The organism is Ancylomarina longa (assembly GCF_003996985.1).
Lineage (GTDB): Bacteria > Bacteroidota > Bacteroidia > Bacteroidales > Marinifilaceae > Ancylomarina_A > Ancylomarina_A longa.
The window spans coordinates 173,015-230,685 of sequence record NZ_RJJX01000002.1 but is presented as its reverse complement, the minus strand read 5'-3'; the positions used below and the strand labels follow the sequence as shown (position 1 = coordinate 230,685).

45 protein-coding genes (2 of these 45 running past the window's edge) are annotated in these 57,671 nt (G+C 36.5%); 32 read left to right on the top strand and 13 right to left on the bottom strand.

Annotated elements, in window-relative coordinates; translation table 11 throughout:
• On the top strand, window positions 1–134 hold the 3' portion of the coding sequence (gene trxB, locus DLK05_RS03065; protein ID WP_209319681.1) for a thioredoxin-disulfide reductase. Its footprint begins 859 nt before the window's first position; 134 of the gene's 993 nt are visible here — the last part of the coding sequence; its start codon lies beyond the left edge, outside the window; it ends in the stop codon at window positions 132–134.
• A 112-nt stretch (window positions 135–246) separates the two neighbouring features.
• Here the strand turns inward: trxB and DLK05_RS03060 are convergent, their stop codons facing one another.
• The gene (locus DLK05_RS03060; RefSeq protein WP_127342510.1) at window positions 247–1,497 is read right to left on the bottom strand and encodes an aminotransferase class I/II-fold pyridoxal phosphate-dependent enzyme; all 1,251 of its coding nucleotides are present in this window, start codon (window positions 1,495–1,497) and stop codon (window positions 247–249) included.
• A gap of 166 nt (window positions 1,498–1,663) precedes the next feature.
• Between DLK05_RS03060 and DLK05_RS03055 the strand changes: the two genes are divergently transcribed.
• The 10 genes from DLK05_RS03055 to cysN all read left to right on the top strand — a co-directional run bounded on the left by DLK05_RS03055 (window position 1,664) and on the right by cysN (window position 10,462).
• On the top strand, window positions 1,664–2,467 hold the full coding sequence (locus tag DLK05_RS03055; RefSeq protein WP_127342509.1) for an outer membrane protein assembly factor BamD: 804 nt from the start codon (window positions 1,664–1,666) through the stop codon (window positions 2,465–2,467).
• 23 nt (window positions 2,468–2,490) lie between these two features.
• Window positions 2,491–2,826, top strand: coding sequence for a DNA-directed RNA polymerase subunit omega (locus DLK05_RS03050; RefSeq protein WP_127342508.1), 336 nt, complete (start codon window positions 2,491–2,493; stop codon window positions 2,824–2,826).
• Between the two features lie 65 nt (window positions 2,827–2,891).
• Entirely contained in the window at window positions 2,892–3,449 is a 558-nt protein-coding gene (locus tag DLK05_RS17425) for a flavoprotein (RefSeq protein WP_209319680.1), read from the top strand.
• An 11-nt stretch (window positions 3,450–3,460) separates the two neighbouring features.
• Window positions 3,461–4,099: a phosphopantothenoylcysteine decarboxylase domain-containing protein gene (locus tag DLK05_RS17420; protein WP_209319685.1), complete on the top strand. Its 639-nt coding sequence runs from the start codon at window positions 3,461–3,463 to the stop codon at window positions 4,097–4,099.
• A 53-nt stretch (window positions 4,100–4,152) separates the two neighbouring features.
• Complete coding sequence (gene porD, locus DLK05_RS03040; protein ID WP_127342507.1) at window positions 4,153–5,052, top strand: type IX secretion system protein PorD; 900 nt, start codon at window positions 4,153–4,155, stop codon at window positions 5,050–5,052.
• Between the two features lie 66 nt (window positions 5,053–5,118).
• Window positions 5,119–6,774: a DNA repair protein RecN gene (recN, locus tag DLK05_RS03035; protein ID WP_127342506.1), complete on the top strand. Its 1,656-nt coding sequence runs from the start codon at window positions 5,119–5,121 to the stop codon at window positions 6,772–6,774.
• 117 nt (window positions 6,775–6,891) lie between these two features.
• Window positions 6,892–7,731, top strand: a complete 840-nt coding sequence (locus tag DLK05_RS03030) for an enoyl-ACP reductase FabI (RefSeq protein ID WP_127342505.1) — start codon at window positions 6,892–6,894, stop codon at window positions 7,729–7,731.
• Between the two features lie 139 nt (window positions 7,732–7,870).
• Window positions 7,871–8,137 carry an adenylyl-sulfate kinase gene (locus DLK05_RS03025; RefSeq protein ID WP_127342504.1) on the top strand — a complete coding sequence of 89 codons (267 nt, stop codon included), beginning with the start codon at window positions 7,871–7,873 and terminating at the stop codon, window positions 8,135–8,137.
• A 90-nt stretch (window positions 8,138–8,227) separates the two neighbouring features.
• The gene (cysD, locus tag DLK05_RS03020) at window positions 8,228–9,133 is read left to right on the top strand and encodes a sulfate adenylyltransferase subunit CysD (RefSeq protein ID WP_127342503.1); all 906 of its coding nucleotides are present in this window, start codon (window positions 8,228–8,230) and stop codon (window positions 9,131–9,133) included.
• A 57-nt stretch (window positions 9,134–9,190) separates the two neighbouring features.
• Entirely contained in the window at window positions 9,191–10,462 is a 1,272-nt protein-coding gene (cysN, locus tag DLK05_RS03015) for a sulfate adenylyltransferase subunit CysN (protein ID WP_127342502.1), read from the top strand.
• A gap of 101 nt (window positions 10,463–10,563) precedes the next feature.
• Here the strand turns inward: cysN and DLK05_RS03010 are convergent, their stop codons facing one another.
• Window positions 10,564–12,021, bottom strand: coding sequence for an OmpP1/FadL family transporter (locus tag DLK05_RS03010; RefSeq protein WP_127342501.1), 1,458 nt, complete (start codon window positions 12,019–12,021; stop codon window positions 10,564–10,566).
• Window positions 12,022–12,153: 132 nt separating this feature from the next.
• Complete coding sequence (locus DLK05_RS03005) at window positions 12,154–13,644, bottom strand: hypothetical protein (protein WP_209319679.1); 1,491 nt, start codon at window positions 13,642–13,644, stop codon at window positions 12,154–12,156.
• A gap of 167 nt (window positions 13,645–13,811) precedes the next feature.
• On the opposite strand from DLK05_RS03005, the gene proS reads away from it, so the two are divergent.
• From proS to pepT, 3 genes are all read left to right on the top strand, one after another.
• On the top strand, window positions 13,812–15,287 hold the full coding sequence (proS, locus tag DLK05_RS03000; protein ID WP_127342499.1) for a proline--tRNA ligase: 1,476 nt from the start codon (window positions 13,812–13,814) through the stop codon (window positions 15,285–15,287).
• A gap of 94 nt (window positions 15,288–15,381) precedes the next feature.
• Window positions 15,382–16,065, top strand: a complete 684-nt coding sequence (locus tag DLK05_RS02995) for a hypothetical protein (RefSeq protein ID WP_127342498.1) — start codon at window positions 15,382–15,384, stop codon at window positions 16,063–16,065.
• A 159-nt stretch (window positions 16,066–16,224) separates the two neighbouring features.
• A complete protein-coding gene (gene pepT, locus DLK05_RS02990) occupies window positions 16,225–17,451 on the top strand; it encodes a peptidase T (protein ID WP_127342497.1) in 1,227 nt (408 codons plus the stop codon).
• Between the two features lie 675 nt (window positions 17,452–18,126).
• Here pepT and DLK05_RS02985 read toward each other — a convergent pair.
• Entirely contained in the window at window positions 18,127–18,522 is a 396-nt protein-coding gene (locus tag DLK05_RS02985) for a hypothetical protein (RefSeq protein ID WP_127342496.1), read from the bottom strand.
• A 172-nt stretch (window positions 18,523–18,694) separates the two neighbouring features.
• Entirely contained in the window at window positions 18,695–19,462 is a 768-nt protein-coding gene (locus DLK05_RS02980; protein WP_127342495.1) for a hypothetical protein, read from the bottom strand.
• Between the two features lie 556 nt (window positions 19,463–20,018).
• Between DLK05_RS02980 and DLK05_RS02975 the strand changes: the two genes are divergently transcribed.
• The 5 genes from DLK05_RS02975 (at window position 20,019) to DLK05_RS02955 (ending at window position 24,003) form a co-directional block, all read left to right on the top strand.
• Complete coding sequence (locus DLK05_RS02975) at window positions 20,019–20,756, top strand: fibrobacter succinogenes major paralogous domain-containing protein (protein WP_127342494.1); 738 nt, start codon at window positions 20,019–20,021, stop codon at window positions 20,754–20,756.
• Window positions 20,757–20,816: 60 nt separating this feature from the next.
• A complete protein-coding gene (locus DLK05_RS02970; protein WP_127342493.1) occupies window positions 20,817–21,554 on the top strand; it encodes a fibrobacter succinogenes major paralogous domain-containing protein in 738 nt (245 codons plus the stop codon).
• 124 nt (window positions 21,555–21,678) lie between these two features.
• Window positions 21,679–21,867, top strand: coding sequence for a hypothetical protein (locus tag DLK05_RS02965; RefSeq protein ID WP_127342492.1), 189 nt, complete (start codon window positions 21,679–21,681; stop codon window positions 21,865–21,867).
• A gap of 161 nt (window positions 21,868–22,028) precedes the next feature.
• A complete protein-coding gene (locus tag DLK05_RS02960; RefSeq protein ID WP_209319678.1) occupies window positions 22,029–22,442 on the top strand; it encodes an energy transducer TonB in 414 nt (137 codons plus the stop codon).
• A gap of 277 nt (window positions 22,443–22,719) precedes the next feature.
• Window positions 22,720–24,003 (top strand): S41 family peptidase, encoded by a 1,284-nt coding sequence (locus tag DLK05_RS02955; RefSeq protein ID WP_127342490.1) that lies wholly within the window; start codon window positions 22,720–22,722, stop codon window positions 24,001–24,003.
• A 250-nt stretch (window positions 24,004–24,253) separates the two neighbouring features.
• Here DLK05_RS02955 and DLK05_RS02950 read toward each other — a convergent pair whose 3' ends face one another.
• The 8 genes from DLK05_RS02950 to DLK05_RS02915 form a co-directional block, all read right to left on the bottom strand.
• On the bottom strand, window positions 24,254–24,628 hold the full coding sequence (locus DLK05_RS02950; protein WP_127342489.1) for a T9SS type A sorting domain-containing protein: 375 nt from the start codon (window positions 24,626–24,628) through the stop codon (window positions 24,254–24,256).
• Between the two features lie 8 nt (window positions 24,629–24,636).
• Window positions 24,637–25,275, bottom strand: coding sequence for a CDP-alcohol phosphatidyltransferase family protein (locus DLK05_RS02945; protein ID WP_127342488.1), 639 nt, complete (start codon window positions 25,273–25,275; stop codon window positions 24,637–24,639).
• Window positions 25,268–26,383 (bottom strand): pyridoxal phosphate-dependent aminotransferase, encoded by a 1,116-nt coding sequence (locus tag DLK05_RS02940; RefSeq protein ID WP_127342487.1) that lies wholly within the window; start codon window positions 26,381–26,383, stop codon window positions 25,268–25,270. The genes DLK05_RS02945 and DLK05_RS02940 overlap by 8 nt, the downstream gene beginning before the upstream one ends.
• 32 nt (window positions 26,384–26,415) lie before the next feature.
• Window positions 26,416–27,213 (bottom strand): phosphocholine cytidylyltransferase family protein, encoded by a 798-nt coding sequence (locus DLK05_RS02935; RefSeq protein WP_127342486.1) that lies wholly within the window; start codon window positions 27,211–27,213, stop codon window positions 26,416–26,418.
• Window positions 27,214–27,825: 612 nt separating this feature from the next.
• Window positions 27,826–30,894 (bottom strand): alpha-amylase family glycosyl hydrolase, encoded by a 3,069-nt coding sequence (locus DLK05_RS02930; RefSeq protein WP_209319677.1) that lies wholly within the window; start codon window positions 30,892–30,894, stop codon window positions 27,826–27,828.
• Window positions 30,895–31,015: 121 nt separating this feature from the next.
• Window positions 31,016–32,821 carry a SusF/SusE family carbohydrate-binding protein gene (locus tag DLK05_RS02925; protein ID WP_209319676.1) on the bottom strand — a complete coding sequence of 602 codons (1,806 nt, stop codon included), beginning with the start codon at window positions 32,819–32,821 and terminating at the stop codon, window positions 31,016–31,018.
• A gap of 15 nt (window positions 32,822–32,836) precedes the next feature.
• Window positions 32,837–34,459: a RagB/SusD family nutrient uptake outer membrane protein gene (locus DLK05_RS02920; protein WP_127342483.1), complete on the bottom strand. Its 1,623-nt coding sequence runs from the start codon at window positions 34,457–34,459 to the stop codon at window positions 32,837–32,839.
• A 21-nt stretch (window positions 34,460–34,480) separates the two neighbouring features.
• Window positions 34,481–37,486: a SusC/RagA family TonB-linked outer membrane protein gene (locus tag DLK05_RS02915; protein WP_127342482.1), complete on the bottom strand. Its 3,006-nt coding sequence runs from the start codon at window positions 37,484–37,486 to the stop codon at window positions 34,481–34,483.
• Window positions 37,487–37,904: 418 nt separating this feature from the next.
• Here DLK05_RS02915 and DLK05_RS02910 point away from each other — a divergent pair, with 418 nt between their 5' ends.
• The 13 genes from DLK05_RS02910 to DLK05_RS02855 all read left to right on the top strand — a co-directional run.
• A complete protein-coding gene (locus DLK05_RS02910; RefSeq protein ID WP_127342481.1) occupies window positions 37,905–38,924 on the top strand; it encodes a LacI family DNA-binding transcriptional regulator in 1,020 nt (339 codons plus the stop codon).
• A gap of 545 nt (window positions 38,925–39,469) precedes the next feature.
• Window positions 39,470–40,828: an MFS transporter gene (locus tag DLK05_RS02905; RefSeq protein ID WP_127342480.1), complete on the top strand. Its 1,359-nt coding sequence runs from the start codon at window positions 39,470–39,472 to the stop codon at window positions 40,826–40,828.
• A gap of 12 nt (window positions 40,829–40,840) precedes the next feature.
• Window positions 40,841–41,488 (top strand): beta-phosphoglucomutase, encoded by a 648-nt coding sequence (gene pgmB / locus DLK05_RS02900; RefSeq protein ID WP_127342479.1) that lies wholly within the window; start codon window positions 40,841–40,843, stop codon window positions 41,486–41,488.
• 35 nt (window positions 41,489–41,523) lie between these two features.
• Entirely contained in the window at window positions 41,524–43,836 is a 2,313-nt protein-coding gene (locus DLK05_RS02895) for a glycoside hydrolase family 65 protein (RefSeq protein WP_127342478.1), read from the top strand.
• 77 nt (window positions 43,837–43,913) lie between these two features.
• Entirely contained in the window at window positions 43,914–45,776 is a 1,863-nt protein-coding gene (locus DLK05_RS02890; RefSeq protein WP_127342547.1) for a glycoside hydrolase family 13 protein, read from the top strand.
• A gap of 57 nt (window positions 45,777–45,833) precedes the next feature.
• Entirely contained in the window at window positions 45,834–48,245 is a 2,412-nt protein-coding gene (locus DLK05_RS02885) for a glycoside hydrolase family 31 protein (RefSeq protein ID WP_127342477.1), read from the top strand.
• Window positions 48,245–49,897: an alpha-amylase family glycosyl hydrolase gene (locus tag DLK05_RS02880; RefSeq protein WP_127342476.1), complete on the top strand. Its 1,653-nt coding sequence runs from the start codon at window positions 48,245–48,247 to the stop codon at window positions 49,895–49,897. The genes DLK05_RS02885 and DLK05_RS02880 overlap by 1 nt, the downstream gene beginning before the upstream one ends.
• A 58-nt stretch (window positions 49,898–49,955) precedes the next feature.
• Window positions 49,956–51,332, top strand: a complete 1,377-nt coding sequence (locus tag DLK05_RS02875) for an alpha-amylase family glycosyl hydrolase (RefSeq protein ID WP_127342475.1) — start codon at window positions 49,956–49,958, stop codon at window positions 51,330–51,332.
• A 250-nt stretch (window positions 51,333–51,582) separates the two neighbouring features.
• Window positions 51,583–51,774, top strand: a complete 192-nt coding sequence (locus tag DLK05_RS02870; RefSeq protein WP_127342474.1) for a cold-shock protein — start codon at window positions 51,583–51,585, stop codon at window positions 51,772–51,774.
• Window positions 51,775–51,966: 192 nt separating this feature from the next.
• Entirely contained in the window at window positions 51,967–52,236 is a 270-nt protein-coding gene (locus tag DLK05_RS17415) for a hypothetical protein (protein ID WP_209319675.1), read from the top strand.
• Entirely contained in the window at window positions 52,193–52,606 is a 414-nt protein-coding gene (locus tag DLK05_RS02860) for a Fur family transcriptional regulator (RefSeq protein ID WP_127342473.1), read from the top strand. The genes DLK05_RS17415 and DLK05_RS02860 overlap by 44 nt, the downstream gene beginning before the upstream one ends.
• A gap of 74 nt (window positions 52,607–52,680) precedes the next feature.
• Window positions 52,681–52,992: a DUF6660 family protein gene (locus DLK05_RS17975; RefSeq protein WP_369073560.1), complete on the top strand. Its 312-nt coding sequence runs from the start codon at window positions 52,681–52,683 to the stop codon at window positions 52,990–52,992.
• Between the two features lie 377 nt (window positions 52,993–53,369).
• Window positions 53,370–57,671, top strand: partial view of a CusA/CzcA family heavy metal efflux RND transporter gene (locus DLK05_RS02855; protein ID WP_127342472.1) — the 5' portion only. 39 nt of this gene lie beyond the right edge of the window; 4,302 of the gene's 4,341 nt are visible here — the first part of the coding sequence; it begins with the start codon at window positions 53,370–53,372; the stop codon falls past the right edge of the window.

Sequence of the window (57,671 nt, the reverse complement as noted above, 5' to 3'; positions counted from 1 at the left end):
CTAAAACTAATGTCCATGGTGTGTTCGCTTGTGGTGATTTAAAAGATCCTCATTACCGACAGGCAATAACATCTGCAGGTTCCGGTTGTAGGGCAGCTATGGATGCAGAAAGATTCCTTTCTGAAAGGGAGTAATAAAGTTAATTCATAAATAATACAATACCTGACATTTAATTATTGTCAGGTATTTTTTTTTTGCATAAAAAAACGGCATCCTGTAGGGATGCCGTTGCTTTTATCTTGAATATTACTGATTGAAAATATCCGCAAATTTCTCATTGCTATATTTACCATCTTTTAATTTCTGAGCAACATCTTTAAATGCATTTACAGTGTATTCTACATCTTCAAGAGTATGAATTGCTGTTGGAATTAAACGAAGTAATAACTGACCTTTTGGAATAACAGGATAAACAACGATAGAGCAGAAAATATTATAATTTTCTCTTAGATCCATTGTCACCTGAGTTCCTTCTGCAACACTACCTGATAAATAAACAGGAGTTACAGGGGATTGTGTTACTCCAATATTTAATCCAGCTTCTTTTAATCCGTTTTGAAGGGCAGCGGTTATTGACCAAAGTTTTTCTCTTAACTCAGGTTTTGTTTTAAGAAGCTCCAGTCTTTTGATAGATCCTTCTACGATAGGCATTGGAAGAGATTTTGCGAAAATCTGAGATCTCATGGTGTATCTTAAATAAGTACAAACTTCTTCGCTACAAGCAACAAAAGCACCAATTCCTGCCATTGCTTTAGCAAAAGTACTAAAGTGAAGATCAACTTTATCTTGAACTCCAAAGTGTTCGATAGTTCCAGCACCATTTTTACCCATTACACCAAAACCATGTGCATCGTCTACAAGTAAACGGAAATTGAAATCATCTTTTAGTGCACAGATTTCATCCAATTTGCCAAGATCACCGGCCATTCCAAAAACACCTTCGGTGATCACAAGAATTCCACCTCCTGTTTTTTCAGTCCATTTGGTTGCACGCTCTAATTCTTGACGAAGGTTTTCCATATCGTTATGAGGGAATACGAAACGTTTTCCAACATGAAGTCTTAAACCATCCATGATACAGGCATGAGCTTCAGAATCATATACAATAACGTCATGTCTTCCAACCATTGAATCAATAATTGAAAGCATTCCCTGATATCCAAAGTTTAGCAAGAAAGCGTCAGGTTTTCCAACAAATTCAGCTAATTGAGATTCTAGTTCTTCATGAAGGCTAGTCTGCCCTGACATCATTCGAGCTCCCATAGGATAAGCTAATCCCCATTTTGCGGCAGCTTCAGCATCAGTTTTTCTCACTTCAGGATGGTTGGCTAAGCCAATATAGTTGTTTAAACTCCAAGTTAAAACATCCTTCCCACGAAATTTCATTCTTGAGCTAATTTCTCCTTCTAGTTTAGGAAATGCAAAATACCCGTGAGCTTGTTTAGCGTATTGCCCTAGATTTCCTTTTTTTGAGTTAACTTTGTCAAATATATCCACGATTTATGCTATTTTGAATTGTTTTATTGCAATTGTGCAAAAGTAATCTTTTTTGAAATTAAAGCAATAAATATTAAAGAATTGTATAATATGCAAGGAAAGTATCCAATAATTCATTGGAATATTTTATCTTTGCAAAATGCAAAAAAATAGAGTAGCGGTATCTATGAAAAAATTAATTTTCATTTTTGTGCTTTTTTCCTTTACCTTAAGTGGATGTAGCGACTATCAAAAGCTATTAAAAAGTACAGATAATTCATTAAAGTATAAAAAAGCTGTTGAGTATTACAATAGTGAAGAATATGTGAAGGCTTCAACTCTTTTTGAAGAATTACTTCCTATATATAGAGGTACAAGCAAAGCGGAAACAATTAGTTACTATATATCCTATTGTTCTTATGGACAAGGAGATTATATTTCGGCAGGTTATTATTTTAGAAATTTTTTGAAAACATTCCCGGATAGTCCTTATTCAGAGGAAAGTTTATATATGAGCGCTTATTGTTATTATTTGGAATCACCAAATGCAAGACTGGATCAAACTCCAACTGCTAGTGCAATTGATGCATTTCAGTTATACATTAACAGATATCCGAATTCAACAAGAATTCCGAAATGTAACGATTATATAGATGAGCTACAGGATAAGTTAGTGTTCAAATCGTATTTAAGTGCTAAAGGCTATTTCGATAGGGAGCATTATCCTTCGGCAATTATTGCTTTACAAAATAGTTTGAAAGATTATCCCGGATCATCTTATCGGGAAGATTTGATGTTTATGCTTTTGGATTCAAAATACGAATTAGCATATAAGAGTGTGGTATCGAAAAAGAGAGAAAGATACAATAATGCAAAAGAGGAATATTATTCTTTTGTGGATGAATACCCTAAAAGCAAGCATTTAAAGCAAGCTGAAAAAATGATGGAGGATATTGAATCCTACCTTGGTAAGTTTAATACAAATAATTAATATAGATCTAATTCTTGGATAGTATGGATTACAAAAAAACAAATGCAGCAAGTTCTACCATTACCCGTAATATGACAGAATTGAGTATGGAAGTGGGGAATGTATATGAATCTGTAATGATTATGGCTAAAAGATCCAATCAAATTGCTGTTGAGCTTAAAAGTGAACTGAACCAGAAATTGCAAGAGTTTGCATCTTATACAGATAACTTGGAAGAGGTTTTTGAAAACAGGGAGCAGATTGAGATCTCTAAATACTATGAGAGATTACCAAAGCCTACACTAATTGCAGTAGAAGAATTTCTTAGTGGAAATATTTATTATCGCAATCCTGCAAAAGAACAGAAGGTAGAAGAGTAAATATCGAATAATTTTCAAGTTCCCCCTATGCTTATATAGTGGGAATTTTTTATTTATCATTACTTATGTTGAAAGACAAACATATCATTCTTGGCGTTACTGCAAGTATAGCTGCTTACAAATCTGCAACTTTAGTGCGACACCTAGTGAAACAAGGAGCTGTTGTTAAGGTGATAATGACACCTTATGCAAAGGAGTTTATATCACCGGTAACTTTGGCTACCTTATCAAAAAATACGGTCTTATCGGATTTTTTTAAGCATGATGACGGAACCTGGAATAGTCATGTCGAATTGGGCTTGTGGGCTGATGTTATGCTGATAGCACCAACTACAGCAAATACAATGGCAAAAATGGCTCATGGTATTTGTGACAATCTTTTGTTGACCACCTATTTGTCTGCAAAATGTCCAGTAATTCACACTCCTGCGATGGATCTTGATATGTTTAAGCATCCAGCTACTCTCCGAAATATGGAAATATTAAAATCTTATGGAGATAAATTTATTGAACCTTCAAGCGGAGAATTGGCGAGTGGACTTTTCGGTAAAGGCCGAATGGAAGAACCAGAAATTATAACTAAAAAGCTTATTGATTTCTTCGCAAGTAAAAAAAAAAGTTAAGTAATAAAAGGATTCTCTTAACGACCGGACCTACTTATGAAAAAATTGATCCTGTTCGATTTATAGGTAACTTTTCTTCCGGGAAAATGGGTTTTGCAATAGCAGAAGAATTAGCAAACCAAGGTGCCGATATTGTGTTGATTACAGGTCCTACAAATCAACATACTCAAAACCCTCGTATAAAAAGAATAGATGTAATCACAGCAGAGGAGATGTACACCACTGCAGTTCAATATTACCCAGATTGCGATGGCGGTATCATGACCGCAGCCGTGGCAGATTTCACTCCTCTTCATCCAGAAGATATTAAGGTGAAACGAGGAAAAGAAAATTACCAAATAGAACTTACCCCAACAAAGGATATTGCAGCAGCATTAGGTCGGATGAAATCTAAAAATCAATTTTTAGTTGGATTTGCACTAGAAACTAATGATGAGGAATCTAATGCTAAATTAAAGCTGGAGAAAAAAAACCTTGATTTTATTGTGCTTAATTCTTTAAATGATAAAGGAGCAGGTTTTCAATACGACACGAATAAAATCAGTATTCTGAATGGGAAAGGAGTAAAAAAGAAGTTTGAATTGAAGCTTAAAAAGGAAGTTGCGGTAGATATTGTTAAGGAAGTCTTGGAATATTACAAGGACAAATGAATCGAGTTCCGTTTTAATTTTTAACTTTATCAGGAAACTATCGAAATATAAATATGCGTAAATTCTTCATTTTTATTTTTATTTGTCTGCTTTCAATCCCATTATTTTCTCAGGAATTGAACTGCAATATTCAAATAGTAAGCCAGCAGATTCAAGGAACCAATAAACAGGTTTTTCGCACAATGCAGACTGCTGTTTATGAATTTATGAATTCCAGACGTTGGACCGACCATGTTTATAGTTACGATGAACGGATCGAATGCAACATCTTGATTAATCTTACAGAACAGTTATCATCTGATGAATTTAGAGGTAGTATTCAAGTGCAGGCAAGAAGACCAATATTTAATTCCTCGTATAATTCTGTATTACTTAATTTTAAGGATGATGATGTTCAGTTTAAATATGTGGAATATCAACCTTTAGATTTTAGCGAGACTACATCCCCTACAAATCTTACAGGATTATTAGCATACTATGCATACGTAATTTTGGGTATGGATTACGACACTTTTTCAATGGAAGGTGGAAGTCCTTATTATTCAAAAGCGGAAGCCATAGTGAATAAAATGCAAAATTCTAGAGTGAAAGGATGGAAGGCATTTGAAAGTCGTAAAAACAGATATTGGTTAATTGAGAATTTGTTGGATAATGCATATAGCCCGGTACGAGAATGTTTGTATCGCTATCATCGATTAGGATTAGATAGAATGTCGGATAGGCTGACGGAAGCTCGGGCAGAAATTGCAGAGAGTTTGAGGTTACTTCAAAAAGCATATCGTGCTAAGCCTGGTGCTTTTATATTGCAGATATTTTTCGACGCTAAATCAGACGAATTGGTTAATATTTTTTCAGATTCATTTAATGATGAAAAGAAAAGAGTTTTCAATATCTTGAGCGAAGTTGATCCTGCAAATATTTCAAAATACAATAAAATTATTGGTCAAAAATAAATCTGAATTCCAAACTTTTATTTGGTTTGATTAATTTTACCGCATCGAAATTTATTTTAGAATCCTATGCTCAGATCTATTTCCATTCAAAATTACGCTTTAATAAATAAATTGGAAATTGAATTTTCCAATGGTTTTTCGGTAATAACAGGAGAAACCGGCTCTGGGAAGTCTATTCTTTTGGGAGCTTTATCTCTTGTGCTTGGCCAGAGAGCCGAAGGAAATGTTTTAAAAGATGATTCTAAAAAATGCATTATTGAATGTGCTTTTGCTATTTCGAAATATAAACTCCACACCTTTTTCGAGGAAAATGGATTGGACTATGAGTCGGAAACAGTAATAAGAAGAGAAGTCCTCCCAAGTGGTAAGAGTAGAGCTTTTGTAAATGATTCACCAGTAAGCTTGAAAATTCTTAAGGAATTAGGATTTCGTTTGTTGGATATTCACAGCCAAAATCAAAATCTGATATTAGGTAGTTTTGAATATCAATTGGGGATTGTCGATACTTATGCCGGAAATGGAGTGTTGCTTCGGGCTTATCAGGAGGAATATAAAGAATTTAAGGAGACTGGAAGAAGATTAATGCAGCAGAAAGAGCTTGCGGAAAAGGAGAAAGCAGATTTAGATTATTATCAATTTCAGTTACTGCAATTAGTAGAGGCAGAATTAGTTGATGGGGAGCAAGAACAGATGGAGTCGGAGCTCGAAACTTTGAATCATGCGGAAGAAATTAAGTCGCATTTGTTTAAAGCTCACGGTATTTTATCTGAAGGTGAGAATGCAGTGATAAATCAATTAAAAGAAGTTCGTAATGCGTTAGCTCACATTCAGGGTGTATATCCAGAAGCTGAAAGTTTATATCGTAGATTGGAAAGTACCTATATAGAAGTTCAGGATATTTCACAAGAAATTGATAGATGTAACGATTCTGTAGAGTTGGATCCAACAAGAATTGATTTTTTAAATCAGCATTTGGATGCAATTTATTCTTTACAACAAAAACATAGAGTTGATACCGTTGAGGACCTAATTCGTATTCGGGAAGAATTGAATGAAAAGGTGAGTGCCATTGAATCTAGCGATGATGCAATAATGGCATTGAAAGAGGAATTGGAGGCTCAACGAGATAAACTTCAACAGATTTCTGATAAACTGTCCAATGAAAGGAAAAAGGTAGTTCCCTCTATTGAAAAAACCATTATCAATCAATTGATTTTATTGGGAATTCCAAATGCAAATTTTAAAGTTCAAATCGAAACAATAGATGATTTCCAGCATTTTGGAAAAGATAATATTCGCTTTTTGTTCAGCGCAAATAAGAATGCCAGATTGGAAGAAGTACAAAGTGTAGCATCAGGAGGAGAAATTTCTCGTTTAATGTTGAGCATAAAATATTTGGTTTCCTCTTCTACGGCTTTACCATCCATTGTATTTGATGAAATTGACACAGGCGTTTCGGGGGAAATTGCTGATAAAATGGGTGCTATGATGAATCAGATGTCTGAAAATATTCAAGTAATTAGTATTACTCATTTACCACAAATAGCAGGTAGAGGCAAGTATCATTATAAGGTTTATAAAACCGATGACGAGCATGAAACTTATTCAAATATTATACTTCTCAATAAGCAAAACAGACTGGAAGAATTGGCCAAGATGTTAAGCGGTTCAGACCTTACTAAAGCAGCTTTGGAAAATGCTAAGGTGTTATTAAACAGCTAGTAAGTTTTAGTTTGATTCTATTGAAGAGTTTATTCAGTCTTAATAAATGTTCTTATTTGGAATCATTATAAAATAATTTGGCTATCTTTGAGGCGGAAAAATTGAAAATTTCAACTTATGTCGTATAATTTATTAAAAGGAAAAAAAGGAATTATTTTTGGTGCCTTGAACGAAATGTCTATTGCCTGGAAAGTGGCAGAGTTGGCAGTTGAAGAAGGTGCTGAAATAGTTTTAACGAATACACCCGTTTCTATTAGAATGGGAACTATAGACGAATTAGCTAAGAAATGCAATGCACAGGTTATTCCTGCTGATGCTACAAGTCCCGAAGATTTGGAGCAACTTTTTACTAAATCAATGGAAGTTTTAGGTGGAAAAGTTGATTTCGTATTACATTCAATAGGTATGTCTCCTAATGTTCGCAAGGGAAATCCATATGACGAATTGAATTATGAATATCTCAAGAAAACATTGGATATATCGGCTACATCATTTCATAAAGTTTTACAAACAGCTAAAAAGCTGGATGCTATTAGTGAATGGGGATCTGTATTAGCTTTAACTTATGCTGCTGCACAACGAACTATGTACGAGTATAATGACATGGCTGATGCAAAAGCTTTATTGGAGTCTGTTGCCAGAAGCTTTGGATATATTTATGGACGCGAAAAGCATGTGAGAGTAAATACTATTTCACAATCACCAACAATGACAACAGCAGGAAGTGGTGTTAAAGGGTTCAATTCCTTGATCGATTTTTCTGAAAGAATGTCACCGCTGGGTAATGCTGATGCTCAGGAATGTGCTAATTATTGTATTACACTTTTCTCAGATCTCACCAGAAAAGTTACCATGCAAAATTTATTTCATGATGGAGGATTTTCTAGTATGGGAATGAGTTATAGAGCCATGAGTCAATATAATAAAAGTTTTAATCCGTGCGATTGTAAAGAATAGTTTTAATTAATAATATATTCTAAATCCGGGTTGTGAAACCCGGATTTTTTTTTGATTTCATTACGGCTCATTTAAAAAGTTTAGATTTTTATAATCTAGGGAGAATATGTACATTTGTCCTTGATTTTCTAAACCTTGAATAAAGTTTGAAACGACAAAAATTGAAATTAGAGACCTTGCAAAAGAAATCATAGGGGATAGCGATTTTTTGGAAGTGTATGTTCATGCTCCATACAATATTTGCGAAGAAAGAGATGTAAAAGGATTGTATAAGAAAGCAAGAGAAGGACAGATTAAAAACTTTACAGGTTTAGATGCTCCTTTTGAAGCACCAGTACAGCCTTTTTTAGAAATAAAAACATCAGAAATGACACCTGAGGAATCGATACAATCAGTTGTAAAGTAGTTCATTCCACAGTTGTTGCAGGAGAGAAATAAGTAAAATAAAAAATAGGCATATTAAAGCCTTAAGAGAAGATAAATAAATTTTTTTCGAATGAAGGAATACAATATTAATCATTTAAGAGAACTGGAAGCAGAATCTATTTTTGTGATTCGTGAAGTTGCTGCTCAATTTGAAAATCCGGTGATGCTATTTTCTGGTGGAAAAGATTCCATTGTAATGTTTCATCTTGCACGAAAGGCTTTTGCACCTGCAAAGGTTCCTTTTGCTTTGATGCATATCGATACCGGTCATAATTTTGCAGAAACAATTGAATTTAGAGATCAATTGATGGAAAAAACAGGAACCCGCATTATTGTGCGTTACGTTCAGGATTCTATTGATCAGGGAAGAGCGGTTGAGGAGACAGGTGTGAATGCAAGTAGAAATAAATTGCAAACGGTAACGCTTCTGGATGGAATTGAAGATTTGAATATTGATTGTGCTATGGGTGGTGGTCGTCGTGATGAGGAAAAAGCCCGAGCAAAAGAACGTTTCTTCTCACACCGAGATGAATTCGGTCAATGGGATCCTAAAAATCAACGTCCTGAATTGTGGAATCTTTTCAACGGAAAGAAAAATATGGGGGAACATTTTAGAGTATTTCCAATTTCAAATTGGACTGAAATGGATGTTTGGCAATATATTTATCTTGAAAATATCGAGATTCCAAATTTATATTTTTCTCATGAGCGGGAAGTGTTTAAAAGAAATGGAACCTTATTGGCAAAGAGTGATTGTATTCCAATGAAGGCGGATGAAGTGATTGAAAAACGAATTGTGCGTTTTAGAACTATTGGTGATGCAACCTGTACAGGTGCGATAGAATCAAAAGCTCACACTTTAGAAGAAATTATCGAGGAAGTTGCAGCAACTCGTACAACAGAACGGGGTACCAGAGCCGATGATAAAAGATCTGAAGCTGCCATGGAAGATAGAAAGAAAGAAGGATATTTTTAATCGAAACATCAGAATAGTTCTTTGGCTTTTTAGCCAGTGATCTAAATTTTATAAGATATGTCAGAAAAATCATCAGGATATTTAGATATGGAGCTTTTACGATTTACCACTGCAGGAAGTGTGGATGATGGTAAAAGTACTCTTATCGGAAGATTATTATACGATAGTAAGGCCATTTTTGAAGATCAAATGGAAGCTATCGAATTAAGTAGCCAGAAAAGAGGTGACGAAGAAGTTGATTTGGCTTTGTTAACGGATGGATTAAGAGCAGAGCGCGAACAGGGAATTACTATTGACGTAGCCTATCGCTATTTCGCAACTCCAAAACGTAAATTTATTATTGCTGATACCCCCGGTCATATTCAATATACCCGAAATATGGTTACCGGAGCATCTACAGCTAATGCAGCATTAATTTTAGTTGATTCACGAAATGGAGTAATTGAACAAACACTTCGTCATTCTTATATCGCAAATCTTTTGCAGATACCTCATATTATTGTTTGTATCAATAAAATGGATTTGGTTGAATATTCTGAGGAAACCTACAATAAAATCAAGGAAGATTATCAGAAGGTTGCCGCCAAGCTTAATATTCAGGATGTTCGCTTTATTCCTATTTCTGCTAAGTTTGGTGATAATGTAGTGGATGAATCCGAGAATATGGATTGGTACACTGGTACAACATTGCTGAATTTATTAGAAACTATCGAGATATTGGATGATAGAAATCAAGAGGATGCTCGTTTTCCTGTTCAGTATGTAATCCGCCCTCAATCAGATAAATATCATGATTATCGAGGATATGCCGGAAGAGTGGCGAGTGGAGTTTTTCATCCAGGAGATAAGGTGAAAGTTTTACCTTCGGGGATAGAATCAAGTGTGAAATCTATTGATACTTTGGATGGTGAATTAGAAATGGCTTTTCCACCTCAATCGGTAACACTTACACTTAGTGATGATATTGATATTTCAAGAGGAGATATGATTGTGGCTGCTGAGAATTCTCCAAGAGTTGAGCAGGATATTGAAGCCATGCTTTGTTGGATGAATGAGCGGGCCATGATGCTGCGAGGTAAATATACCATTAAGCATACTACCAACGAAACACGTTGCATGATTAAGGATGTGAAATTTAAAGTAAATGTGAATACTTTAGAAGAAGTTACTGACGACAAGAATGTTGGTTTAAATGATATTGCTTGTGTATCTTTTAAAGCTGCGAAGTCTTTGTTCGTAGATTCTTATAAAAAGAACAGACTTACGGGAAGCTTTATATTAATTGATGAAGCTACCAACGAAACTGTTGCTGCAGGAATGATTTTATAGATTCTGTATAATATAGAAAAATGGCTGATGCAATTGCGTCAGCCATTTTTTTTGTCTTAAAAGAGACTTTTTTTTGCGCCTCTAAATTCATATTTTTTTGATTAAAATTTAAAACCAAAAGTCATTCGAACCTGATGATTCTTATTGTTTAAAGTTACATTATCAGGACTCGTTGGGTACAATACGAAGTTTTCGTCGTACTGTTTGTACTGATAGGCCATATCAAAAAAGAAATTGTTTTGTTTAAAGCCAAAACCACCGGAATAAGTATTATAGCTTTCGTTAATTTGAGTATTATATGGATTTCCTATATGTGCATATCCTGCACGAAGGCTAAAGTTCGGAGCTACTCTATATTCTCCACCTACTCTTATATTAGCAGTGGATTGATAACTATTCGAAATCTCCTGATTTGTGTTGGTATAGTCTCCATTAGAATTGTCGTCGAATTCGGCAGATGAATAATCAACTAATTCCAAATCGGCACTAATAACACCTTTTTTGCCAAAGGTATAAGCTCCACTAAATATAGCACGTGCAGTGGTTTGTAATTTATAACTCACCCTTGATACAGCTTCGGAATTAAATCCATGGTATGCTTCCCCATCTTCCGGAAAACCATTTGCATTAGCAGTATCGAATTGGGAATCCACAAAAGTATCATATCTGTCATCCAGACTGTAATAGGTTGGAGTATGAAGTGCCAGACCTAAACGTAAATTTTGAGTGGGTTTGTAGATGATACCCAGTTTAAAGTTTACACCAACTCCTGAAGTACGTAGGTATTCTCTGAAAATAAAATCCTGTAAGGAAGTAATATTCCCGGGAACCGAACTTTCCATATATGTTGTGGTGGACTTATAGTAAACATCCTGTATTCCCAACGTAGCTCCGATATATAACTTATGAGAATAATTTGCACCAAATGAAAGCAGATATTCTCCTATATAGCCTTTCTCGTCGATATATTTTTGTTGATCCATACGGTCTCCGTCAAAGAGTACCGACTGATAAAATAGATTATCATCGGGATTGATAAGATAATTATCATAGGCGAGTTTGTCCTCGAACACATACAAATCATCTGGAGCAGTACCATTAGCCATATCAGCCCAATGATCTAAAAGAGATCCTGGCGAATCTAAATTAAAGAGAAAGCCTTGACGGTTAAAGTTTGCAACGCGATTGTAACCTATACCAAAATTGATATTTTGCCAACCTTTTTCCGGTGCAAGTCTGGGAATGTATGTCGAAACAAAACCCACATTTCCTATCGCGAAGCTAGTTTTATTTTCGGAATATCCGGAATTTGTTGACTTTGTGTACTCCACCGACGGAGTAAATGTGAATTCAGAAGTTCTGTAAACTGCAATACCCGCAGGATTTATGCTTAAGCTTGAAAAATCACCTCCGAGAGCACCAAAAGCACCTCCCATCGCTGTAGATCTGGCTGTTCCGCTATAATTTTGTCGGGAATATCGAAGTACATCATCTACCGACTGAGCAGAGGTGATTCCGGAAATCAACAATCCGATGAGAATAAAATAATATCGTTTCATATCTTAAAATTTTATGCAATTAAGAAATTTTGTGTGTTTGATCTCTGGAGTTTGAAGGAAACATCCAGAGATCGTTTATTGGTTTAGACTATTTAGTTCTTGAATTTGGAAGAATAATGATTATTTACCGGATTATCTTCTTCTTGTTTTACTTCCGCTACTTCCAGAGCTTCTTGAACCACTCGATCCACTTGATGATCTGGAACTGCCAGACGATCGGTACGAATTTCCACTTGATCTGGAACTACCTGAAGATCGATAGGAAGTTCCAGATGGTTTTCTGGAAGAATTTTTATAATTAGTTTTTGATCTGGTAGATCCCGATCTATAAACAGGTTTTGAACGTCTGCCAGTATTGCTTTTTACCTTCGAATAAGAGGAACGAGTTCCTGATTTCGAATACTTGGAACTTCTTGTATTAGAAGATCGATTGTAAGAAGGACGGGTTGCAGTTCTAGGTTTATTATAGCTAGGGTAAGAACTTCTTCTGGTATTAGAATAGGAGCTTCGATTATTTTGATTCCCATTATTTCTGGAGTAACTAGTTCTGTTTTGGTTCGAGTAACGAGATCGTGGAGTAGTGATTCCATAGCTCGATCTTCTGGTTGAAGAACTGGTTCCAACCTTACTACGATTATTGTATACACTGCGATTAGAGGAACTATAGCGACTTGCAGCGCGACTTCTTCTTAAGTCATTCGCGTTTGATGGCAAAATTCTTCTGGTACTACTTGCAGTACCCGAGCGTGAAATACCAGAAGCTGATCTTCTTGTGGTTGCAGTTGAAGAAGCATTGGTATTGGATCTTCGGGTTGCAATTGCATTGCTTGAAGTTCCTGTTTTATAACTGTTAGATCTTCTTTTCGCCTGATATCTTTGATCTCCATAGTAAGCACCATGACCATAGTTGTTGTAGTAAGGATATCCATAATATCCGGGATAGCCATAATAATTACCGTAGTATCCGGGATAACCGTAACCATAGCCAAACCCAAATCCAAATCCAAAGGAGAAATCCCATCCCCAGGAATCCCAGTAGCCAAAGTTGATACCACCATAAGGATAACCACGATAATAGTTTCCGTAGGGATAATTATAGGCAAAGTAATTGCCATACCTCATGGTTGAGAAATTATAGGAGTTGTAATAAGGATAGTTGGACCAAGTGGGTGTCCACCATACATTATCACCATCAACATATACATTCCAGTCGGGGTCTCCGGCTAGCCACAATGCTTGGGTGTAGCCACTATTGTCATAATAGCCAAAACCCTGAGGATACATCTCTCTCAATCTCTCTGCTTCTTCCTGATCTCTTTCCGATCCGGTAAAACCTCCTAAATAGTAGCCGGAATCCCCCTTATAAATCAAAGTGTCAACATCCTGAATCGAATCATTGGCAAGTATTTTTGAATATTGCTGTTGAATTTCAGAAAACTCACGAGTATCTTTTGATACATCGTTTAAATTTGGATTGATTTTTGCTAGCGTAGATTTGCTGGCAACAGGAGCTACAGATTGATTTTTATCTACAGCATTTGTATTTTTCTCAAAATTCTGCACAACTAGTGGTGCTTCATTGGGAGTGTAATAAATATCATCCTCGTAGAGATTGGATCCCATGTAGGAAGGTGAACAACCGCTCGCAAAGAGAGCAGTAACTAATAGAATTTTAAAATAGGTTTTCATCGCGTGTCCTCCAATAATGAATTATCTAAGATTATTTTATATTTTTGTATGGAATTTTAACTACCTAAAAAGTAGCAAATACTATACCAAAACAATATATAATGGCAAAAGTTTTAACCAGTAGAAGTGAAAATTATTCGCAATGGTATAACGATCTGGTGATCAAGGCAGATTTAGCAGAAAATTCTGCAGTTCGGGGATGTATGATTATTAAGCCTTACGGTTATGCAATTTGGGAAAAAATACAGGCAATTTTGGATCAAATGTTTAAAGATACAGGGCATCAAAATGCGTATTTCCCACTACTTATTCCCAAATCATTTTTGAGTAAAGAAGCTGATCACGTAGAAGGATTTGCCAAAGAATGTGCGGTTGTAACGCATTACAGATTAAAAAATGATCCCAATGGTAAAGGGGTTATCGTTGATCCGGATGCCAAGTTGGAAGAAGAATTGATTATTCGACCTACATCGGAAACCATCATATGGAATACCTATAAGAATTGGATTCAGTCCTATCGCGATCTTCCTATTCTTTGTAACCAGTGGGCAAATGTGATGCGTTGGGAAATGCGGACCAGATTATTTCTTAGAACAGCTGAATTTCTTTGGCAGGAAGGACATACTGCTCATGCTACTCGTGAGGAAGCACTTCAGGAAACAGAGCAGATGATCAATATTTATGGAGAGTTTGCTGAAAAATATATGGGTATACCCGTCCTTAAAGGACGTAAAACAGAATCGGAACGCTTTGCTGGTGCAATAGATACTTACTGTATTGAAGCATTAATGCAGGATGGAAAAGCACTTCAAGCAGGTACTTCTCACTTTTTGGGACAGAATTTCGCCAAAGCATTCGATGTGAAATTCACTAATAAAGAAGGCAAAGAGGAATATGTTTGGGCTACTTCTTGGGGAGTATCCACTCGTTTGATGGGTGCATTGGTTATGGCTCACTCCGATGATAAGGGTTTGGTATTACCTCCAAAATTAGCTCCTATTCAGGTGGTGATTGTACCTATCTATCGTAAGGCTGAGGAGTTGGAACGTATTGCGGAAAAGATCAATCCTATTGTTGCAAAATTAAAATCATTGGGAGTTTCGGTAAAATTCGATGATAGCGATAACCGTAAACCAGGTTGGAAATTTGCCGAATACGAACTAAAAGGAGTTCCGGTTCGCTTGGCAATGGGAGCTCGCGATTTAGAAAATGAAACCATTGAATTGGCTCGTCGCGATACCTTAACAAAGGAAACGATGCCTGTGGAAGGTGTTGAGGAAGTGATCGTGAAGCTATTAGACGAAATTCAGGAAAGTATTTATAAAAAAGCTTTGGATTTTAGAACTGAAAAGACCACCAAGGTGGATACTTATGAGGAATTTAAAGAATTATTGGAAAGCAAAACCGGATTTTTTCTTGCTCATTGGGACGGTACTGCAGAAACCGAAGAGTTAATTAAAAACGAAACCAAAGCAACCATTCGTTGTATTCCATTCGAACGAGAAGAGGAGGAAGGCGTTTGCATGCTCACAGGAAAACCTTCGAAAGGAAGAGTGGTTTTTGCAAAGGCATATTAGTCTCTAAATTTAAAAGAGAGCTATTTAGACAGTTATCAGAAATTCTGATAACTGTTTTTTTGTATATTTACTTTCCAAATTAAACAACTAAACAATGAATATACTGAATACTAAGGCTGCTATTTTAAGCACGATCAAGGAAAAGTCTGGTTTAAAACAAACCGTTTATCAGAATACGATTGACATTTTTAATGATTTGAGAGTAATATTGAAAGATTTGGTAGAGGAATACAATAAGGAATTACAAACTACCGATCCGAACATGATGCTTACCTATGAGGATAAAGGAGAATTTGAAATTATAATTAAAGTAGCTTCTGACATTTTAATATTTAGTTTACACTCCAATGTATTTCAATTCAACCGCGATCACAATGTTTGGGAGCAAGCTTATGTGAAGGATAATCCTGACAATGCCTATTCCGGTATCATCAATATTTATAATTTTCTGGCAGATTCTTTTAAGTACAGCAGGTTTGATGATTTGGGATATCTGGTTGCAAGGATTTTTATCAATAGAGAGAAGCATTATATTGTGGAAGGCAAAAGGCAGATGGGTTTGCTGCAAACCGATTTATCAGCATGTAAAGCCAATCGCGAAAGCCTGAGGAAAATTGTGGAGACAGCCATTAATTACTCCGTAAATTTCGATTTGCTGACTCCACCTTACGATAATGTTAAGATCATGTCCGTGGCTCAAATGTTTGAGAAAATTCAAAATTCTCGAATCCCGACCGGCAAACGATTAGGATTTCAGTTTAAATCGGATGATGTTTAGTTTTTTTAACATCAGGAATTAGATTTTAGAATAATTTCCAAGTTTCATTTTGTAATATTGTAGCACTTCAATTATAGTTGATCGGTAAGGTTGGCAATAGAAGCTATTATAGTGTACTAAGGGGGAATACCCAATTTATTAATCTAATAGATATAAAATATGAATACGGTTGTTGAGAAATTTTTGCGATACATAAAATTAAATACAGAATCGGATACCGAAACAGGATTAACACCTAGCACACCAGGACAAATGGAATTAGCCCACATTCTGGCAAATGAGCTTAAAGAAATGGGACTTACCGAGGTGGATGTAGATGCAAATGGGTATGTGATGGGTGTTTTACCTTCTAATATCGAGAAGGAAGTACCAACGGTTGGATTTGTATCTCACATGGATACCAGCCCTGATTTTTCGGGACGAAATGTGAATCCTCAATTCATTGAGAATTATCATGGAGAGGATATTGTGCTGAATGAGGCAGAAAATATAGTGATGAAGGTGGCTGATTTTCCCGAATTGACAAAATACAAAGGGCAGACTTTAATTACCACCGATGGCACCACATTGCTAGGTGCTGATGATAAGGCCGGCGTTGCGGAGATCATGACCGCCGTACAGTATTTGACTGAACATCCCGAAATTAAGCATGGATCAGTTCATATTGGATTTACTCCCGATGAGGAAATCGGAAAAGGAGCTGATTTCTTTAATGTGACAAAATTTGGAGCTGACTTTGCTTTCACCTTGGATGGAGGAGAGATTGGAGAGTTACAGTTCGAAAATTTTAATGCAGCATTTGCTAAAGTCACCTTCAAGGGACGGAATGTACATCCAGGAATGGCAAAGAACAAAATGGTTAACTCCATGTTGCTTGCCAATGAATTTATGAGTCGATTGCCAGGTGCAGAAGTACCTGATAAGACGGAGCATTACGAAGGCTTTTATCATTTAATTGCCATGAAAGGAGAGGTGGAGGAATCCTCGTTGCAATATATTATCCGTGATTTCGATAAAAAGGACTTTGAGGAAAGAAAGCAATTGTTCGAATCGCTATGTAAGGAGTTTGATGAAAACTACAAGAATGCAAGTGTTGTTTTGGAAATGACAGACCAGTATTATAACATGCGCGAGAAAATCGAGCCCGTAAAATATATTGTAGATATCGCCGAAGAAGCGATGAAGCAAGTGGGAGTAGATCCTATGGTGATTCCGATTCGTGGGGGAACTGACGGTAGCCGTTTATCCTATATGGGATTGCCTTGCCCTAATATCTTCGCTGGTGGCCATAACTTTCACGGGAGATTTGAATATGTTCCAGTGGAATCGATGAGCAAAGCAGTGGATGTAATCGTTAAGATTGTAGAGCTGATTGCAAAAAGATAAGCATATCAGGATATAATAATTAAAAGGCAGCCGTGGGTTGCCTTTTTTATTTTACACCAATTTTATGGAGACCTAGACTATATTAAAGTTGGAAAAGTAAAGCATAGTCCGGTTACGCTGCATCGCTTTTTTGTGATGATACTCCAAATACTATTATTACTCTCACAATTTGCAACTGCCTTAGTTTATGACGTTCTCCCTTTTAAGAGGAGATGTCCGACAATACAGAAGGGTGCACCAAGTGCTCGCGCTAAAATATAGCTGTCATTGTGAGCGCAGCGTAGCAATCTGTTCGAAACTTGCTTAACGAATAAAGAAAAAAAACAACTAGCAACGGATTGTCGCAGTCGCTTGCAGTTCCTTCACAATGACAGCTGATTTTGAGGCATGGAGCTGTGGTAATCTGTTTCTCCAAAGCTGACCTAACGAGTGCAGCGTGGTAATCTGTACGAACATTAATAAATCCAAAAACAATTGCAATTAGCTTAGCATTTATAGAGCCTGAAAGGCTCTAATCCTACAGCCCGGGATAAAGGAGCATTTTGCGACTGCCATCCCGGGATGAGGAATCTCACATAAATCGTCGCGCACACTTCGCTTAATCAGAGGTAATCGGATTCTTCGCGACGGAATAGGGATTCTGTTCAGAGATAGGAGTGCAATTTGCAACTATGCTTATTTGCGGCGTTTTCCCATTCCAGGTAAGAACGCTGCGTTGACTTCACCGATCAACTGTTCCTCCTCACGAAAATACGCTTCCGTGACAGGCAAGAGCTTATCCGTGACAGATTTTTTTTGTCCCGCATCAAACTTTTGGTTTTCTGCGTCACAGGTCTCTTGTTCTGCATCAACCGGAAGTTCTTCACTATGAAGTTGAAGACCAAATCTGTGAAGTTGAAGGCTCTCCTCTTGAAGTTGAAGGCTTGTTTCTTGAAGTTGAAAGCCAAATCTGTGAAGTTGAAACCTTTTCTTATGAAGTTGAAGGTCATTCCTTTGATGCAGAAGGAAAAAATCATGAGGTGGAAGAATAGGCAAGGGCAAAGGAGAGTGATAGAGGAGAAAAGGAAGCATGATATGAGCATGTAAATTTAATCGATAAAGTTACACTCGGTGGAAGGTTTAAATTTACTTGCGGCTTCCATGTGACTGTAATAAGAAAATTGTGAACACATAAAAAAAAGGGAATTTTTTAAGTTCCCTTTTGTATGGCAATAGTCAATTGCCTGAAGTTAAAATAGTAGTCCTAATCCGAAATTTGTTGTTTATTATATTCTGCATTCATCTTTTTTTGCTTGCGATATTCCTGCTGTCGTTCGCGATGGTATTTGCTGGCATATGCTTGTAGTTTTTTGAGATCTTTTCGGAAAACAAACTTACCATAGCTACGAATTTCATCTATTGCTTTTTTTGTTAAGGTGTAAGCCTTGTCTCTGATGATTTTTAGCTCATCATCGAAATACATACGACCATTAATATCACCTAATAAAGTTCCCATGCGGTCGGCCATTTCGGCTGCTTTGTCGCAAAGGGTAATATCGAAACCAATAGCTACCAATGGCGCAGGATTGTCTTTTCCCAATACCGATAAACTTGCCATATCCTGAATGGTATCGGCTCGGGAATTACCCTCTTTTATGGTTTTTAACTTATTTAACAGATTCTCGTTTGCCCGATAGGCAAACTCCATATTGTCTATCAAGTCTTCTTTTAAATTATACATTTCCGGGGCTTCAGCATTCCAGGTTTCTACTGCGTTTTCCTTATCGGTATTTTTAGTTTCCCAATTCGATTGAGCTGCCCGAAGCGCACCGGTATAAGCTAACAATTTATCTAGTGCTTCGGCTTTTAATCCATACGGACTAAGTAGCGGCAGGTCGATACTTGCGCGAGTATGAATATCCTCGGCCTCGTCAATAAACACCTTATAAGGCATGTTGCAAAAGAGTATCTCCTCATTTGATACTGTTTTAATTTCGTCATTTAATTCTATTAAATTTTGTTGGTCAGACATAGTTCTGATTTTTTAAATTGGTTTGTACCATCTCCATCACCAATCTCTCTGCACAAAAATTATTTTTATTCTAATGTCCCGGCCGAGACTTTTTACTTTCGTGTTTTGCATTACTGCAATGTTAAAAACAAATCGAATTTAGAAAAAATAAATCAAGTTATAAAAGTATTTTATGAAAAAAATAAAATAAAGAAGATAAAATTATGTAGATAAATCTTTGGCATGACTATATACCATGCGGATTTCAGGGGAATGAAAAAAATAGTTTCATAAGATATTTTGATGGTAAAGTATTGGTTTTGTTTTCCCGATAGAATAGAATGATGTAATTTGCATCAATATGCTGAAAAACATACTGAAAGCATTGATCGTGTAAATAAAACTAAAAAACGAAGCATTATGGCTTTTGTAGGAGATTCTTTTATGTTGCAGTATTTAATTTCACCCAATTACTTATTGTATTTACTTATTTTACTTGCTGTTGTTTAAGCTCTTTAAAAATATATGATTACATTAGTTGGAGCTTAAAAAATTGTATATGATTAACTCTTAAAATATGATCTTCAAATTAACCTGTAAATTATTCATTGGACTTGTATTCATCGCATGTGTGGCTTGTGAAAAAGACAATCCGGATAGGCCTGCAAATCCGCTTAACGGAAAAACAAGCGCAATTTTTAATCCGGATAAAAGCTATGGTTCTGTTACCGATATAGACGGGAACGAATACAAAACCATTGTAATTGGAGACCAAACATGGATGGCCGAGAACCTGCGAACCACCCGATATCGAAATGGAGAATATATTCCTAATGTTTTAGATAATGAGGAATGGGCAGCATTAACGAATGGTGCTTATTGTACTTACAACAACACTAGCAGTCTGGATACCATAGCTACCTATGGTCTGTTGTATAATTGGTATGCAGTAGCAGATGAGCGTAAGATTGCCCCTAAAGGCTGGCGTGTTCCTACTATTAATGACTGGGATATATTAATTAATCAGCTAGGTGGCGATACCATAGCTAGCTATAAGATGAAAGAAGTTGGTGATTTACATTGGGATGACCTATCCGAATCGGATAATAGTAGTGGCTTTACTGCATTGCCTGGCGGATTCCGTTACCTTGCCAATGCTTCAGAGAATGTAGGATTTTATTGTGTTTGGTGGGCAATGCCTGAATATAATGAAACTTCTGCAGGTTTTCTGTTTCTTTTTTGTTGGGATTCAACTGTATCTAGGGGTATTAACTATAAAAAAAATGGATTTTCCGTTCGTTGCATAAAAGAATGAACAGTATTAATCGAGAAACGATAAAAGCTTTGCGAATAATTAACCCTAAACATTTAAAATATGATCTTCAAATTAACCTGTAAATTATTCATTGGACTTGTATTCATCGCATGTGTAGCTTGTGAAAAAGACAATCCGGACAGGCCTGCAAATCCGCTTAACGGAAAAACAAGCGCAATTTTTAATCCGGATAAAAGCTATGGTTCTGTTACCGATATAGACGGGAACGAATACAAAACCATTGTAATTGGCAATCAAACATGGATGGCCGAGAACCTGCGAACCACCCGATATCGAAATGGAGAATATATCCCTAATGTTTTAGATAATGAGGAGTGGGCAGCATTAACGAGTGGTGCTTATTGTACTTACAACAACACCAGTAGCTTAGATACCATAGCTACCTATGGTCTGTTGTATAATTGGTATGCAGTAGCCGATGAGCGTAAGATTGCCCCTAAAGGCTGGCGTGTTCCTACTATTAACGACTGGGATATATTAATTAATCAGCTAGGTGGCGATACCATAGCTAGCTATAAGATGAAAGAAGTTGGTGATTTACATTGGGATGACCTATCCGAATCGGATAATAGCAGTGGCTTTACTGCATTGCCTGGCGGAAGACGCTATTTAGATAAAAATTCAAATAAGTTGGGATATTATGGTGATTGGTGGGCAATGCCTGAATATAATGAAACTTCTGCAGGTTTTCTGTTTCTTTTTTGTTGGGATTCAACTGTATCTAGGGGTATTAACTATAAAAAAAATGGATATTCTGTCCGTTGCATTAAAAATTAATTAACACATAATTACATAAATCACATGAAACGAGCATGTAAATTTAATAGCTAAAATTACACCTAGTGGAAGATTTAAATTTATTTGCGGATTTCATGTGGACTTAATCAGAAAATTATAACATATGACAACTAAAATTTCCACCCTGTTATGCTTACTATTCAGCGGTATTGGAGTTTATTATCCCAATGGTAATAAAACACAACGAATAGGCATAGTCCCAGATATTGAAGTAAAACAGACTATTGCCGGAATAAGACAACATAAAGATGAAGTTCTTGACAAAGCCATTGAAGTATTAACAAAAGAATAAGGGTTTGTAATATTTCGAATATTGTTAATGCTGTTTTTAGTTTCAAAGCCTATACAGCTCTAATATTTATAGTAGCAAGCACTCTGCCATGCCTAATTCAATTTTTTGTTATGTGCAATATTATAAATGGCTCAAATTATATTCTTAAAACTATATTACAAATGAAATCAATACTATTAGGATTTATTCTAATTCACTTATCATCAATACTATTTGGACAAACAGAATATTTAGAGGTTATAAATGTAGATAGCAAAGCTAATACATCAGAAATATTTTCTGTTAGGAAAGATCAAAATAAAATTAAAGAAGGAAAGTATATTTCCAATTATAAAGGGAAAATACAAATTAAAGGTCAATATTATATTTCTAGAGGAGTCAGATATCCTGAAACTTGTTTAAATAACGGAATAAAAGGAAAAGTTTATGTAAGCTTTGTCGTTAATAAAGAAGGTAGATTAGAGGATGCTAAGATCGAAAAGTCTGTTCATCCTCTAATAGATCAGGAATCTTCTAGAGTAGTTAAATCATCACCACTTTGGACTCCTGCAATTTTTATCAAAAATACCAGTTAAGGTAAGTTATACTGTTCCAATTAATTTTGACTTCAGGTAATATTGCCGTTTTGCTAGTGTTTGAAGTTAATCCTTATGGGAATGATTTTTCTTTAATCGTGTAGGGTTTAGTGTATTTCTATTTGTGAGAATCAATTATATCATAATTCAAAAGAATATAAAGTCTGTTGACATTCAGAATTCAAAATATAACTAATAATAACATCCTATAAAAATCGTAAGTTAGTGACGAATTTATAGAGCTATTCCTTAATAATAATTTAAAAAGAAATTAAAAATGAGAAAAATAAGTTTACTAATTATAGGACTATCTTTCATGTTATCCTGTAATTCTCAAAAAAATTGTAAAACGATAGATTGGGATTCAGATCTGGATTTTATGTCAAATGCACTGCCCCAAAAACATTACAATCTATTCGCAGTGAAGAGCCAAAAGGAATACCTGGAAGGAATAGAGAAAATCAGAAAAAACAAAAATGAGCTATCCGACTTTGAAATGGCCATGAGTTTGCAGCAATTGGTTGCGAGTTTTGGTGATTCTCATACTCATGTGAGATGGGGAAAACTGATTGACAAGAAGCAGTTTTTACCATTGCATTTGTATTGGTTTAAGGATGGTATGTACATTCTGCATACAACCGATAAATATAAGAGCCTTTTAGGACAACAATTGTTGTCAATTAATCACATCCCCGTTGATGACATTGCTGATAGTTTAAGTACTTTGATTACAGTTGACAATCAGGCATTAGTTAAAAATGCTATTCCTCACCTATTGCCTTCAGTTCAAGTATTAAAGTATTTTGGTATTGCAGAAAGCAAAAAAATTGAATTGGAATTAAAAGATGATAATGGACAAATAAAATTTCAGTGGATAGAACCAGCAGAAATGAATAGCAAAAATCGAATAGGATTTCAACCTGATTCATTAGCTCTTTGCTATAGAAATAAGAGAATCTTTTTCATTGATTACTATCAAGCAAGGGAGAAGCTATTTTATTTGCAATACAATAAATGTTGGGGACGCGAATGTGAAATGAAGTTTGGCAGGAAAAAAGCAGATAAATTGCCTTCATTTGAAGATTTCGGAAAACATGTATTTACTATTCTGAAAAATGAACCCGTGGATAAGCTTGTATTTGATATTCGTTTGAATGGGGGAGGAAGTTCTGAACAAGGAACCGCATTAATTGAGAAGATTGCTAAGTATGCTAAAAAGAATCCTGATCTGAAATTGTATGTTGTCTTAGGTCGAAAAACTTTTTCATCCGCCATTATAAATGCGATGGATTTTAAAAGGTTGACCAATGCTGTTTTTGTGGGAGAAGAAACAGGAGGGAAGCCAAATCATTTTGGGGAGGTAAGGGGTTTTAAGCTTCCTCATTCAGGTATTGAGGTGCTTTACTCCACAAAATATTTTAAAGAAACAGATGAAGTGATGAATTCTTTGCAACCAGATATCCAAATAGAAACAAGCTTTGAAGATTACAAGAAGGGGACTGATCCCGTTTATGATTGGATAAAAAAGAATAATAAAATTATGGCGAGCAAGCAGAAGTAAGATCAGGAAATCCAATTATAAATTAGGGATTTATTTTGTTTGCTGATGTTGAAAATCCTCCTGTTTTAGTAGAAACAGTGATTGAAATAATACCACTATACTTTTTGGTTTCAGGCTTAAAAAAGTAAGAGACAAATATGTATTGCAGAAAACAATATAATTGTAGGAATACTACTTTTGTTAATGAAAAAATCCTGCTCAACCTAGGTTCAGCAGGATTTTTTGCTTGTTATAAACTAATAAAAACTAACTATTGTTTCAATATTTTCTTACTTAGGCGCGAACCATCTTCCAATTCAAATACCAGAATATACATTCCATTCTTCAGTGCGTTCATATTCAGATTTACCGAATTATTGGGCGTTTGCACAGCAAGAACTGCTCTTCCTGATAGATCGAACAATTGAATTTGCTTCACCTGATTCAAATTCTCCAAATAAAGAATATCGCGAACCGGATTTGGATAAAATCGCAATTGCTGATTTAAAACATCGTCGATGCCGGTAGAGTAGGCGATCTCATCGCTATAAGCGCTGTAAACTTTTTGGCCTTGAAGCAATTCCCCCGTTTGTGCAACAGGAGTTACCGCAAAACGGATGAAGTTACCACGATCGGCCCGAGCCAAAGTATAGCTTAAACTCTATTATACAGAATCCATCCAAAAATGGATGTCAATACCATTACATATGTAATTAGCACATAAATCCATTTTCCTCCAAATTTCGGGGTTGGTACAGAGGATAAATTAAATGCCGATAGAATCATTAAGATTATATAAATAAGTATTGAAAAAGCAGTCTGCGTGAAGAAACTTTCAAATAAAAAGGCAAAAGCCAGGATTAGAACATTATTATCAAGTGAAAGTCCCTTATATGTTTTACTATCAATAAGGCCATAAACATTAAAATAACTCAACCGAATAGCGCTGGATGCAACAATTACAAATGCTCCGGGAATAAACCAGACATTATAATTTCCATAGCTTAAAAGGAGAATTGCGGGTAGTATTCCAAAACTTACAATATCTATTATGGAGTCGAGTTGACTTCCGAACACACCCTGTACTTTGGTTCTGTTTTTTAATTTTCGTGCTATAATTCCATCGTACCAATCGAATAATACTGCCCATAATATGCCAATGATGGATGCTGGAAAATTTCCTTCTATTGCAAAATATATCGCTAATACAGCACACAATAATCCCAAAAGAGAACAAATATTTGGTAAATCTTTGGCAAAGGCAAGCATGCCTGCCTGTTGTTTGTTATTCATAGGATTCACTTTTTAAATACATTACATCTTTCAAAGCTTCAATAAGTTTACTGTTTTCCTTATTGGTACGACTTGCAATTCGAATATATCGGGTTGCATCGGGTTGTGTTTTCCCAGCACTATCCTTAATGTATATGTTGTGCTTAATAAATAAACGTTTTGTGATTTCAGGTCCACTTAAAGCAGTATCAGGTAAACGGCAAAAAATATAGTTGGCATCGGGTTTAAAAACGGTCATTCCTTCAATTGCACAGAGTTTTTCATAGAACATATCCCGGTCTGATTTAACCAATTCGCAGCTAGCTTCAAATTCCTTTTTATAACTTGGTAATATTCGTAGAAATTCTTCGGCAAATCCATTAATGTTCCAAATATGAATTCCGTTTCGAACCTCCTTGGCAAATTCCCGGTTAGCAGTTAATAGATATCCAATTCTGAGGCCGCATATTCCATAGGCTTTACTCATGCTTTTTAATATAGCCATATTTGGATATTTGACCATGTCTTGTTCCATGCTTATTTGCTCTTTGTTATCCGCAAAATTAAGAAAAGATTCATCAATAATGAGCATGCAATTGTGTCCCTCCAGCTGTTGTGCCAAGCGTATTAAATCGGCTTTTGGTACCAAAATCGAAGTAGGATTATTGGGACTTACCACCACAGCAATATCGGCTCCAACTTTTATGGCCTCCGCTGCAAATTTATCTACATCGAGTTGAAAGGATGGAAATTCGAGAGGGAATTCTACCACATGTCCATCGGGTGCTGCATTGGCATATTCATTAAATGAGGGAACAGGAATAATTATCTTTTTTGCTAATTGTCCTGAAATTATTTTAATGATTTCGGCAGCGCCATTTCCAACAACTATTCTGTCTGCTGGTTGCGCTATTATTTCCCCAATAAGTTCTGCAAGTGCATCTTGTGCCATAGGGTAATTCAATACTAAATTATGAATGTTGTCCTTAAGATGTGTAAACACAGCTTTGGGTGGAAAATAAAGATTATATAGGTAGGCATGGTCAGTAAAATTATGTCGATAATAGCCGCCATGTTGTTTTGATATGTATTCGTATTTCTCAGCTTGTGTTTTATATTTATTGTCCATTGTATATGTATTTATCATTTATTCTAAAACCACTATGCATTTGCCATAGTACGCTTAGGCTGTATTTTCAATTCTATTGGGAAAAGTTTTTCTGCTTCGGCCAAATCATGAATTGTATCAATTTCATACCATGGTTTATGGTCAAATAAAACCGATTCAAATGATAAACTTTTATTATCAATCATTTCAGAAAAAACGGTTTCATAATAACAGTTAACATTGCCTTCAGAAATATATGCGTTAAGTCTTTTAACAATTGCCTGCCATGATGAAAGCGAAAAACTGTAAATATTAACTGTTTTATAACGAATATCAGAATAGGTATCGGTGGTTCCTTCATGAAACTGAGTAACCTGATTCTGTTTGTTAACCGAAACGGTGGTTCCATTAAGCCAGGGTTGCATTTTAGCAATGGCCATTTTATCAGGGAAAACCATTTCATCGAGCAAGGATGTATTTAAAACCAAATCGCTTTCAAATAGAACAAAAGGCTCATTTATGATATTACGAGCCATCCAAAGAGAATAAATATTGTTTGTGCTTCGGTATAGAGGGCTATTTATGTATTCAATGGTTAAGTTTCCAGAATGACTACCAAGAAAATCCATGATGCATTCTTTTTCATAGCCTGTAACAATTACAAGTCGGGTAAATCCTTGTTTTTTTAAATTAATGATCAGTCTCTCAAGAATTGACTTTTCATTGACAAGAGTAAGGCATTTGGGTGAGCTTTTTGTTAAAGGAAATAGACGACTGCCTGTTCCAGCGGCAAGAAGTAATGCTGTGGAAATACGATTGTCACCATGATATTCGTCTGAATTAATATTCATACTTTAATTCATTTGGTGTCATCAAAAAAAACGTAAACACTCGATTAAAAGCACTTAGGCGTACTAATTATTAGTACTTTGATGCTTTGGACTAGTTGCTGATAATTTAACTATAAGTATGAGGTCTACTAATGCATAACTCAACTATAAGAATGAAGTCTGTTAATGCGGTAGTAGTTTGCTTTAGAAGCTTATCAACAAAAATGATAGTAAATATATTGATATCAAAAAAAATGTAATCCGTTCGCAAAGATACTCTAAAATTTCAGGTTTTACTAATGGCGTGTCATCCTTATTTTATTTGGACTGATTTTATAAATAGCACAAACAGATAACATAAACCTATATTTCATGGCAGATATATTTATAAGGTAAAAAAGAAAGGTCAAAAACATAACATTACATCATAAACGTAAGGGCGTTATTGGGGGACGGAATTTGTGCAAGAATTTAGGCCCGTAAAATCTATGATTTGACTCTGTACCAACTTGAATGGTTGGTGTTCTAAAATCCTTTAGATTTCCTCTTTTCACCTGTTAGAATTATAAAAAAAAATCCTGCTAAACTTTGGTTTAGCAGGATTTTTTGCTTGTTATAAACTAAAAAAACTAACTATTGTTTCATTATTTTTTTGCTTAAGTGGGAACCATCTTCCAATTCAAATACCAGAATATACATTCCGGTCTTTAAGCTATTCATATCCAGGTTTACGGTAGTATTAGGTGTTTGTACGGCAAGTACTGCTCTTCCTGATAGATCGAACAATTGAATTTGTTTTACTTGGTTCAAATTCTCCAAATAAAGAATATCATGAACCGGATTTGGATAAAATCGCAATTGTTGATTTAAAACATCGTCGATACCGGTAGAGTAGGCGATCTCATCGCTATAAGTACCATAAACCGTACGACCTTGAACCAAAACACCAGTCTGTGCTACAGGAGTTACCGCAAAACGGATGAAGTTACCACGATCGGCCCGAGCCAAAGTATAGCTTAAACTATTTGCGCCATCGATGGCTGTTGCGTTGGTGCCATTTGCATCATCTGCTCTGTACCATTGATAAATCGAACTGCCTTCCGCATCGGAATTGGCATCGGAATAGGTGTAAGTAGCCGTTAAGCTTTCATCTTCGCGGAAAATACCGCTGACGCTGATATTTGAAGCTACAGGTGCTGCGATAACAGCAGGTGCGCTCAAAGCTTTGCTTGTGTAAATATGATACTCTCCCGGAGCAAGGCTTACATTCGCATTCACATCCGTTACATTTACTGCATCACCACTAAAGTAATCGTACCAAGTTCCTGTTTTGCTGTAGTTGGGAGAAATTGCCCCTGCAATTACATCGAAGTTGCCAATGATACGAACATCCATATCATTACTGTTGATTTCGATACGCTTTAAAGCTTTATCCGTAATTAATGAAAAGTCGGAAGACTCTATTGCTGCTTGTTCTTTTTTCAATTTTATAAGTGCCTGAAATACCTGGTAAAGTCTTTCGCGGTTCGGGTTATCCTGATAATCCCAGTGAATGGGTTTTCTGCCTACTCGTCCGTTTTCATCTATAGAAACATCGTAGCCTAGCTCTTCAAACTGCCAGATCATTTTGGGTCCGGGTACGGTAAAGAAAAAAGCTGCTGCTGCTTCTACTCTCGAAAGGGCAGTATTTAAGTCTTTCACATTATAATCTCCATCCGAATTTCCAAATTCCAGATTCTTGAACATCAATCGCTCTTCATCATGACTCTCCATGTAGTTCACAATTTGAGGAGCATTCCATCCTCTGTTTTTCCAGGAAGTCCAGCTAAAATTGGAGGTGAATCCCATGGTAGCTTCATTATAATCATGATTGGCATTTCCCCAAAGTAGAATATTATGAGCTGCCAATTCTTTTTCCTCGGTATTATCCGAAAGGTGTTCGAAAATTACTTTGGCATTTGGTTTTACATTCCAGATTTGGTCTGCCATACGTTCCAATAAACTGATTCGAGCTGTATCTCTTTTACTTCCCCACGGATCGGTGCTATTACTATGAACGGTATTGGAGAATCCTTTGGTAAAGTCGAAGCGGAATCCGTCGATATGGTATTCGTTCATCCAGTAAGCATTAATTCTGTCGACCAACTTTTGGGTGGCTGCACTTTCGTGATTAAAATCGTATCCCCACTGTGCATCGGGATTTTCGAAATTACTGTGCTGGTTATACCAAGGATTATCGGCAGTAGGATTGGTTCCATCGAAATACATGCGCAGGAAGGGCGATTGTCCGAAAGAATGGTTTAAAACCATATCCATGAAAACAGCAATTCCTCTTTTGTGGCATTCGTTGATGAATGTTTTGTAGTCGTCTTTTGTTCCGTAAGCTTTATCAGGCGCGAAGTAGAAGGAGGGATTGTATCCCCACGAATCGTTTCCTTCAAATTCGTTGAATGGCATTAATTCAATGGCATTTACTCCCAATCGCTGCAAATAGTTTAAGGTATCTTTTACTGTTTTGATATTGCCTGCAGCTGTAAAATCTCTCACATGCAGTTCGTAAACTACCAAATCATTTTTTGCAGGAGTACTAAATGAGGCATCTGTCCATGTGAAATTACTTTGTGCGGTTTGAAAAACACTGGCAATTTCGGTGGTTTTATCTGCCGGATAAGGCATTAGGTTGGGATAGGTACTGGTAGATATATACTGATCGTTCCATGGATCAAGCAACTTATCTGCATAAGGATCGGCAATTTTAATAGCTCCGTCGATGATATACTGAAAGGCATATTCCTGTCCCGGAGTAAGATTGTTGATCGAAATCCAAAAGTGATCGCCATCTTTTTTCATTTGGTACGTGTTGTCGATTTCCCAATTATTGAAATCACCAATGACGTATATAAAGTTTTTATGGGGTGCGTATAGCGATAAATCAACGGTAGTATCATCAATATAGTTGATTCCCTCTATTAATCCTGCTGGCATTGTCTCGCTTACTACATTTTCACGTACAAAGAAATGGGTCGTATCCCGGGCTTCGGTAGTACCAGATGTTGCAACTGCTATTAATTCGTGTGTTCCGGCAATAGCAGTCTGTATTGTAGTAGCTATTTCGGATGTGGTAGTGGTGTTGTTTTGAACTCCATCCAGGTATAAGGTGAGATTATCGTTACCACTTGCATTCACCTGAACGCTGAGTACCTCATTTTTCTGAATCATTTTATTATTGGCAGGAGATGCAAAGCTTACATTTAATCCGCCTTCGCTTACATCTGCAAAAATGTCTTTTCCGCCATCGTCTTTTCCTTCTAAAGTTTTATCAGCACTTCGAAAGACGAAAGCCATTTTTAATATTTTTTCACCTGTGGGTACGCCGTAATAGTCACGGATATTAGGAGTGATGGCAAGCTGCCATTTGTTGTTTCCCAGAGAAGTCAGCTTGTATTTTGCACTGTTATCGCCCCAGGTAGGAGCATATTTCCAGTCACTTTCGGAGGTGCTTTTATCTGTAATAACTCCGGTATGTGCATAAACATCACCGGTATAATCTTTTAATCCGGCAGTACCTAAAGCAGCATCAAAAGTGATGGTGACTTCTTTATCCTCGGTTGGGAAGGTTGGGTTGGTAGTAATGATTTGCCCGATACTAATTCCAGGAAGGAACAGTAGTATAAAAAGGAGGGATGTGTACAGTTTCTTCATAATAATTTTGGTAATAGATGTAATGCTGGCAAAAATTATAATTCTACTTGAGTGTTTTAAAATTAGAGATAGAAATAAAGCATGAGGTCGAAACCCCATGCTTTATATTTTTATTATAAAACTACTGAGCTATAGTCCCAGTCATTGCTTTAAAGTTAAGATCAATGGTTGTTTCAAGAGCTGCAACAGAAACTCTTGTTTGATCACCACCATTTCCTCTAGGAACAATAGCGCCATCCAGAACCATGAATTCTGTTCTCCACCAATCACCAGCAGGGAAATATGGATGAGCAACAAACATTCTTAATTCAGCAGCAGCTAATGTTTTGGTAATGGTAAGCTTCTCGTTAGCATTATCAACTGTGAATATGTTCGCTGCATCTTCATTACCCCAGCTTCCAACTGCATCACCAGTTAAATATACTGTTGGTTCAACAACCGATATTTTGTCTGTATCAAGGTCAACCACTACAATATAATAACCTGCAGTTCCAGGAACAGAAATGTTATTTCCTCCTTTGGTATATTCACCACCGGCAGGATAAGCATCTTCTGCAGAACCAAAGTTGATTCCAGTATCCCAAGATTTTTCAGAAGCCATTTTAAATCCACCTGTAGCATTCATCCAAACGATTTTCCAAAATTGATTTGGAGTACCATTAACGGGAACCATTGGTAAATCTGTATTGTTCCAATCCCAGTCACCTACACCGTCACCAATCAAGTATAGAGCGGCAGGATATTTAGGAGCAGGATCTGCTATAACAATTTTTTTAGCATCCCCATTTGTAGCATCAATAGTAATTGTGATGTCAAAAGCACCTTTTTCAGTTACAGTAATGTTTCCGCCATCGTCAGCAACCTTAGCGGAGCTGTTGGCAATATCAATCTTATCAAAACCAGCAGCGAAATTAATACCGTTTACACCAGCTTCACCATTTTTTGTTCTTAATTTGAAACCTTGGTTCGCTTCCAAAACAATTCCTGTCCATGTCCAGGTATATACACCTGCAGCAGCAGTTGGAACTGCACCATTGTCAGCTAAGAGAACATTTCCCCAGGCCCAAGAGCTTCCATCAGCAGTTGCATCGGCATTGTCAGCACTTACTCCGTCACCAACAGCATCCAATTCAACACCAGTCCAATCGGTATTGTCCGAAGCAGCATTTTGAACAATAGAGAAAGTATTACCGGAAACACTCAAGGTAAGGGTGTAATTTCCACCATTAGTCTGAATGTTGGAACCATCTTGTTTAAGAGCTACATTAGCTTCTTCTTCAATTACTCTACTATCACCAGATAAACCAAGGTTCACAGCCCAAGGGTTGCTTGAATCAATTTTTGGAGCTCTAAATTTGAATTCTCCTGGTTTAAGATCCAAAGTAATGTTGTAGGTATCAGTTGTTTTGTCGTAGGACATGTACTGATCATTTTCAGGATTCCATCCACCAACAGCACTACCAATCACACTGTAAGGCTCTACATCAAAATAGGTAGTTACAGTCATTGAAATAGCCTCTGATGCTAAGTAGTTACTTGCAACAACTCGAAGACTAATGTCATATGATTGTCCATCTTCATATCCTGCTGCCAGTAGTGCTTTATTCATGTCTGAAACAGAAAGAGAATAAGGAGAAGTAATACCGGTAGCAATAGTTTTGTGACCGGCAAAATCACCACCTTGAACATCAACTTCTAAAGCGTATTGAACTGCAACATCCAGTTTGAAATCAGCATCAGTCCACTCAAATGTACCAAACTGGTCATTTTCATTAATCTTGGATAGTACAATTGTACTTCCATCTATTGCAGATGTTAATACAGGAACAATAGCATCGTTAGGAACCATTACTTCAATATCATCAGTACAACTAAATGTAAAGAAGAGTCCTGTTATTAACAGAAATAGTATATTTAATTTTTTCATCATAGATTCATTTTATTAATAACCATCATTTTGGATTAGATTTGGATTTGCCAACAAGTCATTTGATGGAATTGGGTATAAATCTCTATAGGATTCTGAAGCAGAACCTGTTTGATTGTTTCCTTTCCATGTCCATAGATAATCGCCTCCGGTAAATTTACCGAAACGGATTAAGTCGGTACGTCTGTGACACTCCCAATAAAGTTCACGTGCTCTTTCATTAAGAAGAAAGTCAAGGGTTAAATCACCAGCAGTAATATCACCGGAATTGTCACCATAAGCTCTTTCTCTGATTTGATTTACATATCCAACTGCAGTAGCAACATCACCACCAGCACCACCTCTTACAACTGATTCAGCATACATTAGGTAAGCATCAGAAAGACGGAATACAGGGAAATCAGTACTTACAAAAGCAGGGTGAGCATTTGGAGCTTCACTACCATCAGCCTTAAGATTCTTAAATTTAGTAACACCGATACCATTGGTGAAGGTTCCAACATTAGTTACTTCCCATTGCCAGTTGTCTGGATTGAAATAGAACATACCACGTGTATCTGCACCCACAAATTCAGGAGCTGCAGCACTAAAGTCACTTTCTGTAATATTGAACTTAGAAACTAATTCCTTGATAGTACGGATTCCTCCCCAACCACCATCAATTCCATTTAATGGCATTCCTCCACCGTTAGAAGCATGAAGAACAAATGTCATACCTCCATATTGTTGAGTGTTCAAACCATCAAAAGTAATTGGGAAAATGATTTCAGGACTTGTGTCATTGTCGGCACTAAACATTCTTTTGTAATTTGGATCAAAAGTATATCCGCCTTCATTAATCACCTTATTCAAATAAGTTAATGCGTCAGTATTTCGATCAACACCGGTGTAAACAGTTGAATTTTGGTAAAGTTTTGCAAGTAGCATCCAAGCAGAAACACGATCGACACGTCCATATTCGTTTGTTTTAGGTTCTGCAAGTTTGGTTGAAAGATCTATTAACTCTTTTTCCACATAAGTAAATAAGTCTGCACGAGAAATTCTTTCAGGAGAAAATGCCCCTGGAAGATCGTCTTCTGTAACAAAAGGAACATTTCCAAACATGTCAATTGCATGCCAATAGGAGAATGCTCTTAAGAATCTGGCTTCTGCCTGATAGTTTTCCAATTCTGTTTTGAAAGTACCTGAAGCATTTGCTATTGCAGCGTTTGTTGTTCTAATGAATTCGTTAGCTGTAGTTACAGTATAAAAAATTCTGGAATAAAGAGCAGCAATAAATACATCATTAGGAGCCCAGGTTTGCCAGTGAAAGTTTTTGATAGTAGCATCGTCCCAAGCCATTATTGCTTCGTCGGTTGGAAGTTCTTGTAATCCCCAATACTGACGTAGATAGTTACCAAAGTTTTCGTCGATACCTTGTATATCAGGAGCACCGCCGCCGCCGCCAACTTGTCCGCTGATTGCATAGGTTGCGTATATCTTTGCAAGAGCTTCTTTATAGGATGCTTCATCCTTAAAAACATTAGTAGCCGTTGCTTCATTGGGGTCGATAGGTTGAACCTCCAAATCATTAGTACATGCTGAAAATGATAAAATCGCAGCAAGTACAAATATCATATAAAATTTTAATCTTTTCATATTTAATTTATTTGTAGGTTTTTAGAAATTAAGATTTACGCCAAGCATAAATGTACGTGGACGAGGATAGATATTGTTATCAATACCACCGTCAACCTCTGGATCTAAACCTGAATAGTCTGTAATTACAAATGCATTTTGAACAGTTGCAGAGATACGACCAGAAATTTTGTGAGCCATAATCTTATCAAAACTATATCCTAAAGTAATGTTATCCATTCTAAAGAAAGATGCATTTTCCAAGTAGAAATCTGACCAGTACTGAGCTGTAGTAAAATTAGTTTTTAGTACAGATTTTGGTAGGTTAGCCAAATATCCTGATTGGTTGTATAAGTTTTGATATAATGCGCGATTTGAATCGTTGTTATTATACACGTAATTATCCAAACTTAGACGACCAGCAAATGAGAAATCCCAGTTCTTATAAGAGAACTTAGAAGTAATACCAATTAAATAATCCGGAGTTGGATTTTTCATTAGATATTTGTTGTCGTTATTACCAGCTACATTACCACCTAATTTAGTTTTGTCATTATATAATCCTTCAATAGGCATGCCATTTTGGTCATAAACTTGTTTAAATAAGTAGAATGTGTTTGCTGAGTGTCCAACAGTATTAAACATTACATTATTTCCAACACCACCAGAAATTCCACCTAAATCATAACCTGAGTTATTATCTTCGCTTTTGATATTTGAAAGTGAAGTAATTTCATTTTTGTTATGTGTTAAGTTTGCTCCAATTTCCCAGCTCATATCGCTATTGGAAATTATATGGTAGTTTACAGTGATTTCGTAACCGTTGTTCTCAAGACTACCAACATTTGTTGTTAGGAAGTTTGAAAAGTTAGTACCTGCAGCAATTGGAATCTCACTAATCAAGTCTTTGGTTTTACGTTTGTAAATATCGAATGATCCAGTGATACGATCGTTGAAGAATCCAAAGTCGATACCAGCATTATAGGTAGTAGTTTCTTCCCATTTAATGTCAGCATCATAAGGATTCGGTCTCAAAGTTGAATAAAACTGATTGCCAAATTGATAGTAGGCACCAGCTTCACTTTGACGATAAACAGGGATGTAAGGATAATAGTTATCCGAAATATCCTGCTGACCTGTAATACCGTAACCAAGTCTCATCTTCAAGTTAGAAACTTGCTTTACATTTTTCAAGAAAGATTCTTCGTTGATTTTCCATGCAAAGGCTGCAGCAGGGAATAAACCCCAACGGTTATCTTTTGAGAATCTGGACGAACCATCATCACGTAAAGTAGCAGTCAATAAATATCTATCCATGAAGGTGTAGTTGACACGACCAAAAAAGGATACCAAATAGTTTTCATTTTTGAAAGCTGTGGTTTTTTCAATATTAGGTGTACCATTGGTTTCTTCTATTGTTCTATTGTAGTTAGAACCTTCGCGTTGGAAATGTTGCCAACCGTAACCGGCAGTAGCATCAATTTTGTGCTCACCAAACTCTTTAGTATAGTTCAAGTAAAAATCCAAAAGGGTATTTTGATTTTTACGATCGTAATTTTTAATATTCTGTTCTGGTTCGCGATAACTCCATGATGCTCTTGAGTCGGTATTATCGTCTCCATCACTCTTAGAATAATCATATCCTAAGTTTAAGTTTGCTCTTAAATTAGGAATATATGGAATTTTGTAGTCAAACTGAATATTACTGATCATTCTCTTTACAGTAGATGTATTGTCTCTGTAAGCAAGACGAGCAAGTGGATTGTGAGTTGCAATATTAATAGGAGCTCCATTCAATTGGTCAGCTTCTGCTAAATCAACCCATGCAGTATAACCACCATAAGTGGTATTTCCATTTCTCACAGCTTGAGTAGGATCGAATTCAAATGCAGAACCTATTGCATCTGTGTTAGAGAAATTATTGTCTATATACATTCCCTTAACATTGAAATTTACTTTCAATTGATCATCAAAGAAAGAAGGAGTAGCATTAATAGACATTGTAGTTCTGTCAATACCTGAATCTTTCAGAACACCATTTTCGATGGTGTGTCCTACAGATGCACGGAAAGGAGTATTCATCACATTCCCGAATACGCTAACATTATGGTCTGTAGATACAGAAGTACGATAAATCTTATCTTGCCAATCTGTATTCTCAGATCCTAAACGAGTAAGTGCAAAGTCAGTTAATCCGTAATTGTCAACACGATCTTTCACTAAAGTTCTAAATTCATTTCCATTAAAAACATCGGTATATTTTTTTACCTCTCCAACAGAAACGTTTCCGTTATAGCTAATATTTAAACCCTTTTTAACACCTTTTTTGGTAGTGATAATAATTACACCATTTGATGCACGAGATCCATAAATAGCAGTAGCTGACGCATCCTTAAGGATAGTCATCGAAGCAATATCATTTGGATTGATAGTGGAAAGTGGATTAGCAAGACCATCCAAACCTGAGTTATCCAATGGAAAACCATCGAGAACAATTAATGGATCATTGGTAGCTTTCAAAGAGGAACCCCCACGAATTCGAATAGTAGCACCTGCTCCTGGTTCACCACTGTTGGTAGTTACTACAACACCTGCAGTTTTACCAACGATAAGTGACTGTGGAGAAGTAATTGCTCCTTTATTAAAGTCATCTTCACCTACAGCAGTTACAGAGCCGGTAGCATCAGATTTTTTTACCTGACCATAACCAATCACAACAACTTCGGAAAGGTTTTCGGTTTCAATACTTAAAATTACATTGATTTGGGATTGGTTTCCGACTGCTATTTCTTGAGGTCTGTAACCTACAAACGAGTAAATAATAGTAGCGGAAGCATCTACACTTAAAGTGTAATGTCCATCAATATTAGTAGTTGTTCCTATTGTTGTACCTTTTACAACCACAGAAACACCAGGGATACCCATGCCATCGTTTGCATCGGTAACAGTACCAGTAACAACTTTTTCCTGTGCATGTATCATGGTAAAAGAAAATACCATAACAAGCATAAGAAGCAGTTTTCTTAGCATACTAATGTTAAGTTCCATAAAATAGAAATTTAAGATAAATTAGAAATTAGTTACAGTTAAGCTTACTATTTTGAGTAATAGATGTGAACTCATTTTCCGACTTTGGTTCTCCTTATAGTACTACTCTTAATATCATCTTAACTTTTAGTTAGCCTTAATTTTTATTCAAATCAAAGATAATTATTGAATTTAGCTTCCTCTAAGTGATTGATAATTAAGTGAAGATAAATCATTGCAATCGTCACCGCAAACGTTTGAAATTAATATATGTGAATAAATCGATATGAGAGAATTAAATCCTGTTTACAAGAATTTGTTTGTTTAATTATTCCTATATTTACCATGCTTGTAGCGATAGTCATTGTTCTCGCGTGTGTTTGGTGTATCTACTTGATAACAAAACCATTATTGCTGTTTGTTAATTTAAGAATTTTATATGAGAAGTGGGCAGGTAACCATTAAAGATATTGCTAAGGAATTAGGTATTTCGGCATCAACAGTATCCAGAGCATTAAAAGATCACCCAGATATTAGCTCCAAAACAAAAGTAGCAGTAAATGAACTTGCTAAGAAATGGAATTATAGGCCTAATGCAGTTGCTTTGAGTCTGCGACATAGTAAAAGCAATATCATTGGTGTTATTATTCCCGAGATTGTGCATCATTTTTTCTCTTCTGTCATAAGTGGAATTGAAGAAATCGCTTATAAGGCAGGATATAATGTAATGATGTTCCAGTCCAACGAATCCTATGAACGGGAAATTGCAAATGTGCAGGCATTGCTTTCCAGTAGAGTGGATGGTGTATTGGTTTCGATGTCGAAGGAAACAAAAGATTTTAGTCATTTTAAAGAGCTGCGGGACAATGGTATTCCTATTGTTTTTTTCGATCGAATATGTAATGAACTATCTTCGGATAATGTAATTGTGGATGATTTTGCCGGAGCTTTTGCAGCAGTGGATCATCTTATTAATATTGGATGTAAGCGAATCGCTCACTTATCAGCTCCGCAACATATGCTTTTAGGCCAGAATAGACAAAAAGGATATCGACAAGCTTTGATAAAGCACAAAATTGCGATTGATGAAGATTTAATTATAAAATGCGATAACTATGAGGAGGCTATGTTGAAAACTCCTGAGTTATTAAAATTATCGAGCCCTCCTGATGCTATATTTGCAGTGAATGAACTAACCGCTGCTGGTGCTCTTTTGGCAGTAAAGAAGGTTGGATTTAGAGTTCCAGAGGATATTTCAATAGTGGGATTTACGGATGGGTTGGTTTCCCGGGTTACGGATCCTAATTTAACTACGCTGGAGCAACACGGATTTGAAGTTGGCTTAAAAGCAACCGAGTTATTGGTAGATCGAATAAAAGACGGAGAAATGGATTATGAACCTGTTACCAGAGTGGTGAAGACAAATCTAATTGTCCGGGGATCAACTCGGGAAAAGTAATGATATTTAAAAAGAAAGGCTGCAATTTGCAGCCTTTCTTTTTGTGTTTACGGTGTGTAAAGCAAAAAAATACATTTTTTTTGCTTTACACTGCAATCGTTTGAAACGTATTGCAGGGCTTTAATTCAAGTGTTTTCGGACTAATAGGTAAGAAAGGAATTTTGACATCTTATATTTTTTTATCTACTTTTGAGCATTGAGGGAAGCCTCAATTCCGACTTTTTTTATTGTTCCCCTTATAAATGTGATCTTATTTCCTGATAAAATGATGGAAATATATGTGGTCTGTATGTTGTGTTTTTATTAATACGATATAGTCTGTTAGCCCGTTTTGAAATGAATTCGTATTTGTCGTATTCATTGAAGATCACCATTTCCTAATTGATATCTATTTTTTTTAGTAACACAATCATAGTTGTTGTATCGTTGTTTTAGAGATTTAAGTTTCGAAACGATTATACTTGCTTATGGTTTGAATAGTATTTTTTGAAAAAATGTAATTAAACCTCTGTATAAAAGATAGAAGGTTAAAAAAAGACCATTAAATGAAGAAACAACCTCGTTTAAATTTTTGGCAAATTTGGAACTTAAGTTTCGGTTTTTTAGGTGTTCAATTTGGCTTTGCCTTGCAGAATGCTAACGCCAGTAGAATATTAACCAGTTTGGGTGCTGATCCTCACTCTTTGTCATTCTTTTGGCTAGTTGCACCTATCATGGGACTTATGATTCAACCTGTTGTTGGTGCCGCAAGTGACAAAACATGGACTAAATTGGGACGTCGTTCTCCTTATATTTTATTTGGAGCAATAATATCTATGTTGGCCATGTTTTTTATGCCCAATGCCCCTTTTATTGTTAAAGCAGGTGGAGCAGGAGCTTTAGCTTTTGGTGTGGTTATGCTTGCCTTAATGGATGGATCGTTTAATGTAACCTTTCAGCCTTTTAGGGCATTGGTTGCGGATATGACACCAGAAGACCAACGCAATATTGGTTACTCCATTCAAAGTTTTTTAATAAATGTAGGTGCTGTTATTGGTTCTGCATTACCTTTTATTCTGACTGCAGCAGGAATTGCCAATGAAGCTGATGCCGGAAAAGTTGCTCCATCCGTGATATGGTCTTTCTATATTGGAGGTTCGCTACTTTTGATAAGTGTGTTAGTGACTGTATTTAAAACAAAAGAATATCCCCCTGAGGAATTTGAAGCATACAATAATATTACGGAAGAGGATAAAGCACAAAAGGAGAGTTTTTGGAAGCTCCTACTGAATATGCCTAAAACAATGAAACAGCTTTCCATTGTTCAGTTGTTTTCCTGGTTCCCGCTTTTTTTATTGTGGGTATATTCCACTACAGCAATTTCTCAACATTATTTTGGTGTTCCGATAGGCTTTAATGCGGAAACGGAAACCAACATGAATATACGCCGTGCTTTTGATGAGGCTGGAAATTGGGTCGGTATATGTTTTGCTATGTATAGCTTGGTGGCAGCATTATTTTCTGTTGCCATGCCAAAAATTATTCAAATGACAAGCAGGAAGACGGTGTATGCTGGTTCCTTGCTTCTTGGCGGACTTGGATTTATATCAACTTACTTTTTTCACAGTCAGTACATGTTGCTTGTTTCCATGGTTGGGATAGGTATCGCATGGGCAGGAATATTGGCATTGCCATATGCCATCCTTTCCGGATCTCTTCCGGCAAAACGTATGGGTATCTATATGGGATTGTTCAATTTAACTGTTGTGGTTCCCCAAATATTAAGTGGTTTGTTTGGTGGTCCCATCTTAAGAACCTTTTTTGGAGGACAAGGAATATATATATTGGTAATGGCTGGTATTGTTATGATTTTGGGCTCGTTCTCTGTAGCATTTGTAAAATCAGAAACTGAAAAACAAGATTAAAAAATAGAACTAATGGAAAAGATTAGTGCGTGTATTTTCGATTTAGACGGAGTGGTTGTAGATACTGCGAAGTATCATTATATCGCCTGGAGAAGCTTGGCAAATGAATTGGGATTCGATTTCACCAAGGAAGACAATGAAAGATTAAAGGGTGTCAGCAGAATGACATCTTTGGATATTCTTCTCGAAATAGGAAATGTGGAGCTAGATGAAAAGACAAAGCTCCAACTTGCTGAAAAGAAAAATAAGAACTATTTGGAATATATCTTAAAAATGACTCCTGATGAGATTCTCCCCGGAGTGAAAGATTTTTTTAAGGTCTTAAAATCTGAAGGGATTAAGATAGCATTGGGTTCAGCAAGTAAGAATGCTATGACTATTTTAAAGCAACTTCAATTAACGGATTATTTTGATGCGATAGTTGATGGAACTCACGTTAGCAAAGCCAAACCAGATCCTGAAGTGTTTTTAAAAGGCGCTGAATTACTTGGTTTTTCACCTGCTGAATGCATTGTTTTTGAAGATGCCGAAGCTGGTGTGGAAGCTGCGCTTAATGGTAAAATGAGATGTGTGGGAATTGGTTCTCCTGAGGTATTGGGAAAGGCAAATTTAGTAGTACCCGGATTTGTTGGGCTTACGATGGCTCAGCTGGATTTTTAAATCAGTATAGGATTATTATTTAAAGAAAACCAAACATGAACGAGTATTTAAAACATGATGAGTGGTGTGTAATTGAGGAAGGTTTTAATCCTGAGAATCATCGTTCGTCTGAAAGTATATTTAGTCTGGGTAATGGGAACATGGGGCAAAGAGCTATGTTTGAAGAACATTACTCAGGAAAAACACTACAAGGAACTTATGTTGCCGGTGTTTATTATCCGGATAAAACCAGAGTTGGATGGTGGAAGAATGGATATCCCGAATATTTTGCAAAAGTATTAAACGCCCCAACCTGGATTGGCATTGATGTAAAGATTAATGGCGAAATGCTGGATTTGGCAAAATGTGAAACCAGCGATTTTGTTCGCACGCTAAACATGAAGGAAGGCGTACTGGAAAGAACCTTCATAGCTAGTATGTCCAATGGGAATAAACTGAAGGTGGAAACCAAAAGATTCCTAAGTATCGTGGATACGGAGGTTGGTATGATTCGTTATTCAGTAACGCCTTTAAATTTTGATGGTAAAATCAAATTTATTCCATACATCGATGCGGATGTGATGAATTCGGATTCGAACTATGACGAGAAATTTTGGGATATTTTAGTGTCAAAATCCTTGAGTGGAGAAGCATATATCACTGCTAAAACAAAGAAACTTGATTTCCATGTTTGCATGGGAATGAAATATGATGTGTACAAGGATGGTCAGAAATTGGAAATGAATCCGGCTCTGACTGAAGATGCAAAATATGTTTCAAATACTGTTGAATTTGAGGTGGAACAAGATGAAGAATTAGCCATCTATAAATATGCAGGGGTTTTAAGTTCCTTGAATCATTCAAAATCTGAGATCCTGAATGACGCACATAAGGTAGTGGCATCGGCATATGAAAAAGGATATGGAAAATTGTTGGAAGAGCATGTTGCTAGATGGGCTGATAAATGGTCGCATAGCGATATTGTTATTGAAGGTGATGTTGCTGCTCAGCAAGCCATTCGTTTTAATATCTTTCAACTAAATCAAACTTATACCGGCGAAGATGAACGTTTAAATATCGGACCAAAAGGATTTACCGGCGAAAAATATGGTGGTAGTACCTATTGGGATACCGAAGCTTATTGCGTTCCTTTCTATTTGAGTACTTCAAAACCAGAAGTGACTCGTAATTTATTGATTTATCGCCATAAGCATTTGCAAAGAGCTATTGAAAATGCGGCAAAACTAGGATTTACAGATGGGGCTGCTCTTTATCCTATGGTGACTATGAATGGTGAAGAATGTCACAATGAGTGGGAGATAACATTCGAGGAAATCCATAGAAATGGAGCTATTGCTTTTGCTATTTACAATTACGTTCGTCATACCGGAGATCAAAAATATCTGGAAGAATATGGTTTGGATGTTTTGATCGGTATTACTCGTTTTTGGAGCCAAAGAGTGACTTATTCTCAAGCCAAGAAGAAGTATGTAATGCTTGGTGTTACTGGTCCTAACGAGTACGAAAATAACGTTAATAATAACTGGTATACAAGTACCTTAGCTACTTGGTGTATGAAATATACACAAGAAGCAATGGCCTTTGTCAAAGAATCAAATACGAATCGTTTCAACGAAATTATGTCTGATTTGAATTTCGATTTTAATCAGGAAACAGCAAAATGGAACGATATTATTGAAAATATGTATTACCCGATTGATGAGGAAACAGGAGTTTTCTTGCAACAAGAGGGTTATATGGATAAGGAACAGATTTTAGCAGTCGATTTGGATCCTAAAATCAGACCAATCAATCAGCATTGGTCCTGGGATAGAATTCTTCGTTCCTGCTTTATCAAACAAGCAGATGTTTTGCAGGGAGTGTATTTGTTCGAAGATAAGTTTGATTTGGAAACAATTCAAAAGAACTACGACTTCTACGAACCAAGAACCTTGCACGAATCCTCTTTGTCTCCCTGTATTCACTCCATTCTTGCGTCTAAAATTGGCGATATAGAAAGAGCATACAATTTGTACTTGAGAACATCCCGATTGGATTTGGATGATTATAATAAGGAAGTTCACGAAGGCTTGCATATTACAAGTATGGCCGGAACATGGATGTCTATTGTTGAAGGATTTGGAGGCATGCGTGTGGTGAATGGTAAATTGAGCCTTAATCCATTGATTCCGAAAGAATGGAAGTCTTATTCTTTTAAAGTTCGATTCAGAGGAAATTTACTCAATGTAAGGGTATCTGAAGAAGGTGTAGGCGTTATCAACGAAGAAGGGGAGAATATTACCCTCTTTTTGCAGGATGATGAATACAAAATCGAAAAATCAAGCAGTTTGGTAATTGAAAATGCCTGATTGTAAAGCATATTAATTCAGGGTAGAGGTCCTTTCCTTTATCCTGAATTTTTGTACTACCTAAGATTCCAAATATGATGAACTTGCTAAAATTATCTTTGATTCCTTGTTTATTACTTTCCTTAATTAGCTCTACTGCTTTTTCGGCAGCGTCAAAAATTGATCATCTGGAACCTATGTTCTGGTGGGTGGGAATGAATAATCCCAATCTGCAATTAATGGTACATGGCGAGCATATAGGTAATTTAAAGGTAGAGATTTCGTATCCTGGAGTGCAGTTAATGGGAGTGACTAAGGTAGATAATGACAATTATTTATTCTTGAACCTGCAAGTTTCAAGTACTGCGAAAGCTGGTAAGTTTAATATTGTCTTTCGCGATGCTAGTGGTAAGGAAATTCATTATCCATATGAATTGAAGCAGAGAAGAAAGGAATCAGCTGAGCGAAAAGGATTCGATAACTCGGATGTAATCTATTTGATTATGCCAGATCGTTTTGCAAATGGAGATCTCGATAATAATTCTGTTGAAAATCTTAGCGAAAAAGTCGACCGAAATAATCCAGATGGCCGTCATGGTGGGGATATACAGGGAATTATTAAACATTTAGATTATTTGGAAGATCTGGGGATTACGGCCTTATGGAATACTCCACTTTTGGAAGATAATGAACCTCAAGGCTCTTATCATTCCTATGCAATTTCCGACTACTACAAAATTGATGCTCGTTTTGGTACGAACGAAGATTATCGTCGTTTATCTCAGGCTTGTCAAAAACATGGTATTAAATTAATCATGGACATGGTTTTTAATCATTGTGGAATGGCTCATTGGTGGATGAAAGATCTTCCAAGCAAGGATTGGGTACATTTACATGATAAATTCACTCCTTCCAATCACCGAAAATCAACAATTCAGGATCCTTATGCTTCAAAGATAGACAGAGATCAATTCCTCGATGGTTGGTTTGTTGGTTGTATGCCGGATTTGAATCAGCAAAATGAATTGTTAATGACTTACCTGATTCAGAATAGTATCTGGTGGGTGGAATATGCCGATTTAGGAGGTATAAGAATGGATACCTATCCCTACAATGATCCTCAGGGAATGTCCGAATGGGGACAAGCCCTTTTAAGAGAATATCCTCATTTTAATTTTGTTGGAGAGACCTGGTATAAATCTGCTGCAGATATTGCCTATTGGCAAAAGGATGCGCTAAACGCCGATGGATACAATTCCTATATGCCATGCGTAATGGATTTTCAGTTGTTTTTTGAAATGCAAAAAGCATTTAATGAATCTACTGGATGGGAAAAAGGAATGGTTCGTTTATATGAAAGTCTGGCCGCTGATTATTTATATCACGATACAGGTAACCTCTTAACTTTTGCCGAGAATCACGATACGGACAGAATCATGTGGGTTCTCGATGGAGATATTCAAAAGTTTAAATTGTTGATGACTTTCCTACTCACTACTCGTGGAACGCCACAACTTTATTCCGGAATAGAAATCCTGATGGAAGGAAAGAAAAGCGATGGGGATGGTAAAATGCGAATCGATTTCCCTGGTGGTTGGAAGCAGGATCAACGAAATGCATTTACCAAACAAGGAAGAACAGCAAGGGAAGCGGATGCCTTTCAGTTTTTAAGAAATCTACTGAATTGGAGAAAAAATAATGCAGTGATTCATTCGGGTAACTTGAGGCATTACGTTCCGGAGAATAATGTATATGTGTATTTCCGAAGTAATGCTGAAAAAAGTGTGATGGTAGTGCTGAATAGTAATGCCGAGGCTCAAAAAATTAACCTAAGCAGATTTTCTGAGAGCATGAAAACTTATATCTCTGGGAAAGATATTTTAAGTGGTAAGCTCTTCGATTTTTCGCAGGATACAATGGAGGTGGAAGCTAACACTTCCCTGGTGATCGAATTGCAATAATAGTCAAATCAAAATAGCTAATAACTCATTAGTTCTAAGAAATAAGTATTTCTGAATATGAATAATTTAAAACGATATTTTTTAACATCTGCTCTCTTATTTGCAGCCATCTGTGTTGCCCTTACCAGCGAGGCACAAAACAGTAATCGAATATATCAATCCTATCATAAGGATAACAATCAATTGATCGTTGTTACCAACGAAGGAAATTATGCCATTCAATTCTACGATAATAATATTGTGGAAACATCCTTTATCCCAAAAGGAGAAGTTTGCCAGAAAGCGTCCACAGCGGTTGTGATGATTCCGGAAAAAGGAATTGGAAAATTGGTTGATAAGGATAGTTTGTTGGTGTTTCAATCGCATGGATTGGCAGTTCTGATATCCAAAAAACCATTCGGAATCAGTTACGACTATAAAAACAAGAGATTAATTGCGGAGAAGAATGGGTATGTGAAAACCGACAGCTCCGAAAATATCGATTTCAATATTGATAAGAGTGAAGTTTTGTATGGCGGTGGAGCCAGAGTATTGGGAATGAACCGCAGAGGTTATCGTTTGAAACTCTATAATAGAGCTGATTATGGATACGGAACCCATTCCGAATTGATGAATTATTCCATGCCTTTGGTGATTTCCTCTAAAAAATATGCAGTGCATTTCGATAATGCTCCTATCGGTTACCTGGATTTAGACAGCAAGCACAATAATACTTTGCGTTATGAAACCATAGGTGGACGTAAAACCTATCAGATAATTGCGACAGATACCTGGCAGGATTTCACCAATCAATTTACCAAATTAACTGGCAGACAGCCAATGATAGCACGTTGGGCACTCGGGAATTTTGCCAGTAGATTTGGTTATCATTCTCAAAAGCAGGTGCTCCGGACCATTGCTGAATATCGCAAAGACTCGATTCCGGTGGATGCTATTATTATGGATTTGTATTGGTTCGGAAAAAATCTGAAAGGTGATATGGGGAATCTTGCTTTTTATCGTGATTCCTTTCCAAATCCTGAAAAGATGATTTCTCAATTAAATCAGGAAGGTGTAAAAAGTATCCTGATAACAGAACCGTTTATACTTACTACGTCCAAACGTTGGACAGAGGTTGAAAAAGAAAATATTTTAGGTGTAGATACATTTGGAAATCCCTATACTTTTGATTTTTATTTTGGACATACTGGCTTGATTGACGTTTTTAAACCCAAAGCAATCTCATGGTTCTGGAATATTTATAAAGGTTTGGTTAATAAAGGCATTGGCGGATGGTGGGGAGATTTAGGAGAGCCAGAGGTTCATCCTGCTGCACTTCAGCATGTGAATGGATCTGCCGATGAGGTGCATAATATCTACGGACATTATTGGGCGAAATTGGTTTTTGATGGCTATCGCAAAGATTTCCCAAAACAACGACCTTTTATTCTGATGAGAGCCGGAGCAGTAGGTTCTCAACGATATGGCATGATTCCCTGGTCGGGAGATGTTAGCCGTTCGTGGGATGGATTGAAACCACAAACCGAAATTAGTTTGCAGATGGGAATGCAGGGAATTGCATACATGCACTCTGATTTAGGCGGTTTTGCCGGTGATAATCTGGATGATGAATTATATACTCGCTGGTTACAATATGGCGTGTTTCAGCCAATATTCCGTCCTCATGCTCAGGAAGCAGTGCCTTCCGAACCAGTATTCCGGGATGAAATAACCAAAGCTTTGGCAAAAAAATCAATTGAATTAAGATACCAGTTGATGCCATATAATTACACCTTGGTATTCCAGAACAATCAAACCGGTATCCCTTTGATGAGACCTTTATTTTTTGAAGAACCGGAAAATAAGGATCTGTTAAGCGTTTCGGATACTTACCTGTGGGGAGATGCTTTTTTAGTTTCTACTATTACGGATCCTGGTTTGAAGCAAAAGCAGGTGTACATGCCGAAAAATAATGTTTGGTTCGATTTCGCTACCGATAAACGATTTGAAGGTGGCAAAACTTACAGCATACCAACAGCAGCAGATCATATTCCGGTCTTTGTACGGGGAGGTGCTTTCATTCCAATGATAAAAGGAATGCAAAACAGCCGCGATTATTCTTTAAAGAATTTTGAATTGCACTTTTATCAGGATAAAACAGTAGCGGAGAGTGAAGGTCAATTATATGATGATGATGGTAGTACGCCGGAAGCATACGAAAAAGGAAAGTATGAGCTCCTGAAATTTCATGCTATACACAATAAAAATATACTGATATTAAGCTTGAATAGCGAGCCCGGAAAGGATTATCGGACTTCGGATAAAACAATTCAAATGATTGTTCACAACATCAATAAAAAACCTAAGAAAGTAATTATGGATAAGAAAGCCATTGCTTTTGATTGGGATGAAACAACAAGAGAACTTCATTTTCAGGGAGTGTTAAAATCAGATAACAACGTAATGTTTAAGATAAAACTAGCGAAATAATGAAGAGATTAGGAACTTATTTTTTTCTGATAATGCTTTTTTTCTTGTCTGCTTGCAGCAGCACGGAAAAGACTATTGTGGAAAAAGAACAACCTTTTGTGTGGCAGGGTGCTAATTTATATTTCTTGCTTACCGATCGGTTTTGCAATGGAACAACCGATAATGATGTGAATTTCGATCGCGATTTGCCTACCGGAAAACTGCGTGGTTTCGAGGGTGGAGATATCAAGGGAATTACACGGAAAATAGAAGAAGAATATTTTACCGATTTAGGAATTAATGCCATTTGGTTTACTCCTGTAACGGAGCAAATTCATGGTGCTGTGGATGAGGGAACAGGGAACACCTATGGCTTTCATGGTTACTGGGCGAAAGACTGGACTGCTCTGGATCCTAATTTTGGCACCAAAGAGGATCTTGCCGAATTAGTTCGGGTGGCACATGCTCACGGAATCCGAATTGTAATGGATGCTGTGATCAATCATACTGGTCCGGCAACAAAGAAAGATCCTGCATGGGAGAAAGATTGGGTGAGAGTGGAACCAACTTGCACCTATCAAAATTACAAATCTACGGTAGAGTGTACTTTAACCGATAATTTGCCTGACATCAAGACCGAAAGTACAAAGGAGGTCGGAATTCCTGCTGTTTTAGCAGAGAAATGGAAGAATGAAGGTCGCTACGATCAGGAAGTAAAAGAATTGGACGAATTCTTTGCCCGTACCGGATATCCCCGGACTCCCGAATATTATTTAATAAAATGGCTTTGCGATTATATTACAGAATATGGGATCGATGGCTATAGATCCGACACCGTAAAACATACCGATCCAAGTGTATGGAAGCACTTCAGGAAAGAGTGCGAATATGCTTTCCAAACCTGGAAGAAGAACCATCCTGAAAAAGTGCTGGATGATAATAAATTTTACTCGGTAGCAGAGGTCTACGGTTATGGTATCAGCAACGAATTTGTATATGATTATGGCGATAAAAAGGTGAACTACTATGCCAATGGCTTTACCGATTTAATCAACTTCGAATTTAAATCGGATGCCAACAAAGATTACGAAGCCTTGTTTACCAAATACTCCAAAATCCTTCATGGCGATTTAAAAGGCTATGGAGTCCTAAATTATATTTCGTCGCACGATGATGGTTCTCCTTTCGATCAGAAAAGAGAAAAGAGTATGGAGGCGGCAAACAAACTATTGCTTTGTCCGGGTACTTCGCAGGTTTATTATGGCGATGAGTCTGCACGTCCCTTGATAATTGATGGGGCAGTTGGAGATGCAAACTTACGATCCTTTATGAATTGGGATCAGATTAAATCGGATAAGGAAACCCAACAGATTTTAAAGCATTGGCAAAAATTAGGAAGCTTCCGTAGAAATCATCCTGCAGTGGGAGCTGGAATCCATCAAATGATTTCAAAAGAGCCTTATGTATTCAGTCGAACCTATCAGAAAGGAAACTATAAAGATCAGGTTATTGTTGGATTAGATCTGGCGAAAGGCGCGAAAGAATTGCCCGTGGGAGATTTGAAAAACGGAACCAAACTAAGAGATGCCTACTCCGGTAAGGAAACTGTGGTGAAGGATGGAAAAGCAAATATCTCCACCGATTTTAATCTGGTTCTTTTTGAAATAATCTAGTTACTTATTTTATTGATATTAATAATACGATCCTATATAACATCTAAAAATTAGTCGCATGAAGAGAATTTATCAATTTATTTTAGGTCTTCTTGTTGTTACAGGAATTGCCATTGGCTGTCAGAATAAGCCTGCTGCAAAAGCTGTTGCCGCAGATAAAAAGATTGAAAAGCATGTAGAATGGAGCAGAAATGCTAATATCTATGAGGTAAACATTCGCCAGTACACACCCGAAGGAACGATAAACGCCTTTGTAAAACATATGCCTCAGCTGAAAGAAATGGGTGTGGATATCCTTTGGATCATGCCGATTTATCCTATCTCCATGAAAAACAGAAAAGGAAGCATGGGTAGCTATTATGCTGTGGCAGATTACCGTGCCGTAAATCCGGAATTTGGTACTCTGGAAGATTTGCAAAACATGGTGAAAAAAGCACACGAATTGGGAATGCATGTTATTCTAGACTGGGTTGCTAACCATACTGGTTGGGATAATCATTTAATTACAGAACATACCGATTGGTATTCTCAAAACAATAAAGGGGAGATTATTATTCCTGCCGGAACCGATTGGTCGGATACTGCAGATTTGAATTACGATAATCAGGATTTGCGGAATTATATGATTGGTTCCCTAAAATATTGGATTAAAAATGCCGATGTGGATGGTTTCCGTTGCGATGTTGCAGGTATGGTGCCAACAGATTTCTGGGAGAGAGCCAGAAAAGAGTTAGATGCAGTAAAACCAGTATTTATGTTGGCAGAAGATGGCGGAACTGAATTGGTTCAAAATGCTTTCGATATGTGCTACGGATGGGATTTACATCACCTGATGAACGAGGTGGCGCAAGGCAAAAAAACTGCCAACGATTTGGAGGCTTATTTCACTAAAGTGGATACCCTTTTTCCTGCCGATTCCTACATCATGAACTTTATCACCAACCACGACGAGAACTCATGGAATGGTAGTGTGAAGGAAAGAATGGGAGACGCTGGTAACACTTTTGCAGTCTTGACTTTCACTGTTCCCGGAATGCCTCTAATTTATAGCGGACAGGAAGCAGGAATGAGCAAAAGATTAAAATTCTTCGACAAGGATACCATCAATTGGAGCAGAAAGGATTTGATTCCTTTCTATCACAAATTACTAAGCTTAAAAACCAGCAATAAAGCATTGCAGAATGGCGTTAAAGGTGGAAAATTGATTCGCATCCCTTCCGATAAAAACGATGCTGTATTCGCATTTGCTCGTGAGAAAGACGGTGACAAAATTTTAGTGGTTCTAAACCTTAGTAAGAAAGCTATTAAGGTCAAATTAAACACTGAGGCTTATGCAGGCACTTACAGCAACTTTTTCACTAAAGAAAAGCAAGAATTTGCTAAAGAAAGCTCAATGTCTCTAAAGGCATGGGAGTATAGAGTGTATATCAAGTAATTTGCTTTCGGTTTTATTAGGAAAGCAGGTACCCCTCGAAAAGCCATTCTCTGCGGAGAGTGGCTTTTTTTATTCCTTATTGTTTCTTTTGTTAAGCCCATATTATTTTGTGGATTTGGGAACAGAACGATTTTGAGGCAACTTAGTCATCCGATATGGTGTTTTAAAGTGTACTCATGAGATATACTCTTTTACGTTAGTCAGAATAGTGATAAAACCCTATATTTATATTTCATTAAATTTTTAAATCATGAGTAACGGAACAGTAAAATTTTTCAACAATTCTAAAGGATTTGGATTCATCACACCAGATGACGGAGCTAAAGATGTATTTGTCCATCAGAGTGCATTAATTGATGAAATATCTGAAGGAGACAAAGTAAGCTATGACGTTGAGGAAACTGAAAAAGGATTAAGTGCAGTAAATGTTAAGGTAGTTTAATTGATTACTTTTTAACTTATTTGTATTGTAAAAGCCTGTTGTAGTTAACAGGCTTTTTTTCCCGATCAAAGGTTTAGTTGCCGATTCGTTTGTTTATGGCTTAAGTATTTGGGTCGTTGGTTCAAGTGTTATTCGTAAAAAGAAAGTGCCCGTTTAAGCGGATATTTTCAGTTATCTCTTGCTTTTTTGGGAATGATAGAAATTCTCAGACGATTTATTGCTTCTGAAGCAATGCCTGATTACCGCATAATGATTGGAATATCTATTTTAGCACTTATTGCTAATTCAGCTTGTTTGTATTTGTTGCAAAAATCAAAGAAGCCCATAAGCCATCAGAAAGGTTTATTAATCCTAAAGGAATTGACTATTCTGGTGCTAATGAAGAAAATTAAAAACACATTAAATGTGATTAAGTATAATGAACGAAAATATCGAAAGCAAACTCAAGTCAAAAAACATTAAGCCTACAGCCATGCGTTTGTTGGTTTTAAAGGTTTTAAGTGAACAAAAATCGACGATTAGTTTACCAGAGCTCGAAAAGAAATTTGAAAAAGCAGATAAAGCAACCTTATACCGAACGTTAAAAACATTTGAGGAAAATAAATTAATTCATAGTATTGATGATGGTTCAGGTTCTGTAAAATATGCTTTATGTCAGGATGATTGTAAATGTTATCCTGAAGATCTTCATGTTCATTTTTTTTGTGTTAAATGTAAAAAAACCTATTGCTTGAATGATATCCCGGTACCAGTAATAGATCTCCCTATGAACTTTTCTCTGGAAAGTGTGAATATGGTAGTAAAAGGAGTATGTCCTATTTGTCGCCTATAAGTTTGCAACTTGGTTGCACGAACAAATTTTATACATTTGCTGAGAAATAGTTTGAGAGATTACTATAAATATTAATGAAACTGTTAGCATCCATATTATCCCTTTATGTCATGATTCTTGTATTCATGCCGTGTGCGGATGCTCATATTTCTAACTCCGACTATTTTTCAATTATCCAACAAGATCAAGAGGATGGACATTCTGGAGATATAGAGTTTTGTTCCCCATTTTGCTTTTGTACTTGTTGTCAGACTCCTTCGGTAATTCATACTCAGATAATTCCGCAAGTTAGTTTCTTGGTTATTGAAATAATAGCTCCTCTTCTGCTTGAAAAGGAAATAGTGAGTAACATTTCTTTTTGGCGCCCCCCTAAATACAATTCATAGTTTCGTTTAGTTATTAAGACACAACATGAGCCAATGGCTTTTGTTAATGTGTCGTGTCTTCTAATGCCAATTTTATTATAGCCCACTAGTTAATAATTTGGGTTTTAAGATGAAAAAGCAAAAGATATTTGCGTTATGCTACATCTTTTTAAGACTATCTAAAACCAAAAGAAACGTTTTTAATATGTATCCAATTAAAAAGCGCAGGATAAATTCATTGTCTTTTTCGGTTTTCCATCACTTAAAATTATAAGTACGCTTAGGCTATACTGAAAATTTGAAGATTGTATAACACAAAAAATGCTTCGAATTTATTTTAGCATTTTGATATTCATTTGGTATAAAACCAAATTTCAAACAAATAAAACAGATATGAAATGATAAATAAAATAATATCCTTTTCAATAAAGAATAAGGCACTGATCTGGCTGATGACCATTGGTCTGATTATAGGTGGAATATATTCCATGAGCAAGGTGCCTATTGATGCTTTGCCAGATATCACAAATAATCAGGTACAAGTGATTACCGTGGCTCCAAATTTGGGTACCGAAGATATTGAGCAGTTTGTTACTTATCAGGTGGAGCTTGCTGTGGCAAATTTGCCTGATGTAATCGAAATACGAAGTGTCTCACGTTTTGGGCTATCTGTTGTAACTATAGTTTTTGAAGAGAAAGCCGGCACATACTTACCCCGGCAATTGGTAAGCGAGGCATTAGCCGAAGTAAAGGAGAAAATTCCGAAAGGATTTGGGGAACCGTTTATGGCACCCATTAGCACAGGATTGGGCGAAATTTATCAATATACTCTTGAAGTAGATCCCAAATACGATAAAGTTTACGATGATATGGAACTCCGTACAATGCAGGAATGGATAGTAAAACGCCAGATGGCAATGCTGCCAGGTGTTGTGGAGGTAAACTCATTTGGTGGACGTGGTAAACAATACGAAGTGGCTGTAAATCCTGAAAAACTTCGTAGCATGGACTTAACCATCACCGATATTTTTGATGCTCTTGAAGCCAATAATCAAAATACAGGCGGGGCTTATATCGAAAAAAATCATCAGGCCAATTTTATCAGGGGCGAAGGATTAATGCGTTCGTTAGAGGATATAAAAAATACTTTGGTATCAAATCGTAATGGTCAGCCGGTATTTGTGAGAGATGTTGCTGAGGTAAGATATGGTAATTTTGTTCGTTACGGTGCATTTACTAAAAATGGAAAAGGAGAAGCTGTAGGTGGTATTGTAATGATGCTAAAAGGCGATAACTCTAATGAAGTAATTAAATCCGTAAAGGAGCGAATGGCATTAATTGAAAAATCATTACCTGAAGGAGTAAGTATAAAATCCTTTCTGGATCGTAGCAAATTAATAAAGAAAACGACATCGACTGTTGCCGAAAACCTTTCGTTGGGAGCATTAATAGTAATTTTTGTGTTAGTTATTTTCTTAGGTAATTTCAGAGGAGGGCTAATTGTTGCTTCTACTATTCCGCTGGCATTGCTTTTTGCTTTTATCATGATGCGTGTATTTGGTGTATGGGCAAATTTGATGAGTTTAGGATCTATTGACTTTGGAATACTTGTTGACGGGGCAATAATTATCATTGAAGGAATGATATATTATCTGCATAAAAAAGAGTTTATTGGTACTAAACTGCCAGCTTCAAAGCGGAATGAATTAGCTTTTAGCTCAGCAAGTAAAATGATGAATTCTGCCTTTTTTGGCCAAATAATTATTTTAATTGTTTTTGTTCCGGTATTAGCCTTACAGGGGGTTGAAGGTAAAATGTTTATTCCTATGGCAATGACTTTTGGTTTTGCCATGTTGGGAGTGATTATTTTATGCTTGACTTATATTCCGATGATGGCTTCGATTTTTTTAAGTCCCCCAAAAAGTATAAAAAAATCTTTTGGTGAGAAAGTTATAGGTAAGTTAGAGAATGGACACTATAAGCTTATTGGCTGGGCATTAAAACATGCAAGAATAGTAATTGCTTCAGCATTGATACTTTTAGCTTTGGGAGGATTCGTCTCAACAAAAATGGGTGCCGAATTTATACCTCAACTCGATGAAGGTGACTTTGCTTTTCAAGCTTTTCTCAAACCGGGAACCTCTTTAGCCGAGGCAACAAAATCTTCCACGCGATTGGAGCAAATAGTACTGGAGAATTTTCCTGATGAAATTGAAAGTATTCAAAGTAGGATTGGAGTTGCTGATCTTCCTGTTGACCCTATGCCCATGGATATTGCAGATATTTTTGTGATTTTAAAACCTCAGGGACAATGGACAAAAGCTAAAACTAAGGACGAATTAATTGATAAAGTACGTGAAAAAATTAGTGTGCTTCCTGGAATTAATTATGAATTTACCCAGCCCATTGAAATGCGTTTTAATGAGTTGTTAACGGGGATTCGTGAAGATATTGCGATTAAACTTTATGGGGATGATTTGAATGTTTTAGCAGCCAAAGCACAGGAGATTTCAAAACTTATTGTTGGGATTGATGGTATAGCAGGAGTTAAAGCAGAGGCAACACAAGGTTTACCTCAAATAACCATTCATTATAATCGAAATAAATTAGCTAGATATAATTTAAAAATTAATGACCTGAATACTATAATTGAAACCGCATTTAGTGGAGGGGTAGCAGGTGTTATTTATGAAGGTGAAAAAGTATTTGATCTTGTAGTGCGTTTAGATGATGAGCATCGTAAAAGTATTAATGATATCCGCAATCTTTATGTTGACCTACCTGATGGTAACCAAATTCCTATTAAAGAAGTGGCAGATATCAGTTATCAGCCGGGACCGATGCAGATTAGCCGCGACAATACTAATAGACGCACATATGTTGGAATTAATGTGGAAGGAAGGGATATTAAATCCTTAGTAAATGAAATTCAACAAACCTTAGATGCCAAACTAAAATTACCACCGGGATATTACATCAGATACGGAGGTGCTTTTGAAAATCTAGAAAGGGCTTCCAAAAGACTTTCACTTGTAGTTCCACTCGCCCTGGCATTGATTTTTATGTTGGTGTTTTTTGCTGTTAAGTCATTTAAGCAGACTCTTATGATATATATTGCAGTACCTTTTGCTGCTATTGGAGGTATTTTATCGCTGTATATGCGGGATATGCACTTTAGTATTTCTGCAGGAGTCGGATTTATCGTACTTTTTGGAGTGGCTGTACTCAATGGACTCGTTTTGGTAAGTGGTTTTAACGAACTAAAAAAAGAAGGTAAACTTGGACTTTCCGATATAATTAAAAAAGGGTCGGTTCGACGTCTTCGTCCTATAATTTTAACAGCGGTAGTTGATATGTTAGGATTTTTACCCATGGCAATTTCAACATCGGCAGGAGCAGAAGTGCAACGTCCTTTGGCTACTGTAGTAATTGGGGGAATGTTTACGTCTTCTCTGCTTACACTCCTTGTTCTTCCTGTTCTGTACCGATGGGTTGAATCTGGTAAGATCAAATTGAAAATTCCTGTTCCAAATAAAACTTTAGTAGTCATGGCACTAGTTATTGGGAGTATTGGTTTTTCAGGGAGTTTGAAAGCTCAAGATTCAATTTTAACATTGAAACAGGTTATTGATAAAGCACAAAAAAACTATCCGGCAATTCAGGCCGCTCAAATGGAAGTTGACAGGCAAAGAGCACTTAAAGCAACAGCCTATGACTTGGGAAAAACTTCGGTTTATACCGGAAAAGAAGAAGTCGGAAACAATCAACCTGGTGTTTATAACCAAATAGGTATCGAACAAACAGATATTGATATATTTGGTATTCCGGCTAAAAATAAATTAGCTAATGCTCGTGTTCAACAAGCTGTTTCAAAACAAAATCTGACCGGCTTTACCTTGGTTCGTGATGTTAGCATGGCATGGTATCATGCGGTTTATGCCAAACAACAATGGTTATTATATAAACAGCTCGATAGCCTGTATGCTAATTTTCTAAAAGCGGCCAAATTACGGTATAAAACCCAGCAGACGTCTAAATTAGAATATCTTTCGGCATCTGCAAAGTATAAAGAATTGCAGGTAAGCATTAAAAAAACAAAAAGCAATTACTTGGCTACATTGGAAATTCTTAATCAGTATCTGATGTTGCCCAATTCTTTTGATATAGATTTACAAAGCACAGGAAGTAAGCTTTTTAATGTGCCTTTGGTTGCCGATTCCCTAACTATAAGCCCAATTTTAGCGTATTATTCAAATGGCATAAGTGTAGCTAAATCGGAATGGAAAACCGAAAGATCTAATTTTTTACCTAAAATAAACTTAGAGTATAAAAAACAATCTATTGATGGAAACTCCGGGTTTTATGGATGGCAAGCAGGTATCTCTATTCCTATGGTGTTTTTTTCACAAAAGGGAAAAACGAAGGCTGGTAAATTAAATTACCAGATTGCAGGTAAGGAATATGAACAGAAGCGTTTGGCTTTAAAAGCCGGATATAAGCAACAAATTAGCCGCTATCTAACCTTAATGGAAGTGCTCGATTATTATCAAAAAGAAGCATTGCCTTTGGTTGAGGAACAAATTACAGCTTCCAGACTTGCATATCAACTGGGAAGTATCGACTACGTTCAGTTTATTCAAAATATAGAGACGGCAATTAATACAAAAAAGGAATTTTTAAAACAGCAGGCAGAATATTTT

What these genes read in the sequence shown, in the direction of transcription:
- DLK05_RS03055 (WP_127342509.1), top strand. Translation starts at nt 1,664, where the DNA reads ATGAAAAAATTAATTTTCATTTTTGTGCTTTTTTCCTTTACCTTAAGT.
- DLK05_RS03050 (WP_127342508.1), top strand. Translation starts at nt 2,491, where the DNA reads ATGGATTACAAAAAAACAAATGCAGCAAGTTCTACCATTACCCGTAAT.
- DLK05_RS17425 (WP_209319680.1), top strand. Translation starts at nt 2,892, where the DNA reads ATGTTGAAAGACAAACATATCATTCTTGGCGTTACTGCAAGTATAGCT.
- porD (WP_127342507.1), top strand. Translation starts at nt 4,153, where the DNA reads ATGCGTAAATTCTTCATTTTTATTTTTATTTGTCTGCTTTCAATCCCA.
- recN (WP_127342506.1), top strand. Translation starts at nt 5,119, where the DNA reads ATGCTCAGATCTATTTCCATTCAAAATTACGCTTTAATAAATAAATTG.
- DLK05_RS03030 (WP_127342505.1), top strand. Translation starts at nt 6,892, where the DNA reads ATGTCGTATAATTTATTAAAAGGAAAAAAAGGAATTATTTTTGGTGCC.
- cysD (WP_127342503.1), top strand. Translation starts at nt 8,228, where the DNA reads ATGAAGGAATACAATATTAATCATTTAAGAGAACTGGAAGCAGAATCT.
- cysN (WP_127342502.1), top strand. Translation starts at nt 9,191, where the DNA reads ATGTCAGAAAAATCATCAGGATATTTAGATATGGAGCTTTTACGATTT.
- DLK05_RS03010 (WP_127342501.1), bottom strand. Translation starts at nt 12,021, where the DNA reads ATGAAACGATATTATTTTATTCTCATCGGATTGTTGATTTCCGGAATC.
- DLK05_RS03005 (WP_209319679.1), bottom strand. Translation starts at nt 13,644, where the DNA reads ATGGGATCCAATCTCTACGAGGATGATATTTATTACACTCCCAATGAA.
- proS (WP_127342499.1), top strand. Translation starts at nt 13,812, where the DNA reads ATGGCAAAAGTTTTAACCAGTAGAAGTGAAAATTATTCGCAATGGTAT.
- DLK05_RS02995 (WP_127342498.1), top strand. Translation starts at nt 15,382, where the DNA reads ATGAATATACTGAATACTAAGGCTGCTATTTTAAGCACGATCAAGGAA.
- pepT (WP_127342497.1), top strand. Translation starts at nt 16,225, where the DNA reads ATGAATACGGTTGTTGAGAAATTTTTGCGATACATAAAATTAAATACA.
- DLK05_RS02985 (WP_127342496.1), bottom strand. Translation starts at nt 18,522, where the DNA reads ATGCTTCCTTTTCTCCTCTATCACTCTCCTTTGCCCTTGCCTATTCTT.
- DLK05_RS02980 (WP_127342495.1), bottom strand. Translation starts at nt 19,462, where the DNA reads ATGTCTGACCAACAAAATTTAATAGAATTAAATGACGAAATTAAAACA.
- DLK05_RS02975 (WP_127342494.1), top strand. Translation starts at nt 20,019, where the DNA reads ATGATCTTCAAATTAACCTGTAAATTATTCATTGGACTTGTATTCATC.
- DLK05_RS02970 (WP_127342493.1), top strand. Translation starts at nt 20,817, where the DNA reads ATGATCTTCAAATTAACCTGTAAATTATTCATTGGACTTGTATTCATC.
- DLK05_RS02965 (WP_127342492.1), top strand. Translation starts at nt 21,679, where the DNA reads ATGACAACTAAAATTTCCACCCTGTTATGCTTACTATTCAGCGGTATT.
- DLK05_RS02960 (WP_209319678.1), top strand. Translation starts at nt 22,029, where the DNA reads ATGAAATCAATACTATTAGGATTTATTCTAATTCACTTATCATCAATA.
- DLK05_RS02955 (WP_127342490.1), top strand. Translation starts at nt 22,720, where the DNA reads ATGAGAAAAATAAGTTTACTAATTATAGGACTATCTTTCATGTTATCC.
- DLK05_RS02945 (WP_127342488.1), bottom strand. Translation starts at nt 25,275, where the DNA reads ATGAATAACAAACAACAGGCAGGCATGCTTGCCTTTGCCAAAGATTTA.
- DLK05_RS02940 (WP_127342487.1), bottom strand. Translation starts at nt 26,383, where the DNA reads ATGGACAATAAATATAAAACACAAGCTGAGAAATACGAATACATATCA.
- DLK05_RS02935 (WP_127342486.1), bottom strand. Translation starts at nt 27,213, where the DNA reads ATGAATATTAATTCAGACGAATATCATGGTGACAATCGTATTTCCACA.
- DLK05_RS02930 (WP_209319677.1), bottom strand. Translation starts at nt 30,894, where the DNA reads ATGAAGAAACTGTACACATCCCTCCTTTTTATACTACTGTTCCTTCCT.
- DLK05_RS02925 (WP_209319676.1), bottom strand. Translation starts at nt 32,821, where the DNA reads ATGAAAAAATTAAATATACTATTTCTGTTAATAACAGGACTCTTCTTT.
- DLK05_RS02920 (WP_127342483.1), bottom strand. Translation starts at nt 34,459, where the DNA reads ATGAAAAGATTAAAATTTTATATGATATTTGTACTTGCTGCGATTTTA.
- DLK05_RS02915 (WP_127342482.1), bottom strand. Translation starts at nt 37,486, where the DNA reads ATGGAACTTAACATTAGTATGCTAAGAAAACTGCTTCTTATGCTTGTT.
- DLK05_RS02910 (WP_127342481.1), top strand. Translation starts at nt 37,905, where the DNA reads ATGAGAAGTGGGCAGGTAACCATTAAAGATATTGCTAAGGAATTAGGT.
- DLK05_RS02905 (WP_127342480.1), top strand. Translation starts at nt 39,470, where the DNA reads ATGAAGAAACAACCTCGTTTAAATTTTTGGCAAATTTGGAACTTAAGT.
- pgmB (WP_127342479.1), top strand. Translation starts at nt 40,841, where the DNA reads ATGGAAAAGATTAGTGCGTGTATTTTCGATTTAGACGGAGTGGTTGTA.
- DLK05_RS02895 (WP_127342478.1), top strand. Translation starts at nt 41,524, where the DNA reads ATGAACGAGTATTTAAAACATGATGAGTGGTGTGTAATTGAGGAAGGT.
- DLK05_RS02890 (WP_127342547.1), top strand. Translation starts at nt 43,914, where the DNA reads ATGAACTTGCTAAAATTATCTTTGATTCCTTGTTTATTACTTTCCTTA.
- DLK05_RS02885 (WP_127342477.1), top strand. Translation starts at nt 45,834, where the DNA reads ATGAATAATTTAAAACGATATTTTTTAACATCTGCTCTCTTATTTGCA.
- DLK05_RS02880 (WP_127342476.1), top strand. Translation starts at nt 48,245, where the DNA reads ATGAAGAGATTAGGAACTTATTTTTTTCTGATAATGCTTTTTTTCTTG.
- DLK05_RS02875 (WP_127342475.1), top strand. Translation starts at nt 49,956, where the DNA reads ATGAAGAGAATTTATCAATTTATTTTAGGTCTTCTTGTTGTTACAGGA.
- DLK05_RS02870 (WP_127342474.1), top strand. Translation starts at nt 51,583, where the DNA reads ATGAGTAACGGAACAGTAAAATTTTTCAACAATTCTAAAGGATTTGGA.
- DLK05_RS17415 (WP_209319675.1), top strand. Translation starts at nt 51,967, where the DNA reads ATGATAGAAATTCTCAGACGATTTATTGCTTCTGAAGCAATGCCTGAT.
- DLK05_RS02860 (WP_127342473.1), top strand. Translation starts at nt 52,193, where the DNA reads ATGAACGAAAATATCGAAAGCAAACTCAAGTCAAAAAACATTAAGCCT.
- DLK05_RS17975 (WP_369073560.1), top strand. Translation starts at nt 52,681, where the DNA reads ATGAAACTGTTAGCATCCATATTATCCCTTTATGTCATGATTCTTGTA.